This window comes from Streptomyces venetus, from assembly GCF_039540295.1.
GTDB classification, from domain to species: Bacteria; Actinomycetota; Actinomycetes; order Streptomycetales; family Streptomycetaceae; genus Streptomyces; species Streptomyces venetus.
The window spans coordinates 109855-167525 of the sequence record NZ_BAABET010000004.1 but is presented as its reverse complement, the minus strand read 5'-3'; the positions used below and the strand labels follow the sequence as shown (position 1 = coordinate 167525).

The 57671-nt window shown below is 71.5% G+C and carries 50 protein-coding genes (1 of these 50 running past the window's edge); 32 read left to right on the top strand and 18 right to left on the bottom strand.

Going from position 1 to position 57671, the window contains the following annotated elements:
- Positions 1-84 precede the first annotated feature (84 nt).
- From ABEA82_RS14540 to ABEA82_RS14510, 7 genes are all read right to left on the bottom strand, one after another.
- Positions 85-1752: a purine-cytosine permease family protein gene (locus ABEA82_RS14540; protein ID WP_345661867.1), complete on the bottom strand. Its 1668-nt coding sequence runs from the start codon at positions 1750-1752 to the stop codon at positions 85-87.
- 145 nt (positions 1753-1897) lie between these two features.
- A complete protein-coding gene (locus ABEA82_RS14535; protein WP_345661866.1) occupies positions 1898-3160 on the bottom strand; it encodes a glycosyltransferase family 39 protein in 1263 nt (420 codons plus the stop codon).
- The gene (locus ABEA82_RS14530; RefSeq protein WP_345661865.1) at positions 3157-4443 is read right to left on the bottom strand and encodes a bifunctional glycosyltransferase family 2/GtrA family protein; all 1287 of its coding nucleotides are present in this window, start codon (positions 4441-4443) and stop codon (positions 3157-3159) included. Before ABEA82_RS14530 ends, ABEA82_RS14535 begins: the two co-directional genes overlap by 4 nt.
- 135 nt (positions 4444-4578) lie before the next feature.
- Complete coding sequence (locus ABEA82_RS14525) at positions 4579-5103, bottom strand: RodZ family helix-turn-helix domain-containing protein (RefSeq protein ID WP_345661864.1); 525 nt, start codon at positions 5101-5103, stop codon at positions 4579-4581.
- Positions 5104-5114: 11 nt separating this feature from the next.
- Positions 5115-5621: a SigE family RNA polymerase sigma factor gene (locus ABEA82_RS14520; protein ID WP_039931792.1), complete on the bottom strand. Its 507-nt coding sequence runs from the start codon at positions 5619-5621 to the stop codon at positions 5115-5117.
- A 216-nt stretch (positions 5622-5837) separates the two neighbouring features.
- The gene (locus ABEA82_RS14515; protein WP_345661863.1) at positions 5838-6188 is read right to left on the bottom strand and encodes a DUF8129 domain-containing protein; all 351 of its coding nucleotides are present in this window, start codon (positions 6186-6188) and stop codon (positions 5838-5840) included.
- A gap of 84 nt (positions 6189-6272) precedes the next feature.
- Positions 6273-6629, bottom strand: a complete 357-nt coding sequence (locus ABEA82_RS14510; RefSeq protein WP_345661862.1) for a DUF6479 family protein — start codon at positions 6627-6629, stop codon at positions 6273-6275.
- Between the two features lie 119 nt (positions 6630-6748).
- Between ABEA82_RS14510 and ABEA82_RS14505 the strand changes: the two genes are divergently transcribed.
- Together ABEA82_RS14505 and ABEA82_RS14500 are read left to right on the top strand one after the other, a co-directional pair.
- A complete protein-coding gene (locus ABEA82_RS14505; protein ID WP_030251107.1) occupies positions 6749-7123 on the top strand; it encodes a four-helix bundle copper-binding protein in 375 nt (124 codons plus the stop codon).
- Positions 7124-7238: 115 nt separating this feature from the next.
- Positions 7239-8417, top strand: coding sequence for an acyl-CoA dehydrogenase family protein (locus ABEA82_RS14500; protein ID WP_345661861.1), 1179 nt, complete (start codon positions 7239-7241; stop codon positions 8415-8417).
- A 60-nt stretch (positions 8418-8477) separates the two neighbouring features.
- Here ABEA82_RS14500 and ABEA82_RS14495 read toward each other — a convergent pair whose 3' ends face one another.
- Positions 8478-10259, bottom strand: coding sequence for a PucR family transcriptional regulator (locus tag ABEA82_RS14495; protein WP_345661860.1), 1782 nt, complete (start codon positions 10257-10259; stop codon positions 8478-8480).
- A 218-nt stretch (positions 10260-10477) separates the two neighbouring features.
- Between ABEA82_RS14495 and ABEA82_RS14490 the strand changes: the two genes are divergently transcribed.
- From ABEA82_RS14490 to ABEA82_RS14440, 11 genes are all read left to right on the top strand, one after another.
- Positions 10478-10966, top strand: a complete 489-nt coding sequence (locus ABEA82_RS14490) for a general stress protein (protein ID WP_345661859.1) — start codon at positions 10478-10480, stop codon at positions 10964-10966.
- A 52-nt stretch (positions 10967-11018) separates the two neighbouring features.
- Entirely contained in the window at positions 11019-12929 is a 1911-nt protein-coding gene (gene dnaK, locus ABEA82_RS14485; protein ID WP_345661858.1) for a molecular chaperone DnaK, read from the top strand.
- 9 nt (positions 12930-12938) lie between these two features.
- The gene (locus tag ABEA82_RS14480; RefSeq protein ID WP_345661857.1) at positions 12939-13556 is read left to right on the top strand and encodes a nucleotide exchange factor GrpE; all 618 of its coding nucleotides are present in this window, start codon (positions 12939-12941) and stop codon (positions 13554-13556) included.
- Between the two features lie 6 nt (positions 13557-13562).
- Positions 13563-14516 (top strand): DnaJ C-terminal domain-containing protein, encoded by a 954-nt coding sequence (locus ABEA82_RS14475; protein WP_345661856.1) that lies wholly within the window; start codon positions 13563-13565, stop codon positions 14514-14516.
- Positions 14516-14923, top strand: a complete 408-nt coding sequence (locus ABEA82_RS14470; RefSeq protein WP_345661855.1) for a chaperone modulator CbpM — start codon at positions 14516-14518, stop codon at positions 14921-14923. The genes ABEA82_RS14475 and ABEA82_RS14470 overlap by 1 nt, the downstream gene beginning before the upstream one ends.
- A complete protein-coding gene (gene clpB, locus ABEA82_RS14465) occupies positions 14914-17553 on the top strand; it encodes an ATP-dependent chaperone ClpB (RefSeq protein ID WP_345661854.1) in 2640 nt (879 codons plus the stop codon). The genes ABEA82_RS14470 and clpB overlap by 10 nt, the downstream gene beginning before the upstream one ends.
- Complete coding sequence (gene trxA / locus ABEA82_RS14460; RefSeq protein WP_329296537.1) at positions 17550-18008, top strand: thioredoxin; 459 nt, start codon at positions 17550-17552, stop codon at positions 18006-18008. Before clpB ends, trxA begins: the two co-directional genes overlap by 4 nt.
- 6 nt (positions 18009-18014) lie before the next feature.
- On the top strand, positions 18015-18278 hold the full coding sequence (locus tag ABEA82_RS14455; RefSeq protein WP_221754771.1) for a UBP-type zinc finger domain-containing protein: 264 nt from the start codon (positions 18015-18017) through the stop codon (positions 18276-18278).
- Positions 18278-20059 (top strand): FAD-dependent oxidoreductase, encoded by a 1782-nt coding sequence (locus ABEA82_RS14450; RefSeq protein ID WP_345661853.1) that lies wholly within the window; start codon positions 18278-18280, stop codon positions 20057-20059. The genes ABEA82_RS14455 and ABEA82_RS14450 overlap by 1 nt, the downstream gene beginning before the upstream one ends.
- A 47-nt stretch (positions 20060-20106) precedes the next feature.
- A complete protein-coding gene (locus tag ABEA82_RS14445; RefSeq protein ID WP_345661852.1) occupies positions 20107-20604 on the top strand; it encodes an Hsp20/alpha crystallin family protein in 498 nt (165 codons plus the stop codon).
- A 183-nt stretch (positions 20605-20787) separates the two neighbouring features.
- Entirely contained in the window at positions 20788-21180 is a 393-nt protein-coding gene (locus ABEA82_RS14440; protein ID WP_345662353.1) for a DUF2267 domain-containing protein, read from the top strand.
- A gap of 270 nt (positions 21181-21450) precedes the next feature.
- Here ABEA82_RS14440 and ABEA82_RS14435 read toward each other — a convergent pair whose 3' ends face one another.
- Entirely contained in the window at positions 21451-21900 is a 450-nt protein-coding gene (locus tag ABEA82_RS14435) for a DUF1931 family protein (RefSeq protein WP_345661851.1), read from the bottom strand.
- 381 nt (positions 21901-22281) lie between these two features.
- Between ABEA82_RS14435 and ABEA82_RS14430 the strand changes: the two genes are divergently transcribed.
- The 4 genes from ABEA82_RS14430 to ABEA82_RS14415 all read left to right on the top strand — a co-directional run bounded on the left by ABEA82_RS14430 (position 22282) and on the right by ABEA82_RS14415 (position 28856).
- On the top strand, positions 22282-23403 hold the full coding sequence (locus tag ABEA82_RS14430; protein WP_345661850.1) for a hypothetical protein: 1122 nt from the start codon (positions 22282-22284) through the stop codon (positions 23401-23403).
- A gap of 318 nt (positions 23404-23721) precedes the next feature.
- The gene (locus ABEA82_RS14425) at positions 23722-24897 is read left to right on the top strand and encodes a glutathione-independent formaldehyde dehydrogenase (protein ID WP_345661849.1); all 1176 of its coding nucleotides are present in this window, start codon (positions 23722-23724) and stop codon (positions 24895-24897) included.
- 335 nt (positions 24898-25232) lie between these two features.
- Positions 25233-27407 (top strand): FUSC family protein, encoded by a 2175-nt coding sequence (locus tag ABEA82_RS14420; RefSeq protein ID WP_345661848.1) that lies wholly within the window; start codon positions 25233-25235, stop codon positions 27405-27407.
- Positions 27408-27698: 291 nt separating this feature from the next.
- A complete protein-coding gene (locus ABEA82_RS14415; protein WP_345661847.1) occupies positions 27699-28856 on the top strand; it encodes an acetate/propionate family kinase in 1158 nt (385 codons plus the stop codon).
- A gap of 224 nt (positions 28857-29080) precedes the next feature.
- Here ABEA82_RS14415 and ppk2 read toward each other — a convergent pair whose 3' ends face one another.
- On the bottom strand, positions 29081-29884 hold the full coding sequence (ppk2, locus tag ABEA82_RS14410; protein ID WP_345661846.1) for a polyphosphate kinase 2: 804 nt from the start codon (positions 29882-29884) through the stop codon (positions 29081-29083).
- A 21-nt stretch (positions 29885-29905) separates the two neighbouring features.
- Positions 29906-30409, bottom strand: coding sequence for a flavodoxin domain-containing protein (locus tag ABEA82_RS14405; protein ID WP_345661845.1), 504 nt, complete (start codon positions 30407-30409; stop codon positions 29906-29908).
- 197 nt (positions 30410-30606) lie between these two features.
- Here ABEA82_RS14405 and ABEA82_RS14400 point away from each other — a divergent pair, with 197 nt between their 5' ends.
- Positions 30607-31632: a 6-phosphofructokinase gene (locus tag ABEA82_RS14400; RefSeq protein WP_345661844.1), complete on the top strand. Its 1026-nt coding sequence runs from the start codon at positions 30607-30609 to the stop codon at positions 31630-31632.
- A gap of 4 nt (positions 31633-31636) precedes the next feature.
- Here the strand turns inward: ABEA82_RS14400 and ABEA82_RS14395 are convergent, their stop codons facing one another.
- Both ABEA82_RS14395 and ABEA82_RS14390 read right to left on the bottom strand, forming a co-directional pair.
- Positions 31637-32524, bottom strand: coding sequence for a universal stress protein (locus ABEA82_RS14395; protein ID WP_345661843.1), 888 nt, complete (start codon positions 32522-32524; stop codon positions 31637-31639).
- A 120-nt stretch (positions 32525-32644) separates the two neighbouring features.
- Positions 32645-32953, bottom strand: coding sequence for an EamA family transporter (locus ABEA82_RS14390; RefSeq protein WP_345661842.1), 309 nt, complete (start codon positions 32951-32953; stop codon positions 32645-32647).
- Between the two features lie 27 nt (positions 32954-32980).
- Between ABEA82_RS14390 and ABEA82_RS14385 the strand changes: the two genes are divergently transcribed.
- From ABEA82_RS14385 to ABEA82_RS14375, 3 genes are all read left to right on the top strand, one after another.
- Entirely contained in the window at positions 32981-33829 is an 849-nt protein-coding gene (locus tag ABEA82_RS14385) for an oxygenase MpaB family protein (RefSeq protein WP_345661841.1), read from the top strand.
- Positions 33830-33895: 66 nt separating this feature from the next.
- Positions 33896-36115: a serine/threonine-protein kinase gene (locus ABEA82_RS14380; protein ID WP_345661840.1), complete on the top strand. Its 2220-nt coding sequence runs from the start codon at positions 33896-33898 to the stop codon at positions 36113-36115.
- 75 nt (positions 36116-36190) lie between these two features.
- Positions 36191-37768, top strand: a complete 1578-nt coding sequence (locus ABEA82_RS14375) for a phytoene desaturase family protein (RefSeq protein WP_345661839.1) — start codon at positions 36191-36193, stop codon at positions 37766-37768.
- A 4-nt stretch (positions 37769-37772) separates the two neighbouring features.
- Here ABEA82_RS14375 and ABEA82_RS14370 read toward each other — a convergent pair whose 3' ends face one another.
- On the bottom strand, positions 37773-39497 hold the full coding sequence (locus tag ABEA82_RS14370; RefSeq protein WP_345662352.1) for a serine hydrolase domain-containing protein: 1725 nt from the start codon (positions 39495-39497) through the stop codon (positions 37773-37775).
- A gap of 240 nt (positions 39498-39737) precedes the next feature.
- On the opposite strand from ABEA82_RS14370, the gene ABEA82_RS14365 reads away from it, so the two are divergent.
- The gene (locus ABEA82_RS14365) at positions 39738-40865 is read left to right on the top strand and encodes a nitronate monooxygenase (RefSeq protein ID WP_345661838.1); all 1128 of its coding nucleotides are present in this window, start codon (positions 39738-39740) and stop codon (positions 40863-40865) included.
- Entirely contained in the window at positions 40862-42424 is a 1563-nt protein-coding gene (locus ABEA82_RS14360) for an acyl-CoA synthetase (RefSeq protein WP_345661837.1), read from the top strand. The genes ABEA82_RS14365 and ABEA82_RS14360 overlap by 4 nt, the downstream gene beginning before the upstream one ends.
- A gap of 72 nt (positions 42425-42496) precedes the next feature.
- Here ABEA82_RS14360 and ABEA82_RS14355 read toward each other — a convergent pair whose 3' ends face one another.
- Positions 42497-44917 (bottom strand): penicillin acylase family protein, encoded by a 2421-nt coding sequence (locus tag ABEA82_RS14355; protein WP_345661836.1) that lies wholly within the window; start codon positions 44915-44917, stop codon positions 42497-42499.
- 153 nt (positions 44918-45070) lie between these two features.
- Between ABEA82_RS14355 and ABEA82_RS14350 the strand changes: the two genes are divergently transcribed.
- Both ABEA82_RS14350 and ABEA82_RS14345 read left to right on the top strand, forming a co-directional pair.
- Positions 45071-46567 carry an acyl-CoA synthetase gene (locus ABEA82_RS14350; RefSeq protein ID WP_345661835.1) on the top strand — a complete coding sequence of 499 codons (1497 nt, stop codon included), beginning with the start codon at positions 45071-45073 and terminating at the stop codon, positions 46565-46567.
- 78 nt (positions 46568-46645) lie between these two features.
- Positions 46646-47359, top strand: coding sequence for an alpha/beta fold hydrolase (locus ABEA82_RS14345; protein ID WP_345661834.1), 714 nt, complete (start codon positions 46646-46648; stop codon positions 47357-47359).
- Here the strand turns inward: ABEA82_RS14345 and ABEA82_RS14340 are convergent.
- Entirely contained in the window at positions 47331-49145 is a 1815-nt protein-coding gene (locus tag ABEA82_RS14340; protein ID WP_345661833.1) for an alkaline phosphatase family protein, read from the bottom strand. The two genes, ABEA82_RS14345 and ABEA82_RS14340, sit on opposite strands and share 29 nt — an antisense overlap.
- Before the next feature lie 115 nt (positions 49146-49260).
- Positions 49261-50880: an acyl-CoA synthetase gene (locus tag ABEA82_RS14335; RefSeq protein WP_345661832.1), complete on the bottom strand. Its 1620-nt coding sequence runs from the start codon at positions 50878-50880 to the stop codon at positions 49261-49263.
- Positions 50881-51056: 176 nt separating this feature from the next.
- On the opposite strand from ABEA82_RS14335, the gene ABEA82_RS14330 reads away from it, so the two are divergent.
- From ABEA82_RS14330 to ABEA82_RS14295, 7 genes are all read left to right on the top strand, one after another.
- Entirely contained in the window at positions 51057-51857 is an 801-nt protein-coding gene (locus ABEA82_RS14330) for a crotonase/enoyl-CoA hydratase family protein (protein WP_345661831.1), read from the top strand.
- 18 nt (positions 51858-51875) lie between these two features.
- Entirely contained in the window at positions 51876-52817 is a 942-nt protein-coding gene (locus tag ABEA82_RS14325) for a Zn-ribbon domain-containing OB-fold protein (protein ID WP_345661830.1), read from the top strand.
- Positions 52814-53878, top strand: coding sequence for a thiolase domain-containing protein (locus ABEA82_RS14320; protein ID WP_345661829.1), 1065 nt, complete (start codon positions 52814-52816; stop codon positions 53876-53878). The genes ABEA82_RS14325 and ABEA82_RS14320 overlap by 4 nt, the downstream gene beginning before the upstream one ends.
- Positions 53875-55041, top strand: a complete 1167-nt coding sequence (locus ABEA82_RS14315; RefSeq protein WP_345661828.1) for a thiolase domain-containing protein — start codon at positions 53875-53877, stop codon at positions 55039-55041. The genes ABEA82_RS14320 and ABEA82_RS14315 overlap by 4 nt, the downstream gene beginning before the upstream one ends.
- A gap of 82 nt (positions 55042-55123) precedes the next feature.
- A complete protein-coding gene (locus tag ABEA82_RS14310; protein ID WP_345661827.1) occupies positions 55124-55366 on the top strand; it encodes a DUF397 domain-containing protein in 243 nt (80 codons plus the stop codon).
- Between the two features lie 161 nt (positions 55367-55527).
- Entirely contained in the window at positions 55528-56430 is a 903-nt protein-coding gene (locus ABEA82_RS14305) for a universal stress protein (protein WP_345661826.1), read from the top strand.
- A 633-nt stretch (positions 56431-57063) separates the two neighbouring features.
- On the top strand, positions 57064-57561 hold the full coding sequence (locus tag ABEA82_RS14295; RefSeq protein WP_003987988.1) for a glycosyltransferase family protein: 498 nt from the start codon (positions 57064-57066) through the stop codon (positions 57559-57561).
- 75 nt (positions 57562-57636) lie between these two features.
- Here ABEA82_RS14295 and ABEA82_RS14290 read toward each other — a convergent pair whose 3' ends face one another.
- A protein-coding gene (locus ABEA82_RS14290) for an aminoglycoside phosphotransferase family protein (RefSeq protein ID WP_345661825.1) crosses the window boundary here: on the bottom strand, positions 57637-57671 show its final stretch. 1105 nt of this gene lie beyond the right edge of the window; the window shows 35 of its 1140 coding nt (coding positions 1106-1140); its start codon lies beyond the right edge, outside the window; it ends in the stop codon at positions 57637-57639.

Sequence of the window (57671 nt, the reverse complement as noted above, 5' to 3'; positions counted from 1 at the left end):
ACGCCTCGTCCGGTCCGGCGCAGCGCGTCCGAGACCGACTTGGAACGTGCCGTACGGCGCCCCGGTGCGCTCCCGCCCGAGGAGTCAGGCGGTCGCGGGCAGGACGTGGTCGCCGACCTTGTCGGTGCTGAGGCAGAGCGAGCAGACGACCGCGTCGTGCGTCGGGCAGGCGGCCACGTCAGGCCGCTCGAACCGCTGCCGGCACACATGGCACTCGTAGGTCACGGCACTGGGGTTGCCGTCCTCGTCGAGCGTCGGCTCGGCGATGCCGTCGTCGGTGCGGCGCAGGTAGTACCTGCCCTTGGTGACCACCGCCATCAGCGGAGTGAGCACGAACGCGATCACGGCGGCCGCGACGGGGGAGTACGGCTGGAGCGTGTCGCCCAGTGCGTGGAAGTACAGGGCGATGGACAGCCCGGAGGCGGCGACGAAGGCGACGACCCCGACCGGGTTCACCGCGTAGAGCATGCCGCGGCGGAACTCGGGGGCGTGCGGGGACAGTTTCAGCACGTACTTGTTGATACCGATGTCGGTGGCGACGGTGACCACCCAGGCGATCGCGCAGTTCGAGTAGAAGCCCAGGATGCTGTTGAGGAAGCTGAACATGTCGGCCTCCATCAGGGCCAGCGCGAAGCCCAGGTTGACCAGGACGAAGACCATCCGGCCCGGGTAGCGCCGCGTGACCCGGGTGAAGGAGTTGGTCCAGGCGAGCGAGCCGGAGTACGCGTTCGTCACGTTGATCTTGATCTGGCTGATGACGACCAGGGCCACGGCCAGCGGGAGGACGATCCAGGACGGCATCATCGCGTCGAAGGCGTGCTTGAACTGCTGGATCGGCTCGGGCGCGGCCGTGGGACCCACCTCGGCGATGATGTACACCGCGAGGAACACGCCGATGGCCTGCTTCAGCGCGCCCAGTACCACCCAGCCCGGGCCGGCCATCACCACGGCCGCCCACCAACTCCGCTTGTTCGCCTCGGTCTTGGGCGGCATGAAGCGCAGGTAGTCGATCTGCTCGCCGATCTGCGCGATCAGCGACAGGCACACGCCGGCGCCCAGCAGCACGGAGGCCGTGTTGACGCCGCCGTCCCCGTCGGTCCCGGCGTAGGCGAGGAAACGGTCGACCGTGCCCGGGTCGGTGGCGACCAGGTAGACCAGCGGGCCGACCATCAGCAGCAGCCAGATCGGGGTGGTCCACACCTGGAGCTTGCTCAGCGCCGTCATGCCGTAGATGACCAGCGGGATCACCATCAGGGTGGAGACCAGGTAACCCAGCCACAGCGGCAGTCCGAGGCCCAGCTTCAGGCCCTGGGCCATGATCGACCCCTCCAGGGCGAAGAAGATGAAGGTGAAGCTGGCGAAGATGACGCTGGTGAGGACCGAGCCGAAGTAGCCGAAGCCGGAGCCGCGCGTGATGAGGTCCAGGTCGATGTTGTAGCGGGCCCCGTAGTAGGCCAGCGGGAAACCGGTCACGAAGATCACGACGGCGGCGACGGCGATGGCGAGCAGCGCGTTGCCGGTGCCGTGGGCCAGGCCGATGCCGGCGCCGATGGAGAAGTCGGCCATGTAGGCGATGCCGCCGAGGGCGGTCGTCGCCACCACCATCGGAGTCCACCGCCGGTAACTACGCGGCGCGAAGCGCAGGGTGTAGTCCTCCAGCGTCTCCTTGACGGCCTGGTCGGCACCCGGTGCCGCCGCCTCCTGCGCCCGTTCCGCCTCGGTGACCTCTGCCAGTCGTGGCTCGGTACTCATGCCACGCCTCCTTGCTGCTGCGGGTATGTGGGGGCTGACAAGGCAGGCACGGTAGGCAGCGGTCGTTACCCCTAAATACTTCCTGCGTGAAGGGAGTGTTTCGGAAGGCCTTCACCAGGCACAGGCGCCGGTTTTTTTGAGGTGTCTACGGCACTCCGAGGACGAACAGCACGTACCCCGCGTACGACCCGGAGGCCAGCGCGGCCGTGCCGAGGACCGTGGCCAGGGACGGCCACCGCAGTCGGCGCAGCGCGAGGGCGAGGGGGACGAACAGCGGGAAGAGCGGGAGCAGATAACGCGAGACGTTGCCGAAGATCTGCTGGGTGGACATCACCATGAGGTACGACAGGACCGTGTAGACGACCAGGACGACAGGCGGTCTCAGGCGTATCAGCAGCACGGTCAGCACCGGCACCGTCAGCACCACGCAGACACCGATGACGTCCTCGAAGGCCCTCGCGAAGAGATAGTCGAAGTGGCCCACCGGAAGGGACGTCAGCACCTTGAACGTGTGGGCACCCCAGTCGAACTTGTGGGCCCAGGCGCCGTCCTGGAGTTTGGAGTAGCCGTTGATGTCGCCCATGCGGTAGTTGACCCAGGCCAGATAGCCGAACAGGCCGAGCGGCGCGATCGCCACGGCCGCCAGCGGGCGGCGCACCCCGTCCTCACGCCGGCGCAGGGACAGCACGGCGGCGACGGCGAGCGCGGCCACCAGGGCGGCGGCGGTGGGCCGGCAGAGCCCGGCCGCGCAGGTCAGCAGTCCGGCGGTGAGCCAGCGGCGGGACATGACGGCGTGACAGGACCACGCGGCGAGTGCCGTGTAGAGGGACTCCGAGTAGCCCGACCACTCGGTGCCCGAGCCGGGCCACACCGCCCAGAGCCCGGCCGCGACCAGCCCCGCCCGGTGGCCGCCCAGCCGCTTCGTCACGGCGTAGACGCCGAGTGCCGCGACGAACGAGGCGAGGATCGAGACCGTCAGGCCGGCGCCGAACAAACCGAGTCCGGTGCACTCCGAGACCAGCCGCATCAGCGCCGGGTACAGCGGGAAGAACGCCGCCGAGTTGCCTTCGACGGTGATCAGGCCCGTCGCGCCCGGTACCGGTTTCAGCGCGGGGTCGTACCCGTGCGCGGCGACCTGCTGGTACCACCAGCCGTCCCAGCTCGCCAGGACGTCCCAGGCGTGCTTGCCGCCGCCGAAGCGGGGGTTGTTCTTGCGGAAGTCGCCGGTGGAGTCCAGCAGGTACATGAAGACGGCGAAGCCGGCCAGTTTCAGCACGCCGTACGTCAGCAGCACGGGCCCGTAGCGCACGGCGGCCCCGCGCAGCCGCCGGTGGAACTCCCCGGAGCTGCGGAGGGGTTCGGGGGAACGGAGACCGGACGGCGGTCGACGCAGCTCGACGGTACTCATGAGGATCCTGTCGTACGGCGATCGGAACGGTCCGGGAACACCCAGGCCCGGAAGAGGAGGAAGCGCAGCAGTGTCGCGGCCAGGTTGGCCGCCACGAGCGTCACGAGCTCGCCGCGGGGTCCGGCCCCGGGGGCGATGTGGTGCAGGGCGGCCAGCGCACCACTGGTCAGCACCAGCCCGAGCAGGAACGCGGCCAGGCCCTTGAGGTGCTGCCGCAGTGCGCCGCCGCGGCCCCGCACCCCGAAGGTGAGCCGCCGGTTCGCGGCGGTGTTGGCGAGCGCGCTGGCGAGCAGGGCGAGCGCGTTGGCGGCCTGCGCCCCTGCCGAGGGCCGGAGCGCGGTGTAGAGCAGCAGGTAGCACAGGGTGCTGGCGGCACCGACGGCGGCGAAGCGCACGATCTGCCGGGCCAGACCGGTCGGCAGCCCCCCGGTGAGGTCGCCGCCGCTGCGGCGCAGTGCGCTCAGTGGCAGCCGGCCGCGGGCCAGGGCCCGGCCGAGTCTGGCCATGCCACGCAGGTCGGCCAGGGCCGTTTCCAGGATGTGCACCCTGCTGTCGGGATCGTCCACCCAGTCCACCGGTACCTCGTGGATCCGCAGCCCGGCGCGCTCCGCGATGACCAGTAACTCGGTGTCGAAGAACCACTCGCGGTCCTCCACCAGCGGCAGCAGCCGCTCGGCGACGTCCCGCCGGACCGCCTTGAACCCGCACTGCGCGTCGGAGAAGCCCACCGCGAGCGTGGAGCGCAGAAGCCCGTTGTAGCAGCGGGAGATGATCTCCCGCTTCGGCCCCCGCACCACGCGTGAGCCACGGGCGAGCCGGGTGCCGATGGCGATGTCCGAGTGGCCCGAGATCAGCGGCGCGACGAGCGGCAGCAGCGCCGCGAGGTCGGTGGACAGGTCCACGTCCAGATACGCCAGCACCGGCGCGCGCGAGCGCGACCAGGCGGTGTGCAGCGCACGGCCCCGCCCCTTCTCGGCCAGCCGGATCCAGTCCGTTCCGGGCAGCTCCGCGGTCAGCAGTGCGGCGATGCCCGGCGTCCGGTCGGTGCTGGCGTTGTCGGCGATGGTGATCCGGAAGGGGTACGGGAAGGTCTCGTCCAGGTGCGCGTGCAGGCGCCGGACGCACGGCTCCAGGTCGTTCTCCTCGTTGTGGACCGGGACGACCACGTCGAGCACCGGTTCCGGGTGGTGTGCGGGCAGGGGCGCCCGGCGCGGCAACGCGGACGGCTCGGGGAGAGGGCGGTCGGGGCCGTCGATCAGGGCCGACCGCCGTACGGTTCTCATGGCTGCTTCACGTTCTCTCTGGCGCGGGCGCACGCGAGCGCCGGTCTGCGGGCATGCCGAAGGCGCCCTTGACGGGTGGTGCGGTGACGGGGTGCGGGGCGGGAACGCCCCTGTCGGGAAGGGCCGCTCGGGCGGCTACTCGGCGCCGGCCGACGCGGAGGGCTCCTCCGTCTCCAGGCGGGACGGCAGGGCGGTCGTGAGGGAGGGGGAGGGGGTCTGTGTGGGGAACTCCGACGTGGCCGGGGGCTCGGGGACCGTGCTGGTCGGTGTGGGGCCGGGTGACGTCCCCGTGGCACCGGTGGGTGTGTTGCCGACGGTCGCGGTCGCCGGTGCGGACGACGCCGGCTGGGTGGAACTCCCGCTCGAAGACGGGGGGTTCGTCGTGGGCTCGTCCTCGTGCAGGGGCGTCGGGCTGGTCGCGGGCGGGGGCCGGCGGTCGTGATCGGCGGGCTGGGCCCGGGTGAGCATGCTCGGCAGCAGCGCGAGCCCGACGCTCAGCCCGGCCACCGCCACGGCGGAACCGCCCGCCTTCCACAACAGCCGCGACCGCCGGCGGGTCCGGATGCCAGCGTGCAACCGCTGCCGGTGCTCGGGCTCGTAGGGAGTGTGTTGCTGGGTGTCGCGCATCAGCCGCGACAGGTCCCGCTCGAAGTCGTCCATCGCTTCTCCTTTCACCCCACGGGCCTGACGGCGTCGGACAGGATCTGACGGAGCCGGGCGACTCCGCGTGACGCGTGGGACCGTGCGGTGCCCACCGGACAGCCCAGCGCCTGGGCGACCTGGGCCTCGGGCAGGTCCTCGTAGTAGCGCAGCACCACCGCCACCCGCTGCTTGGGCGACAGCAGGGCCAACGCGGCCTCCAGCCGCCGGCGTTCCGCCACGGTGGACGACACGTCGTCCGGATCGGCCCGGTCGGGCAGCTGCTCCACCGGGCGCTCACCCCACCAGCGCCGCCGCGCCGAGCGGGCCGCCATCCGCACGAGGACCGTGCGCACATACGCCTCCGGAGCCTGCTCGGCGACCTTCGGCCAGGCGAACCACAGCTTCACCAGGGCTTCCTGCACCAGGTCCTCGGCACGCTGCCGGTCGCCCCCCGTCAGCAGACGCGCGACATGGAGCAGCGCCGACCAACGGGCGGCCACGAACTCGTCGAAGCCGTCCGCCCGAACCTGCTCCATCCTCACCGTCCCGCGTCTCAGGGCTCCCTACACCCCTGAAAAAGACGCTGGACCCCGCTCCACGCTGCACTCGGGTCCTGTGATCCAGCTCACCGTGTTCGGGTGCGGCCGGGCCGCGGCCACACATAAGGCCCCGTGCACCGCCCGGGCACACAGAAGGGCCCGTGCGGTGCACGGGCCCTTCCCTCCGGCTCTTCGGTTGTTCGGCTGTGGCGGCTACGTGCGGTCGCCCTTCGGCTTGCCCCGCTGGTCAGGTGTGCCGTGCGGCGGCGGGCTGAACGGCTGCGGCGACGTGGCGGGAGACACCGGAGAGCCTCCGTGGCCCTCGCCCGTCTCGGGACGCAGGGCGCCCGGATCGCCGGATGAGGGTTCCGCGCCCTCACGCAGCTGCTCCAGCCGGGACCCCAGCAGCTCGGTCACCGGCAGCCGGTCGGCGTGGGACCGCTCGTACGCCAGCAGCTCCTCGACCTCGTCCGCGGACAGCGAGCGCACCCGGCTCTCCAGGCCGCCGATCGGCAGATGGTCGTAGTCCGGCAGCGGCAGGGTGTTGCGGGCGGGATCGGCCATGGTTCTCACTTCCCTGTGTACGGCATGTACGGCGTGATCGCGTACGAGGCGAGGTACGGAGTGGGGTGCCGCGAGCAGCCGAGGTCAGTGGCCGCCCGGGCCGCCACCGCCGAACGAGCCGCTGCTGCCCTCGCTCCAGCGGGGACGCTCCTGGGACGCGCTCGTCCGGCTGCCGTGCCTCTTCAGTTCGTGCGGCGTCAGACGGTCCTGGCTTCTCGGCATCTCCTCGGGCTCCCGGCGCTCACTCGTCTCGCGGACCGGGCCGCCGTCGGGCAGTCGCGGCTGCTCGTCGGGCCGGGGCGTGGGCAGCTCCCTGCGTTTGCCGCGGATGCCGAGGACGAAGGCCCCCAGCAGCAGGACAACGACCACCACACCCGCCACGACCAGCCCGATACCGAGGGCGCCACGGCCCGCGGCCATCTCCATCCATGCGCTGTTCATGGCGCGCGGGTACCCCTGGTCCTCACCGTGAACCCGCTCACCTCGACCATGCGGACGGTGTCCTTGAGCTCCCGCGCTCACCGTGGTTTGACGGGCATCGACGGGGCTACCCGCGCGGTGTGACTTCGACGACATCCCAGCAGGAGCTGTTCCGGTTCCTGGAGGACCGCTTCGCATGCGCGCAGGCGTGTACAGAGTGCGCCCGGGCGTGCGCGCTGCGCGCGAGCCTCGTGGATCCCGACGGCACCGAGAACCAGGAACTCGTACGGCGTAAGGGCATCATGTGCGCGGAGGTCTGCGACGCGACCTGCCGTGTGCTGTCCGAGCAGAACCAGGTGGACGAGACCAGCATCCGCGTCCAGGTGGAGTGGTGCCGGACGGTGTGCCTGGAAGCCGCCCACGTCTTCGACCGGCAGCCGGGGGCGGAGGACTCGGCGGCGATGTGCCGTGCGTGCGCCAGGGCGTGCACGGACTTCCTCGCCACACTGAACTGACGCGCCGCGGGGACGGCCGGACGCCGGGCCCGTTCGCGCCTCGCCATTCCCAATTTCTGTAACACGTTCTACGGTGTGCGCCGACAGGACCGGCCTTGGGGAGCCTGGAGGCGCCGTGCACCTCGAATACACGCCCGAGCAGCAGCGGCTGCGCGCCGAACTGCGCGCCTACTTCGCCGAACTCGTCCCGGACCACGCCTACGCCCGGCACGGCGACCCGGCCACCCAGAAGCGGTTCTACCGCGAGACCATCCGGCGGCTCGGCACCGACGGCTGGCTCGGCGTGGGCTGGCCCGAGGAGTACGGCGGGCGCGGCCTGACGGCCATGGAGCAGTTCATCTTCTTCGACGAGGCCGCCCAGGCCGGCGTCCCGCTGCCGCTCATGGCGCTGAACACCGTCGGCCCGACGATCATGCGGTACGGCACCGACGAGCAGAAGGCGTACTTCCTGCCGAGGATCCTCTCCGGCGAGATCGACTTCGCCATCGGCTACAGCGAGCCCGGCGCCGGCACCGACCTGGCGTCCCTGCGCACCCGCGCGGTACGGGAGGGCGACGGGTACGTCGTCAACGGCCAGAAGATCTGGACGACCAACGGCGACACGGCGGACTGGGTCTGGCTGGCGGTCCGCACTGATCCCGACGCGCCCCCGCACAGGGGCATCACCATGCTGCTCGTGCCGACCTCCGACCCCGGCTACTCCTGCACCCTGATCAACACCCTCGCCTCGCACGACACCACGGCCAGCTACTACGAGAACGTGCGCGTGCCCGTCTCCCGGCGCGTCGGCGCCGAGAACGAGGGCTGGCGGCTGATCACCAACCAGCTCAACCACGAACGTGTGACCCTGGCCGCCCACGGCACCATGGCGATCCGCGCCCTGCACGACGTGCAGCGCTGGGCGACGGAGACCAAACTCGCCGACGGGCGCCGCGTCGCCGACCTGGCCTGGGTGCGCCGCCTCCTGGCCCGCACCCACGCCCGGCTGGACGCGCTCAAGCTGCTCAACTGGCAGATGGTCAGTGCCGTCCAGGACGGCACCCTCACCCCGCAGGACGCCTCGGCCGTCAAGGTGTACGGCTCCGAGGCCCGGCGCGACGCCTACGCCTGGCTCATGGAGATCGTCGCCGCGCCGGGCGCCTTGAAGGAGGGCTCGGCGGGGGCGGTTCTCCGCGGCGAACTGGAGCGCGGCTACCGTTCGGCGGTCATCTTCACCTTCGGCGGCGGCAACAACGAGATCCAGCGGGAGATCATCTCGTGGATCGGGCTGGGGATGCCGAGGGTGCGACGCTGACGGGGTGTTGTGACGAGGTACCGAAAGTCAACGTGCCGACGAACCTTGTGCGTGGGCGCCTCAACCGGGTCCGCCCAGCATGATCTTCCACACCCGGGTCGCGACCTGGAGGTTGAGGCGGTCCTCCACGTTCGTGAGGTCATGGCCGCTGATCTCGCGGATGCGCTGGAGCCGGTAGCGAAGCGTGCTGCGGTGGATCGCGAGGGATTCGGCGGTCTCGGCATAGTTGCCGCCGCAGTCGAAGTACCGGGACAGAGTCTCCACGAGGGCCGCACGGTGCAGGCCGTCGTAGTCGACGAGCTCTCCGAGCCATTCCCGAACGAACCCCTCCAACTCCTGGTAGTCGTTCCCGGGTCCCAGGATGCGGTAGAGGCCCAGATCGTCGAAGAACGTCGTGCCGTACCGGCTTCGGGACCGGCGGCGTACCTCCAGGGCACGCAGTGCTTCCTGGTAGCGGCCGGGAATACCGTCCGGGGTGTCGCAGCGGGCGCTCACCCCGATCGTCCCGTCCCGTGTGCCGGTCTCCCGGACGAGCGTCTCGTACAAGGCGTGGTCGTCTGGCCTGCCCTCGGCGACCAGGACCACGTGGTCGGAACGCCGAGTCACCAGCGACGGCATGCCCACGGCCGAAGCCGCCCGGCGCACGGTCCGCGCGAAGGCGTCGTCCGAGGCCCGGCTCCTCCAGTGGACGACGACCACGTACTGGATGCGGTGCAGGTCGTGTCCGAACGCCTCCGACCGGGCGTAGGCACTCGCCTCGTCCGTGCCCCCCAGAAGGTCGTCGACCAGTTCGCGGTGCAGTCGCAGTTCCACCTCCGCCAGCTGGCGCAGATGCGACAGTTCCAGGGCGAGTGACGTGGCGGCGTGCTCCAGAGCGAACACGGTGTACTCGTCGGCTTCGTCCAGGGAATCGACCAGGGCCAGCACTCCGAGGACCTCACCGCGTGGGCGTATCACGGCGATGAGCCGGTCCTTGATCCGCACGGGTCCGCCTCGTCGGGCGACCTCTTGGAGCATCTCCTCGTGGCGTGCGGGGTCCGGTTCCGGATAGGGGTCGGGCCGGCCGGGACCGGTCCAGGACCGCAGTCGGCCGAAGCGGTCCTCCACCAGCACCGGAAATCCGGTGAGCTCGTGCAGTGCGCCGGTGATGGCCTCCTCGCCGCCGCCCGCGGCCGCGACCTCGGCCAGCACGGCGTGCACGGCCCGCTGATGTCCCGCCTTGACCACGAGGGAGATCAGCCGCTGCTGGAGGGTTGTTCGTTCTCGTCGCAGCCGGTGCAGCTCCAGTGCGTCTTCCTGCCGGCGGCGGTGCGCGACGGCGACCGACAGGGCCGCGGCGGTGAGGCGTACCAGCACGGCGAGCAGGGAGTGCTGAGCAGGGGTGGGCCGGGAGCTGGACGTCACCACGAGGTAGCCGTGCAGTCCACCGGGACCGTTCAGGGCCAGTGCCCGGCCCCGTGACCGGCCGGGAACGGCCACGGGGCCGTCCCGCCCAGTCAGCTCTCGCACCGTCCGGTCGACGGCTGACGCATGGTCCGGCCAGCCCTGCGGACTGGGGACCAGCTGGCCGTGCACCCTGAGGTACCCGGCCTCGGCTCTGTACGGGCCGACGGCCGATACGTGGTCCATGGCCAGGCGCAGGATCTCGCCTTCGTCCAGGGTGTCGAACAGGGCGCGGGAGACCGCCAGCAGTTCGTGGGAGGCCGGGTCGGGCGCGCTGGGAAGGTCCGGGCGGAACTCTCTCCACGAGGGTGTCGGATAGCGCCCGGGACGGCTCCGTGGAGGGCTGCCCTCCTGGCCGGGGCGGCCTCGGTGCATGCTCCGTGCCCAGCGGCCGACCATGGGACCACTCCCTTTCCGGAGCCCTCGTGGAGGTGGGCGGACTTCGTGTACCCCTCTGCGAGGGGCTCACCCGAGGGCTTCGGAGTTTTCGCCTCGTGCTCGCGGGAGGACGGGGTCCGTCGTTCTTTGACCTGCCGGGCGCAGGCGCAGAGCCGCTCGATTCGCGAATCTGGGGCTTGCCGGGCGCCGCCGTGCACACCGGCAGGAAGGAATGGGCGATGACCGAGCAGCCTCGCAGGCCTGTTGCCACGTACGAGACGTACCAGGAAGCCGAACGCGCCGTCGACCACCTCTCGGACCAGGGGTTTCCCGTGGAGAGGGTGGCCATCATCGGCGAGGACGTCCGCCTCGTCGAGCAGGTCGTCGGACGTATGAACTACGGCCGGGCCGCTCTGCACGGTGCGGCGAGCGGGGCCCTGCCCGGTGCGCTGATCGGCTGGCTCTTCGGCTTGGCCGACTGGGTGGACCCGCTCGTCTCCGGACTGCTCGTCGCCCTCTACGGGCTGATTTTCGGGGCGATCGTGGGCGCGCTGTTCGGCCTGCTGCTGTACGCCCTGCAGGGCGGCCGCCGGGACTTCGCCTCGGTCCGCTCGATGCAGCCCAGCCGGTACGACGTCGTCGCGGACGAAGCGGTCGCCGATGAGGCCGTACGGCTGCTCGGCGGGCTGCAGACCGCCGGCGCCGGCGGACGTCCCGCCCATACCTGAACGATCGGATCCGCAGCTGCGGCGCATGCCGCCGCACCGGGAGGAGTTCCTCATGGCCAAGGCAGTGGGCATCGACCTGGGCACCACGAACTCGGTGATCGCCGTGTGGGAGGGCGGCGAAGCTTCCGTCGTGCCCAACAGCGAGGGCAACCGTACGACACCGTCCGTGGTGGCCTTCACCGACACCGGGGAACGGCTGGTGGGCCAGCTGGCCCGGCGCCAGGCGATCCTCAACCCCAAGGGCACCATCTACTCGGCCAAGCGGTTCATCGGCCGGCACTTCGACGAGATCTCGGACGAGGCCAAGGCGGTGGCGTACGACGTCGTCGAGGGCCCGGGCGGCGTCGCCCGCTTCAAGGTGCGCGACAAGCTCTACGCGCCCGAGGAGATCAGCGCCCAAGTGCTGCGCAAGCTCGCCGACGACGCGTCCAAGCAGCTCGGGGAACGGGTCACGGAGGCGGTCATCACCGTGCCCGCCTACTTCAACGACGCCCAGCGCACCGCCACCAAGGACGCCGGGCGGATCGCGGGGCTCGAGGTGCTGCGGATCATCAACGAGCCGACCGCGGCCGCCCTCGCGTACGGCATGGACAAGAAGGAGCACGAGACCGTCCTCGTCTTCGACCTGGGCGGTGGCACCTTCGACGTGAGCATCCTCGACGTCGGCGACGGCGTGGTGGAGGTGCGGTCCACGGCGGGCGACAGTCACCTGGGCGGTGACGACTTCGACCGGCGTCTGGTCGATTACCTCGCGGACGATTTCCAGAAGGAGAACGGCATCGACCTGCGCAAGGACCCGCAGGCCCTGCAACGCCTTTTCGAAGCGGCGGAGAAGGCCAAGACCGAGCTGAGCTCGGTGACGCAGACACAGGTCAGCCTGCCGTTCATCACCGCCGATGCCTCGGGCCCCAAGCACCTCACCGACTCGGTCATGCGGTCCACGTTCGAGCAGATCACCAGCGACCTGGTGGAGCGGTGCCTGGAACCGGTCAAGCAGGCCATGGCCGACGCCAAGGTCGGCGAGAGCGACATCGACGAGGTCATCCTCGTCGGTGGTTCCACCCGCATTCCGGCCGTCCAGGCCCTCGTGCGCCGGCTGACCGGCGGCAAGGAACCCAACATGAGCGTCAACCCCGACGAGGTCGTGGCCCTGGGTGCCGCGATCCAGGCCGGGGTGCTCAAGGGCGAGGTCAAGGACGTCCTGCTGCTCGATGTCACGCCCCTGTCCCTGGGTGTCGAGACACGCGGCGGCGTGATGACGAAGATCATCGAGCGGAACACCACCATCCCCGTGCGCCGCACCGAGACCTTCTCCACCGCCGAGGACAACCAGCCCGCCGTCGACATCGTCGTCCTCCAGGGCGAGCGCGAACGGGCCGCCGACAACCGGGTGCTCGGCCGCTTCCAGCTCACCGACATCCGCCCGGCGCCGCGCGGCGAACCGCAGATCGAGGTCACCTTCGACGTCGACGCCAACGGCATTCTCAACGTCAAGGCCCGAGACCAGGACACCGGCAAGGAACAGGGCATCACCATCACCGAGAGCTCGAACCTCGACCGAGGCGAAGTCGAACGCATGGTCCACGAGGCCGAGCGCAACCAGGGCGAGGACAAGGCCCTGCGCGAGGCCGTCGACGCCCGCAACGAGCTCGACGCCGTCGCCTACCAGGTCGAGAAGCTCCTCGCCGAGCTCGGCGACGCCGCACCCGCGCACGAGAAGTCACGCGCCGAGATGCTGGTGTCGGATGCCCGGGCGGCGGTCAAGGAGGAGGCAGGCGTGGAGCGGGTGCGGCCCCTGACCTCCGAACTCCAGCAGGTGCTGGCAGGGCTGTCGGCGCATCAGGCCGGCGCCACCACGGGCGGTCCCGACCAGGACAGCACCGGGGACGGTGCGACGGGCGGCGGCCCGCGTGGCGGTGGCGGTGACGACGACGTCATCGATGCCGAGTTCGACAAGGACTGAGGAACCACCATGCCGATCCACCCCAGGGAATCCGACCCGGCCGTGCCGGACCCGGCCGACCCGGCTCCGGAGGGCGCCGCACGCCCTCCCCGAGGTGATCTTCCGCCCTCGAGCCCGCCGGCCGGGCCGGGGTACGACACGGACGAGGCACCCGGCCCCGACGCGGCCGGCGGCCCCGCACCGTCCGAGGACCAGCACACGGCCGAGCTCAAGGAACTCGAGGACCGCTGGCGGCGCGCGCTCGCCGACCTCGACAACCTCCGCAAGCGCCACACCAGGGAACTGGAGCGGGAGCGGACGGCCGAGCGGTCCCGCACGGCCGCCGCCTTCCTGCCCGTCCTGGACAACCTCGAACTCGCCCTGACGCATGCCGGATCCGACCCCGGCGCGATCGTGGAGGGCGTCCGGGCGGTCCGCGACCAGGGGGTGAACGTCCTCGAACTGCTCGGCTACCCGCGGCACGCGGAGACCGGCGTCCCCTTCGACCCGGCCCGGCACGAGGTGGTCGGCGTCGTCCAGGCCCCCGATGCCCCACAGGGCACGGTCGTCGAGGTGCTGCGGCCGGGATACGGGGACGGCGAACGGCAGCTCAGGCCCGCCGCCGTGACTGTCGCGAAGCGGGAGTGACCGGTCATGGCGCAGGACTTCTACGACGCGCTGGGCGTGTCACGGACCGCCAGCCAGGACGAGATCCAGCAGGCATACCGCAAACTCGCCCGCAAGTATCACCCCGACGTCAACAAGGACCCGGGAGCGGAGGAACGCTTCAAGGACCTCAACGAGGCGTACAGCGCCCTGTCGGACCCCAAGACCCGGGCCCGCTACGACCGCTTCGGCGAGGACTTCCGGAAGGTCCCCGAGGACTGGGAGGAGCGGGTCGGTGCCGGCGCGGGACCCGGCGGCGGCTTCCGCGCTCGCAGGACCGCCGGTGCGGGCGGCCCCCGTGTCCGGTACACCGGCTTCGGCGACGACTTCGCGGGGGAGGGCATCGACATCGAGGACCTGTTCGGCTCGCTCTTCGGAGCAGGCGGCGCCCCCGGCGGTGTACCGGGGGCCGACCAGGAGGCCGAGCTGCCGCTCACCGTCGAGGAGGCGTACAGGGGAGGCAGGCGCACCGTCACACTCGCCGGCCCCACCGGGCAGCCGCGCCGGTACGAGGTCGACGTACCGCCCGGTGTCACCGACGGGCAGCGCATCCGGCTGGCGGGCGAGGGCGGACGGGGCAGTGGTGACGCCGCCGCGGGGGATCTGTATCTGCGGGTGCGCATCCAACCGCACCCTCGGTTCCGGCTGGACGGCCGGGACGTGTACGTACAGCTTCCGGTCACCCCCTGGGAGGCCGCGCTGGGCGCAACGGTTCCGGTGCCCACCCCGGGCGGCTCCACGGCCAAGGTCACGGTGCCCGCGGGCTCGTCCAGTGGCCGGCGGCTGCGGCTGCGCGGCGAGGGCATGCCGAACCCGCGCGGTGCTGACGGCAACCTCTACGCCGAACTCCGCGTCATGGTGCCGCCCAAGCTGAGCGACCGGGAGCGCGAGCTGTTCGAGGAGCTCGCCGCCACCTCTTCGTACGACCCCAGGAGGACGTGATGAGCGAACGACCCTCATGGGCAGCCACCGACGGTCGGACCGCCCGGGCCGACGCGGGCGGGCGTCCCGTACGGACGAGCGCCGACTCCACGGCCGTGCGGTACGCGCTCGTCCCCGTGCCCAGGCTTTCCCTGGACACCGTGGCGCGCCGCGCCGGCGTCCATCCCGACCTCGTCCGCCGGTTCGTCGCCCTGGGCCTTGTCGACGCCGAGCGCGACGTCGCGGGGCGCCTGGTGTTCGACTCCGCGGCCCCGGCAGTTCTCGCCCGCGTTCAGCGGCTGCGCTCCGGTCTGTGTCTCAACTACGCATCCATCGGTCTGGTGCTCGATCTGCTGGACCGCATCAGCCTGCTCGAAGCCGCACTGCGCCGCGCCGGTACGAGGAGTGACATACCGCCATGGACATGAACCGTCTCACCCAGAAGTCCCAGGAAGCCCTCCAGGAGGCGCAGACCGCCGCCGTCCGCATGGGCCAGACCGAGGTCGACGGTGAGCATCTGCTGCTCGCGCTCCTCGACCAGGAGGACGGCCTGATCCCCCGGCTGCTGCAACAGTCGGGCAGGGAGCCCGAGAAGCTCAGTGCGGCTTTGCGTGAGGAGCTTTCCCGCCGGCCCAAGGTGACCGGCCCGGGTGCGGCGCCGGGCCAGGTGTTCGTCACCCAGCGCCTGTCCCGGCTGCTGGACGCGGCCGAGCGGGAGGCCAAACGCCTCAAGGACGAGTACGTGTCCGTGGAGCACCTCCTGCTCGCCCTGGCCGAGGAGGGCTCGGCGACCGCCGCCGGACGCCTGCTCAAGGAGCACGGCATCACCCGGGACTCGTTCCTGAGCGCGCTGACCCAGATCCGCGGCAACCAGCGGGTCACCTCCGCCAACCCCGAAGTGGCCTATGAGGCTCTGGAGAAGTACGGCCGCGACCTGGTCGCCGAGGCCAGGGACGGCAAGCTCGACCCGGTCATCGGCCGGGACGCCGAGATCCGCCGCGTCACCCAGATCCTCAGCCGCAAGACCAAGAACAACCCCGTCCTCATCGGCGACCCCGGCGTCGGCAAGACCGCCATCGTCGAGGGCCTCGCCCAGCGCATCGTCCGCGGCGACGTGCCCGAAGGACTGCGCGACAAGACCGTGTTCGCCCTCGACATGGGCTCTCTGGTCGCCGGAGCCAAGTACCGGGGCGAGTTCGAGGAACGCCTCAAGGCCGTGCTGTCCGAGGTGAAGGCCGCCCAGGGGCACATCCTGCTCTTCGTCGACGAACTCCACACCGTCGTCGGCGCGGGCGCCGCCGAAGGAGCCATGGACGCGGGCAACATGCTCAAGCCGATGCTCGCCCGCGGCGAACTCCACATGATCGGCGCCACCACCCTCGACGAGTACCGCAAGCACATCGAGAAGGACGCCGCCCTCGAACGCCGCTTCCAGCAGGTCCTGGTCGACGAGCCGAGCGTGGAGGACACCATCTCCATCCTGCGCGGACTGCGCGAACGCCTGGAAATCTTCCACGGTGTGAAGATCCAGGACACCGCGCTGGTCTCCGCGGCCACCCTCAGCCACCGCTACATCACCGACCGGTTCCTGCCCGACAAGGCCATCGACCTCGTCGACGAAGCCTGCGCCCGGCTGCGTACCGAGATCGACTCGATGCCCGCCGAACTCGACGAGATCACCCGCCGCGTCACCCGCCTGGAGATCGAGGAGGCCGCCCTCTCCAAGGAGACCGACCCCGCGAGCAAAACCCGCCTCGAGGAACTGCGCAAGGAACTCGCCGACCTGCGCGGCGAGGCCGACGCCAAGCACGCCCAGTGGGAGGCCGAACGGCAGGCGATCCGCCGCGTGCAGGAGCTGCGCCAGGAACTGGAGCAGGTCCGCCACGAGGCGGAGGAGGCCGAACGCTCCTACGACCTCAACCGCGCCGCCGAACTCCGCTACGGCCGCCTCCGGGACCTGGAACGCCGGCTCAAGGCCGAGGAGGAGCAACTGGCCGCCAAGCAGGGGGAGAACCGGCTGCTGCGGGAGGTCGTCACCGAGGAGGAGATCGCCGAGATCGTCGCCGCCTGGACCGGCGTTCCCGTCGCCCGTCTCCAGGAGGGCGAACGCGAGAAGCTGCTGCGCCTCGACGAGATCCTGCGCGAGCGGGTCATCGGCCAGGACGAGGCCGTCAAGCTCGTCGCCGACGCCATCATCCGCGCCCGTTCCGGCATCCGCGACCCTCGCCGCCCCATCGGCTCGTTCATCTTCCTCGGCCCGACCGGCGTCGGGAAGACCGAGCTGGCCAAGACCCTCGCGGCGGCCCTGTTCGACTCCGAGGAGAACATGGTCCGCCTCGACATGAGCGAGTACCAGGAGCGGCACACCGTCAGCCGGCTCATGGGCGCACCGCCCGGATACGTCGGCTACGAGGAAGGCGGCCAGCTCACCGAGGCCGTACGCCGCAAGCCGTACTCGGTCGTGCTGTTCGACGAGATCGAGAAGGCGCACACCGATGTCTTCAACACCCTGTTGCAGATCCTCGACGACGGCCGCATCACGGACGCCCAGGGCCGCACCGTCGACTTCCGCAACACCGTGATCATCATGACGTCCAACATCGGCTCCGAGCACCTCCTCGACGGCGTCACCGCCGAGGGCGAGATCAAGCCGGACGCCCGCGCCCTGGTGATGGGTGAGCTGCGCGGGCACTTCCGTCCGGAGTTCCTCAACCGCGTCGACGACATCGTGCTGTTCAAGCCGCTCGGTGAGCAGCAGATAGAGCGGATCGTGGAGCTGCAGTTCGACGAACTGCGCCGCCGCCTCGCCGAGCGCCGCATCACCGTTGAACTCACCCGTGCGGCCCGTGAGTTGATCGCCCACCAGGGCTACGACCCGGTGTACGGGGCACGGCCGCTGCGGCGTTACATCTCCCACGAGGTCGAGACGCTGGTCGGGCGCGCCCTGCTGCGCGGCGACGTACAGGACGGCGCGACGGTCCGCGTCGACGCCGAGCACGGCGAGCTGGTGGTGACCTACGACCAGCCCGAGGACGAGAAGGGAGCGAGGGCGGCATGAGCACCGTGCAGGCCACCAACGTCACCTGCCCGCACTGCGGGCGCACCAACCGGGTACCCGTGGCCGCCGAGGGCCGCCCCACGTGCGGCAACTGCAAGCAGCCGCTGCCGTGGACGGCCGACGCGGGGGACGACGACTTCACCGAGGTCGTCGAGCAGGCCACCGTGCCCGTCGTCGTCGACCTGTGGGCCACCTGGTGCGGCCCCTGCCGCATGGTGAGCCCCGCGCTGGAAAAGGTCGCCGCCGATCTCGCGGGAAAGATCAAGCTGGTCAAGGTCGACATCGACAAGAACCCGCGCCTGGCGCAGCGGTTCGAGGTCCAGGCGGTCCCGACGCTGTTGGTCCTCGACAAAGGGCAGACCATCGCCCGGCAGGCGGGTGCCGCACCCGCCCCTGCCCTGCGGCGGTGGGTGGAGCAGTCGATCGCCGGCCGCGAACCGGCCGGGAAAGGGTGAACAGCCATGACCGTACGAACCGACCCCCACCTCGCGCTCGTCCGGCCGGTCCAGCCACTGACCCCTGAAGGGTGTCAGGAGTGTCTGCAGCTCGGTTCCCCGTGGGTCCACCTGAGGCTCTGCCTGACCTGCGGCCACGTCGGCTGCTGCGATTCCTCGCCGAACCGGCACGCGCGCCGTCACGCCGCCGCCGACGGCCATCCGATCGCGGCGTCGTTCGAGCCCGGTGAGAGCTGGCGGTGGTGCTTCGTCCACGAGGCGTTCGTGTGATGCCCGGCGACGAGACGCGGCCGAGCGCAGCGCAGATGCCGGACGAGACGGAGGAGAGCGTCCCCTTCGAGACCGCTGACATCTACGGCGCCTATCCCCGCCTGCCGGAGGACCAGATGGACCGCCTGGCGCAGCGTGGCCGGCGGCGCGCAGTCGACGCCGGCGATGTGCTGATCCGGGAGGGGGAGCGGTGCGAGACGTTCTACGTCGTCCTCAGTGGCTCGATCGCCATCGTCGAGGGCTACGGCACGCCCGACGAACGTCTGCTGCGTGTGCACGGTCCCGGCCGCTTCATCGGTGAGCTCGGCCTCCTGAACGGGCAGGTGGCCTTCTACACCGCTACGGTCAGGGACCCCGGTGAGGTCCTGGCCCTGTCCATGGACCAGCTGCGTGACCTGGTGACCCGGGACTCCGTCCTCGGCGATCTGGTGCTGCGCGCCTGCCTCGGCCGCCGTGCCCTGCTCGTCGGGCAGGGCGCCGGTTTCCGTATCGTCGGCTCCCGCTATTCGCCCGACACCCGGCGGCTGCGTGAGTTCGCCGCCCGCAACCGGCTGCCGTACCGCTGGATCGATCTGGAGACCGACGAGGAGGCCGAGGCGCTGCTGCGCCGCTTCGGTGTCGGCCCGGAGGAGACGCCGCTGGTGATATGGCGTGACACGACCCTGCTGCGCAATCCGAGCAACGCCGAACTGGCCCGGCTGATCGGCTTGCCGCCCCTGCCGTCGGGCAACGGCCGCGGCGATCTTCTCATCGTCGGCTCCGGTCCGGCCGGTCTCGCCGCCGCGGTGAACGCCGCGTCAGAGGGCCTCGGCACGACCCTGGTCGAGGCGATGGCCACCGGCGGCCAGGCCGGGACGTCGTCCCGCATCGAGAATCTGCTCGGCTTCCCCTCCGGCATCTCCGGCGCCGAACTCACCGACCGCGCCGTGCTCCAGGCCGACAAGTTCGGCGCCCGGATCAGCGTCCCGGCGGAGGCGGCCCGCCTCGAACCGCGGGACGGCCACTACGCCGTCGGGTTCGCCGACGGCAGCGAGATCACCGCCCGCACCGTCGTCCTGGCCACCGGCGCCCGCTACCGCCGCCTCGACGTGCCCGGCATCGAACCCCTGGAGGGAACGAGCGTCCACTACTCGGCGACCGTCTACGAAGCCCAGCAGTGCCGCACCGACCCGGTGGCCGTCGTCGGAGGCGGAAACTCCGCGGGCCAGGCCGTACTCTTCCTGGCCGGGTACGCACCGCAGGTGTATCTGCTCGTCCGCGGGCCGAGCCTCGAGGCGCACATGTCCCGCTACCTGATCGATCAGGTCGAGCGCCACCCGCGGGTGCGCGTGCTGCTGCACACCGAGGTGACCGAGGCACTCGGTGACAAGGTGCTGGAGGCGGTCACCGTGGTCGACCACCGTACGGGCGAGCATCGGCAGCTCGCGGTGCGGGCCCTGTTCGTCTTCACCGGCGCCGAGCCCCACACCGCGTGGCTGTCCGACGCGCTCGCCCTCGACGCGCGCGGCTTCGTGCTCACCGGGGCGGAGGCGCAGGCCTGTTCCGTCCCCGGACTGTGGCAGAGCCAGGGCCGTGACTGCCTGACGTTGGAGACCAGCCTGCCTGGCGTGTTCGCCGTCGGCGACGTCCGCAGCGGCTCGGTGAAACGCGTGGCCTCCGCGGTCGGCGAAGGCGCGATGAGCATCCACTTCGTGCACCGCTACCTGGGCCACACGGCCGCGCCCGGCGGCACCGACAGCTCCCCGCACACCCGTCCGAAGGAGTCCGCTTGGCTCGGATGACACCCAGCGGGCGACGAGATCACGAAGAGGAGAAGGAGGCGATGGGAATGGCCACGCCCATCCGGCACCACCGAGATGCCGCCATGCAGGCCAGGCCGCTTGGCTGGGCACGCAATCCGCTGACGGAGTTCGACCAACTGCTCAGCGAGATGAGCGGGCTGATGGAATCCACGGTGGGAGGCGCGGCGACCGCAGTCGCGTGGACACCCCCGGCGGATGTCACGGAGTCCGACGACGCCTTCCACGTCGAGATCGAACTCCCCGGCGTCAAGAGCAAGGACATCGACGTCGAAGCGAACGGCCAGGAGGTGGTGGTCACCGGAGAGATCAAGGAGAAGGAACGCAAAGGCGTCCTGCGCCGGAGCACCCGCCGCACAGGGGCCTTCGAGTACCGGCTGCGGCTGCCCGGAGAGGTCGACACCGAAAAGATCAACGCGCAGATGTCGGACGGGGTGCTCACCATCACCGTCCCCAAGGCCGAGGTCGCAAAGCCCCGGCACGTCGAGATCAGCGAGACGAGTGAAAGCACCGGAAGCAGCGGCTGAGGCGCGAACGCCGCGGTTCCGGGCGTCCGCCGGAACCGCGGCCGGGCCGGCGAGGCTCGACTCCCGGGGTGACTCCTGAACGACGTCCCGTATCACAACCCCTCACCGCGGTGGAGACTCGGCATGTGGCCCGCCACCGGCTTCCCTTCGGCGCCGCAGGATGCCCGGCAGAAGGAGGCAGCGATGAAATACGACGGATTCCTCGCCCACGTACGCGAGCGAGGCGAATACAAGGACCAGAGCGAAGCCGCGCACGTCACCAACGCCGTGCTGCAAGTGCTGGCCCAAAGGATCAGCCCGGGAGAGGTCAAGGACCTCGCATCCCAGCTGCCCGGCCCGCTGGGGCAGGTTCTGGACCATGCCACGCCGCAGCAGGCGCAGAGCTTCGGGATCGAAGAGTTCTACCGCCGGGTCGCCGAGCGCACCGATGCCCGGCCGCGTACCGCGCAGTGGGACGCCAGCGCGGTCCTGACCACCGTTGCCGACGCTGTCACCGGTGGAGAACTGAATCAGATCATCAGTCAACTCCCCTCCAGCTACGCGGTCCTGTTCGGCAAGGCCGACCTCGCGGACTGAGCCTGTGAGGTGGCTCTTGCGGTCCCGGATCAGGGGGGCTGCCACTCGAACATCAAGATCGTGGCGTCGTCGCTGAGTTCGGTGTGCTGCACCAGCGCAGCACACCGGTGGGCATGTGCAACTGGGTGAAGTTGGATGTGATGATCAGGGCGAGGAGCAGCGCCACCGTTCGGCAGCGCCGTAGCTTGCCGTAGGTGATGCCAGCTGGGCCGCCCTGACCAGTTCATCCAGCAGCCGCTCCCCGGAGCCGACGGACACGTTCCTGTCCGCTCATAGCAGGAGGTCGAAGACGGCTCGAACCTCGTCCCAGTGCTGGGTCTGGGGGTTTTTCAGGTCGGGGTGGAGGATCTTGAAGCTCTGAGCAAGGGCCAGGCTGAGTCCGCCGATGATGTCCGGATAGGCCGCCTCGGTCTCCTCATCGGGCGTGCGGTCCAGGGCGGGATGGGTGGCGAGCTGTTCCAGGATCGGCTTGAGTTCTACATCCTGGTCGATCTTCCGGAAGTGGTGAATGCTCTCCTGCAGGCCTTTTGTGATCGGCAGGTCACAGGTCCGGATGACGTCGCGCCCGTTGGCCTTGGCAGTGGCCTGGGCGACGGTCAGCAGATCGTAGAGCTTGGCGTCCACGAAGTCGCTGTAGCGCTTGAGATCGTTCTTGTCGACGTTCAGTCCTGCGGCCGTGCGAAAGAACCTCTCGAATCTGGCGATGGACATCACGGTCATGACGGCACCTCCGGCTACGGGAGCCGGGTGGCTCCCGGCCCCCTGGGCTTCCCCGCCAGCCTGGCCGATGGGGGTGCGCGAACGCATGCGCATGTCGGGCCCAATCGGCCTCCCTGTATTGCCCTGCCAGGCCCATGCGTCCGACTGCCCGGGTCTGGATTCTCCCGCGTGGCAGGGCTTGGCGGGATTCCGGATCCCGGGCGGATACCGAAGCGGGTGGTGGGTGGCGCGGCGTGCGGTGCGTGCCAGGGCGATGCCCGGGAGATCCGGCCGTACCGCACCTGCGGGCGGAGGCCGGCGTGTCACGTGGCGTGGACGTTCCCCCGGCGGCGTCTGTGGGCACTCGAGGTCGGCGGGACAGCCGACGAGGAGGATCCGGTCATGCAGGTGTCGTCTCAGGGCGTTACGGTCGTTGCTCTCCTGGCGGATCCGGACACGCCTACGGAGATCGCTCAGCGCATGGCCCGGACACTTCCTGATCGGCTCACCGACAAGTCGGGCCAGGGGCGACGTTTCGACGTCAAGGTGGTCAGTGAGCCCTTCACCTCGGGGACGGAGGACCCGCCCACCTTGATGCGCCGGATCATGGACCGTGGGAGGACGGAGAACTGGGACATCGTCGTGGCCCTCACCGACCTTCCGCTGCACTCCCACGGGCGCAAGCTCGCTGTGAATCTGAATCACGAACACGGCTTGGCGCTGCTGTCGCTTCCTTCACTGGGAGGCCTGCGGTTGCAGACGAGGGCCCGGCGGGCCGTCGAAGAAGCCGTGCTTGGCATGGCAGGTCCGCAAACCACTGGGGCTGAAGGACCTCCGCGAAGTCAGCCGCTTCCGGGGCCCTCCGTCGATCGTCTCGCCCCTTCTCATCCGGGCCGAACCGATGAGAAGGAGACCGACGATCTTCGGTACGTCGTCAGCGGGCCGCGCGGTTACCTGCGGGTGCTCGCCGGTATGGTCCGCGCCAACCGGCCGTGGCGGTTGGTGCCGGGCCTGTCGAAAGCCCTGGCGGCCGCGCTCGCCACGGGGGCGGTCGCCACCGTGAACTCCACCGTGTGGAACCTGGCCGCGTCCCTGAGCACGCCACGCCTCGTGATCGCCACGGTCGGGTCTATCGCGATCATGATCGGCTGGCTGATCATAGACGCGGACCTGTGGCATCGATCAGCAGACAGCTCGCCGGAGGCGAGGCAGAGGGCGCGGCTGTACAACGCCTCGACGGTCGCGACCGTGGGTATCGGGGTGCTCGTCTGCTACGTCGGTTTGATGGTCATCAACTGGGTGTGGGCGCTGTTCATCCTCAACGACCAAGTGTTCGCTTCCATGACGCGAACCCCGCTGCACGCCGAGGAGTACCTGACGCTGGCCTGGTTCGTCGCATCGGTCGCCACCGTGGGCGGCGCGCTGGGATCAGGCCTGGAGAGCGACGAGGCGATCCGGGCAGCCGCCTACTCCAAGCGCGAACAGGAACGTCGCCACAGGCTCCAGGACGACCACGATGACTAGCCGGGGCCCGAGTCGGAGACAGGGCGGTGGTCGGTGGTCGTCCGGATGGGAAGATCTCGCCGATCGGTGCGCGCGTACTCGTTTCGCGTCGAGGCCGACGGGGACCCGGACGGCACGCCGCCGGGGCACCGGTGCTCCGCGTCGCAAGCCGCCGGCGACGCCGTTGCACCTGATCCGGGTGAACGACCCGCAGAGGCATGCCGAAGCCACGGGCCACGACCCACCAGCCCCCGCGTTCAACTCCCGGGAGTGAGGCTCTTCCCGCCGTCTCCATCACCCCCGTGGTGCGGCATGCCGCGACATCAAGGGATTGCAATCATGAAAGCAGCGGTATACGAAGGCCCGCGAACGGTCGAGGTGAAGGACGTACCGGACGCGAAGATCGAGCACCCCTGCGACATCATCGTCAAGATCACCACCACCAACATCTGCGGTTCGGACCTGCACATGTACGAGGGCCGCACCTCGTTCGAGTCGGGCCGCACGCTGGGACACGAGAACATGGGCCAGGTCGTGGAGGTCGGCTCGGCCGTGCGCAAGGTCCAGGTCGGCCAGTATGTGGTTCTGCCCTTCAACATCGCCTGCGGCTTCTGCAAGCAGTGCGAGCGGGGGATGACCAACTACTGCCTGACCATGCAGCCGGAACCGGCCCTCGCGGGAGCCGCCTACGGATTCGCCGAGATGGGCCCCTACCAGGGCGGCCAGGCGGAACTGCTGCGCGTGCCCTACGGCGACTTCAACGCGCTGCGCCTGGGCGAGGACGCCGCCGAGCGGCAGACCGACTACGTGATGCTCGCCGACATCTTCCCCACCGGCTATCACGCCACGGAGATGGCCAACGTCAAACCGGGCGACCAGACGATCGTCTTCGGGGCCGGTCCCGTCGGGTTGATGGCGGCCTACTCCGCCGTGCTCAAGGGCGCCGGGCGCGTCTGGGTGGCTGACCACCAGCCCGACCGGCTGCGCAAGGCGGAGGAGATCGGGGCCATCCCGATCAACATCGCCGAGCAGGATCCGGCGGAGGTCGTCAAGGAAGCCACCCTCGGTCTGGGCGCCGACAACGGGTGTGAGTGCGTCGGCTACCAGGCCCATGACCACCAGGGAGACGAGGATGCCAGCCTCACGCTCAACGGCCTGATCGACTCGGTCAGGTTCACGGGTGACATCGGCGTGGTGGGCGTGTTCCTGCCCGAGGATCCCGGCGGCGAAGAGGCCCAGGGCGAGCTGGAGGCACAGGGCAAGGTGCCGATCGACTTCGGGAAGATGTGGTTCAAGGGCCAGCGCATGGGGACCGGCCAGGCGCCGGTGAAGAGGTACAACCGGGCGCTGCGGGACCTGATCGCCGCTGGGAAGGCGAAGCCGAGCTTCATCGTCTCCCACGAGCTCGGCCTGGACGACGCCCCCACCGCCTATGAGCACTTCGATGCCCGCGACGAGGGCTGGACCAAGGTGGTCCTGCATCCCGACGGACACGGGAACGGCAGCAAGCGATAGGAACCCAGGGGCCGCCGCCCGTCTGTCTCCCCGGACCAGTCCGGGTGACGGGTGGCGGTCACCCTGATTCCGGCAGGGACTGAACCGGCGGCGATCACCGGAGTTCGGCCCGGTAGGACGGACCGCGGCCCCCCGCATGCCGGCCGGCCCGGAGGCGAAGACCCCGCCGGACACGCGGTGCGAGGCAAACCCTGGGACTGATGAGGCCGCATGCTGATGTGTCGCGTATTCACCCATGCTGATTTCTTGGGCCCTGCGGGAGCCTTCCTCGCCCGGCGGCCGCACCTCGACCGGCCCGTCGCGACCCGGCGGGGCGTTCCGACCGGGCTCACGCCGTGAAGTGGCTGCGGACCTTCGGGGAGGTCGTGCGATCCGGGCTCACGATCGAGGAGACGCGGCTGGAGCCCCTGCTCGCGCTGCGCACGGCTGCTGGGGTGGCGCTCGTCATCGGGCCGGCGCTGTGGCTGGTCTCCCCTGCGTACGCCGCGTCGGCCGCCCTCGGTGCCTACTCCGCGGGTGCCGCCACCTTCCAGCGCACCTGGCGTCCGCGCAAGGTGATCGCGCTCGGCGCGGGCGCGGGTCTGGCGCTCAGCACCTTCGTGGGCTACCTGGCGGCCGGGCGACTCGCGACGTTCCTCCCGCTGCTGGCCGTATGGGCCTTTGCCGCGGGGATGGCGTGGGCCCTCGGATCGACCGCGGGGATCGTCGCAGCGACGACGGTCGGCAGCATGCTGGTGACCGTCACCCTGCCCACGAGCGTCGGGCGGGCCCTGGAACACGCCGGGGTCATCGCGCTCGGAGGCGTGGCGCAGGCCGTGCTGATCCTGCTGTTCCCGATCCGCCGCTGGGGGGCGCATCGTGACGCGCTCGCCGACGCGCTGGCCGCCGTGGCGGACTACGCCCGCCGGCTGCGGTACGACCCCACCGCGCCTTTCGACCCGGAGCCACTGATGACGGCCCGGGACGCGGCCGCCGTGACGCCGTCACAGGCCCGCACCCGTCCCCCCGTCCTCCACGGCCCCCGGGGCCTCGCCGAGCGCATTCTGCCGGTCGTCGCCGCGCTCGCCGACCCGGACGTCGGCGCCCCGGCGGAGGGGCCCGGGCGGGACCGCGCACGGGAGTTGCTCGGCGCGGCCGCCGACGTCCTCGACGCGGCCGCCCGTTCGATCCGCCGCGGAACTCCCGCCGAGGTGCCGCCCCGGAGCGCGGACGTCCTGCGCGTCGACGAGGAGGGCGAGGTGCTGGAGGGGCCCGCCCGGCAGGCCGCCGAACGGCTCGTGGAACTGCTCGCCGAGGCGTTGGAGATCGCGGGGAGCGGCGGGGCACGCGACAAGGCGCCCACGCCGCCCGGCCCCGCGAGCGCCGGGTTCCTGGTCCGCCCGACCATGTTCCGGCTGCTCCCGGTCGTCGTCCGGGCGGTCCGCCGTGAACTGCGCCGGGACTCGCCCGTGTTCCGGCACGCCGTCCGCCTGGCGGCGGTGGCCACGCTCGGCTATCTGATCGCTTCCCGGCTGCCCCTGGAACACGGCTACTGGGCGCCCATCGCCTCGGTGATGGTGATGCGGCCGGACTTCCACCGGACGTACGCGCGTGCGGTGGGCCGTCTCGCCGGGACCCTGGCGGGGGTCGCGCTCGCCACCGGGATCGTGCGGGCCCTGGGCCCGGACGCCCATGTGTTCGGCGCGCTGGCGGTGGTCTCGGCGGCCCTGGCGTACACAGTGCTCCGTACCGGATACGCCTACTCCCAGTGCTTCACCGCCGCGTACGTCGTCTTCCTGCTCGGCATGGGCGGCCAGGCATGGGAGCAGACGGTCCCGGAGCGGGTGGTGCTCACCCTGCTCGGCGGGGCCCTGGCCATGCTGGCGTACGTGGTGTTTCCCGCCTGGGAGACCCCCCGGCTGCCGGGTCGGCTGGCGGACTGGCTCGCCGCCGACGGCCGCTACGCGGCCGCAGTGCTCCGCAGCTACGCCGAACCGACCCGGGAGCATCGCGCCGACATGCGCAGGGCCCTGCTGGCGAGCAGGGAGGCACGTGCCGCCTGGCAGGAGGCCTACGACCAGGCAAGGCAGGAACCGGTCGGCCCCAGAGGTCTGACATCGCGCGAGGCGGAGGAGGCGCAAGAGGCGCTCAAGGGACTTGACCGGGCGACGATGCTCATGGAGAGCCACGTCCCGCGGGTCGGCAATCGTTTCGCCCCCGAGGCGGAGCGGTTCGCCGAGGCCTTGGAGGCAGACACCGCGCGGGCGGCAGTCGACGTGCGCGAGCACAGGAATCCGGACTGGGGGCGCGTGGAGGAGGCGCTCCACGCGTGGGAGGGCGCCGCCGGGGACCGGAGCCCGGTGCTGCGGCGCGGGGCGGAATTGCAGAAGCGGGCCTTGGAGGACCTCGCGGCAGCGGTAAGCCGCACACCCCTGGAACGGGACGTCAGCTCCGCTCGCGAGGAGCAACGGGTGCGGGCGGCCGTGGCTGCGGAAGGTGACGGATCAGGACCCGCGCACGGGGGTGGATGAGGGCTCCGCGACGGGGAGCGGCCGTCTCCTGGGGCGAGAAGCAGCCGAACGGGTGGACGAGCGGATCCCTCCCCGTGGTGGCAGCCTGAGGGGAAGCGGCGAGGCGCGATGTCAACGAGGCCTGTCCGGCGGCAGGACAACGGCTATGAGGCAGGCCGACTCGAATCCTCACCGACCCTGCCGAGCCGGGCGGAGCACCACCCGGTCCGCGCCGAGGCCGACCCTGAGCACAGGGTCGCACTCCGTGGCGGGCGCACCGCGGCCAAAGGGCACAGATGCACTGGAGGTGTGATGAGTGCTGACCGCTCCCGCGAGAGCCGTGAAGGCCACGTACTGGTCCTCGACGCCGGCTCTTCGAGCCTTCACATCGCTCTGTCCGCGGCGGACGGTGAACGGGTGGCGGATCGAGACGCCTCAGAGCCCCCGGGGCCCGCTGCGGCGGCGGAACTGCGGAACTTCCTCAGCGAGGTGCCCGCTCCTGCGGCGGTCGGTCACCGCATCGTCCACAGCGGTCCCCACCTGACTGGACATACGCTGATCGACGCACGCGTACGGGCCCTGCTGGCGGACGTCGCGGATCTCGCGCCGCTGCACGTGACCCCTGCCCTGCACTTGGTCGACGCCGCACGAGAAGTCCTGCCCGACGTTCCTCATGTCGCCTGCTTCGACACTGTCTTTCACAAGGATCTGCCGGCACAGGCGCGCACGTACGCCGTGCCGGAGCGATGGCGAGCCGAATACGGGCTGCGGCGGTACGGCTTCCACGGGCTTTCCTACGCGTGGGCACTGCGGAGGACGGCGCAGGCCCTGGGCCGACCCGTCGACAACCTCCAGGTCGTGCTCGTGCACATGGGAGGCGGCTGCTCGGCCTGCGCAGTCCGGAACGGACGCAGCGTGGACACCACCATGGGCCTCACTCCGCTGGAAGGTCTGGTGATGAGCCGGCGCAGCGGCAGCCTCGATCCCGGCGCGCTGCTGTGGTTGCAGCGGCGGCACGGGCTGAGCACGGACGAATTGGACGACACACTCCACCGGCATTCCGGTCTGCTCGGCCTCTCCGGTACCTCGGGAGACACCCGGGATCTGGTGCGCGCCCGCGCGGAGGGTGATGCCGCGGCCGCGTCGGCGCTGGCGACGTTCACACTCAGCTGCCGCAAGGGCATCGCCTCGATGGCCGCCTCGCTGGACCGGCTGGACGCCCTGGTCTTCACCGGGGAGATCGGCGAAGACCAACCCGAGGTACGCGAGGAGATCTGCTCGGCCCTGACTGTTCTCGGTGTACGAGGCGGGCTGCTCGTCCCCGAACTGGAGGATCTGATGCGGGAAGGCCTCCGACGCATCGATCAGGCGGTGAGAGGTGTCCCGGTCCTCGTGGTCGCAACCGGCGAGACACAGCAGATCGCCGCCGAGACCCGACGGGTGCTCGGCATTGCTGACGGGACGCGGTAGCTGTCACCGGACCGGCGTGCCGGTCTGCGCCAGTCTCTGGAGGAGATCGCCCGAGGCGCCCCTCAGCGACTCCCCTTGAGATCTGAAAGAGGCACCCATGACCGTCCCCACTGCGAGTCCCGGCTGTGTCGTCGACTGAGGTCGACAGCCGCTATGAGTTCGTCGTCGCCCCCCGTCGCCGTGGTGGCACACGCGTGACGCGCGGCACCGCCCGGCAGGAACGCTCACAGGCCTGCCGCGTGGTCGGGGACATAGGTCCGCAGGTCGCGCGGTGGGCGCTGGTAACCGGTCGAGGGCGGCCGGTCCGGCAGCTCCAGCACCGGAGGAGGCACCTCGTGGTACGGCACCGAGTCCAGCAGATGGGCGATCATGTTCAGCCGGGCGCGGCGTTTGTCGTCGCTCTCGACGACGTACCACGGTGCCTCGGCGATGTCGGTGTGCACCATCATCTCGTCCTTGGCCCGCGAGTACGCCTCCCAGCGGCTGATCGAGTCCAGGTCCATCGGTGACAGCTTCCAGCGGCGCAGCGGGTCCTCCAGGCGCTTCCGGAAGCGCTCCTGCTGCTCGGTGTCGCTCACCGAGAACCAGTACTTGCGCAGCAGCAGGCCGTCCTCCACGAGCATCCGTTCGAAGATCGGGCACTGCCGAAGGAAGAGCTGGTGCTCCTCCGGGGTACAGAAACCCATCACGTGCTCGACGCCGGCCCGGTTGTACCAGGAGCGATCGAACAACACGATCTCCCCGGCGGCGGGCAGGTGCTCGACATACCGCTGGAAGTACCACTGGGTGCGCTCCCGCTCGGTCGGCTTCGGCAGCGCGGCGATCCGTGCGACCCGCGGGTTGAGGTGCTCGGTGACCCGTTTGACGGTGCCGCCCTTGCCGGCCGCGTCCCGTCCCTCGAAGACGACGACCAGCCGGGTGCCCTCCGCACGCACCCACTCCTGGAGCTTCACCAACTCCGTCTGCAGGCACAGTAGTTCCTTCTCGTACGCCTTGCGCGGAACCCTCGCCGTCTCTTGGTCCGCCATGCCGCCTCCCGTTCCGCCGGGTCAGCCTTCTGTGGCCTGCAGGTCCCGGGCCACCATGGCCGCCCAGGTGCCGATCCGCTCGAAGTCGCGGAAGTCGCCGCCCCTTCCCGATTTGACGATCATCCGGGCGATGCGTCCCTTGACGTCGCCCTCCAGGCGTCCTCCGAAGGTGACGTGCCCACGCGGGTCGACGTGGTACATCACCCGTCGCACCCCGGGTGCCGGAGGGATGTTCCGCTCGGACGCCGAGGGGTCGAGGGGCCCGCTGCTGAACAGCCACACCGGCCGCTCGGCCAGGGCTTTGCGGTGCCGCCGTGCGAAGCGGCGCGCGTCCCGCTGCCAGCGGCCCCCGTAGAGCGCGCCACCGAGGACGACCGCGTCGTACGACGCGAGGTCGGCCACGTCCGAGGCGGGTCGTACGTCGAGGTCCAGTCCCTCCTTGGCCAGGACCTCACCGACGTGGTCGGCGATCTCGGCCGTCGAGCCGTTGGTGGATCCGTAGGCCACCAGCACTTTCCCGTTCATGATCGCTGACCTCCTCACACTCTTCTCTTCAGCCTCGACTCCAAAAGGCCGCGAGACGATGGGCCGGTCGGGCACGGCTGGGGCCGAGGGTCCCGGTCCGTCGCCCTGACAAACGCCGAGTGGCCGGTGTGGACGGAACCGAGGGAGGCTGGAGGCAGGCGGCGCTCCAGGTGTGCGCGGCGGACGGGAGTGGACCCATGAAGGTCGGAGTACTGACCGGCGGCGGTGACTGTCCCGGCCTCAACGCCGTGATCCGCAGCGTCGTCCGCAAGGGGGTGCAGGAATACGCGTTCGACTTCGTCGGCGTACGGGACGGCTGGCTCGGTCTGCTCAAGAACGATGTCGTCCCCCTGGACATCTCCAGCGTGCGGGGGATCCTGCCCCGCGGCGGGACCATCCTCGGCTCCTCCCGTACCAACCCGTTCAAGCACGAGGACGGGCTGCGGCGGGTGCGGGACACCCTCGCCTCCTACGAGGTGGACGCGCTCGTCGTGATCGGCGGAGAGGACACGCTGGGGGCGGCCACGGAACTCAGCCGGCAGGGGATCGACCTGGTCGGCGTGCCGAAGACCATCGACAACGACGTCTCGGGCACCGACTACACCTTCGGCTTCGACACCGCCGTCGGGATCGCGACGGAGGCCATCGACCGCCTCCACACCACCGCCGAGTCGCACATGCGCGCCCTGGTGGTCGAGGTGATGGGGCGGCACTCCGGATGGATCGCCCTGCACGCGGGCATCGCCGGCGGCGCCAACGTGATCCTCATCCCCGAGCGGCCGTTCGACATGGACCAGGTCTGCGAGCAGGTGAAGCGCCGGTTCGAGATCAACTACGCGCCGATCGTCGTCGTCGCCGAAGGGGCCGTCCCCAAGGAGGGGCAGATGATCCTCAAGGACCGGTCGCTGGACGAGTACGGCCATGTGCGGCTGTCCGGCATCGGCGAATGGCTGGCCCAGGAGATCTCCGCACGCACCGAGAAGGACGCCCGCACCACGGTCCTGGGTCACATCCAGCGCGGTGGCACCCCGAGCGCCTTCGACCGGTGGCTGGCCACCCGTTTCGGACTGCACGCCATCGACGCGGTCAAGGAGCGGGACTTCGGCCGCATGGTCGCCCTGCGGGACACGCGGATCGTCCGCGTCCCGCTCGCCGACGTCACCGGGAAGAACAAGGTGGTCGATCCGTCGCTGTACGACGAGTTCGACACGTTCTACGGCTGAATCGTCATGCGCCGTGCGGTACGACCGCCAGCGGGCAGCGGGTGTGGTGCAGCACGGCGTGGGCGACCCGCCCCAGTCGGCCTCCGGCCGATCCGGACTCGGTGCGGCGCCCCACGACGAGCAGGTCCGCGCCCCGGGAGGCGTTCAGGAGCGCTTCCGCGGGATGCAGCAGCATGACATCGGCGCCGGCCGTCACCTGCGGGTACTTCTCCTGCCACGGACGCAGGGCGTCGGTGAGCCCCAGAACCTCCTGGTCCTCCCAGGTCGCGCGGTCCTCCTCGGTCACCACGAGCGTCCTGGACGAGACGGACTCGGCGGGCAAGGCCCACGCCTGCACCACGCGCAGCCGCGCCGCCCGTGCCTCGGCGGCCGAGAAGGCGAAGTCGGCCGCCTCACCGGCCGGCCGGTGCGCGTCGAACCCCAGCACGACCTGGCCGGCACCGCGCGCCACGGGCGCCCCGTCCGCGAAGGCACCGGTGCGGGGAGGGACGAACACGGCGGGGCAAGGGGCTGCCGCCGCCGTCCGCAGGGCCACCGAGCCGACCGCCAGCCCAGCGAAACCGCCCGTCCCGCGGGTTCCGACGACGAGGAGCCCGGCCTCACGCGCCGCGGTGCGGAGAGCCTCGGCCGGGGCGTCGTCGGCCTGCGCGCACTCCACCTTCAGGTCCGGGTAGCGGCCGGTGAGGCCGGCGGCCGTCCGCCGGAGCAACCCGGCGCCCACCTGATGCAACCGGTCCAGGGCCGCGTCCGGAACGGCGGCTCCGGGGAGCGGCGGGGCCGCGTGGAGCAGCCGCAGCGCAACGCCACGCAGCAGGGCCTCCCGTGCCGCCCACTCGGCCGCCGCCGCGGCGTGATCGGACCCGTCGACGCCTGCCAGTACAGGGAGACGCATCCCGGCCTCCTTCGTCCGGCCCGCACGTCGCGGGCGCCCGCGGGCCCAGGCTCCTCTGCTCCACTGTTCCACGGCGGGTCCGCTACGGCGTCCCAGGACATCCGTCACGCGCTCGGCCGGTCAGCGCTCCGCCATGCGTGCCCGGTCCGGTGCGGGGGTGGCGTCCCTTCGAGCCGAGGCGCGTCGGCTTCGACGGTCGATGCCGTCTGTCGGGGTGGTGAGGACGGCGAGGCAGGCGATCACCAGCGCGATGCCGGTCCAGCCGGCGGGCGGCAGACGTTCGCCGACGACCAGGACGGCCAGGACCGCCGCGACGGCCGGTTCCAGCAGGGACAGCGTGGTCGCGGTACTGGCCGGCACGTGCGCGAGCCCCCAGCCGAACAGGTGCCCGGCGCCGATGGTGTCGACCGGCTGTGCGGCATGTGCCATCGTGGGCGCCGGGCGGAGGTGAGTCGCATGACCGGCGCGGACCCCGGGCTGTTCGGCCCCGGCTCGGTGACCTGGCAGGCGCACGGAGATCCCATGATGTGGATCGCCGGCGTCCGGGCGCTCTACCTCCAGGCCCTGCACCCACGCGCGGTACGCGGGGTCATGCAGAACTCCGACTTCCGGCGGGACGCCTGGGGCCGTCTGATGCGCACCGCGAGCTTCGTCGGCACGACGACGTACGGCACCACCGAGGCGGCGGAACGGGCGGGCGCCCGCGTCCGGAAGATCCACAGCATGCTGACCGCGACCGACCCGGACACCGAGGAGCGCTACGGCGTCGACGAACCCGGCCTGCTGCTGTGGGTGCACTGCGCCGAGATCGACTCCTACCTGGAAATCCTGCGCAGGTCCGGGTTCCGCCTCACCGACGCCGAGGCCGACCGCTACATCGACGAACACCGGCAGAGCGCACGTCTGGTGGGCCTCGACCCGGCCGCCGTCCCCGCCGACCGGGCCGAACTCGCCACGTACTTCGAGAAGGTGCGCCCCGAACTCGCCGCCGGAGCCGAGGCACGCGAAGTGGACGACTTCCTGCTCCGCCCGCCGACGCACCCTCTTCTCGTACCGGCGCGCGAGGTGCTGTGGCGGCGCGTGGCACACCTGGCGTACGCCTCTCTGCCGCCGTACGCCCACGAGCTCTACGGCAGACCTGCCCCCGCACCCGCCACCGTCACCCGGCGACTGCGCCTCACCGGTCTCCTGTTGCGCCGCGTTCCCGCACGTCTGCGGTGGCAACTCCCGCCGAAACACATCCTGCGCGCCATGGCGAGGCTCGGCCCGGACGCGCGCCCGGCACCGTACAAACTCGGACGATAGGCAGCCATACTGGGTGGGCCATGGGGAGGGGCGGGCGAACAGCTACCGGGGGGAGCGTCGCGCGACATGGGGGACAGCAGACTCATCCACGGCCGGTACCGGCTGCTCGACCTGATCGGGCGCGGCGGCATGGGCGAGGTGTTCCGGGCACGGGACGAGTCCCTGGGCCGGCACGTCGCCGTCAAGTGCCTCAAACCGCCCGGGCCCCAGCACGACCACGCCTTCACCCGCGTACTGCGGGAGCGGTTCCGCCGCGAGGCCCGGGTGGCCGCCGCCCTCCAGCACCGCGGCATCACCGTCGTGCACGACTTCGGCGAGTCCGACGGGGTCCTCTACCTCGTCATGGAGCTGCTGGACGGCCGCAACCTCAGTCAGCTCCTGGAGGACAACAAGCAGCACCCGCTGCCGGTCGCGGACGTCGTCGAGATCGCCGAGCAGGTCGCCGCCGCCCTGGCCTACTGCCACGAACAGGGCATCGTCCACCGTGACCTGAAGCCGGCCAACATCGTGCGGATCGGCGACGGCACGGTGAAGATCTGCGACTTCGGCATCGCCCGCCTCGGCCACGACATCGGCTTCACCTCCCGGCTAACCGGCACCGGCATCGCCATGGGCACCCCGCACTACATGTCCCCGGAGCAGATCAGCGGCACCGAGGTCGACCAGCGCAGCGACCTGTACTCGTTCGGCTGCGTGCTGTACGAGATCGCGACCGGCGTACCGCCGTTCGACCTCGACGACGCCTGGGCGATCCTCGTGGGCCACCGCGACACCCCGCCCCGCCCGCCGCGCGAACACCGGCCCGAACTGCCCGAGTTCCTCGAGCGGGTCGTCCTGGACCTGCTCGCCAAGGAACCCGGACAACGCCCCGGCGACGCCCGCGAGCTGGCCCGCCGCATCAGCGCGCACCGGGTCGCGCCGGCGTACGTGCCGGCCGTCCCGGCGGCCCGGCACGCCCCGGACGCGATGGCGCACGCGGGACGGCTGCCGTCCTGGACCCACGGTATGACCACCGGTCACAAGGCGGCCGGCACCGGACTGCGCACCACGCCACCGGACCCGGCGGCCGGGCTGTCCGGCGAGTGGATCGCGCGGCCCGCCACCGGCCCCGCCGAGGAACCCGCCCCCGACCTGCGGCCCGCCCCGTCCCCGGAGGTCCTGACCGCCCTGGCCGCCCGGCACAACGCGGGCCTGAGCCTCGGCCGGCTCGGCCGCTGGGCGGAGGCGGGGGAGGTGCACCGGGCGGTCGCGGCCGAACGCGAGCACCTCCTCGGCCCCGACCACCCCGACACCCTCGCCAGCCGCTACGAGGCCGCCTTCACCCTCAGCCGGACCGGCCGGGCCGCGGACGCCCTGCGCGAGTACAAGCACGTCGCCGAGGCGAGGATCCGCATGCTCGGCGCCGACCATCCCGACACCCTGGCCGCACGCCAGGAGATGGCCTACGCGCTCGGCCGGCTGGGCCGCGCCTTCGACGCCCACCGGGTCTACACGTCGGTGCTCGCCGCCCGCGAACGCACCATGGGCCCCGACCACCCCGACACCCTGCGCTGCCGGCACAACCTCGCCTTCAACCTCAGCCGCCTGGGCCGCCTGGAGGACTCCCACCGCATGGCCCGCGAAGTGGCCTCCGCCCGCGCCCGGGTGCTCGGCCCCGACCACCCGGACACCCTCGTCACCCGCTACGAGGTCGCCTACGCGCTCGGCCAGCTGGGCCGGTGGACCGAGGCCCTGGAGACGTATCAGGAGGTCGCCGAGGCCCGCGCCCGCGCCCTCGGCCCCGACCATCCCGACACGCTCGCCACCCGGCACGAGATCGGCATCAGCCTGGGCCGCCTCGGCCGCAGTGCCGAGGCCCTGGACGTCTGTACCGACCTGGCCGAGGACCGCGCCCGCGTCCAGGGCCCCGCTCATCCCGAGACGCTGCGCGCCCGCCACGGCCGCTGCGTCAACCTGGGGCGGCTCGGCCGCTGGGAGGAGGCCCTCGCCGAGTCCCGCGACGTGAGCGCGATCCGTGAGCGGGTCCTCGGCCCCGACCACCCCGACACCCTCGTGAGCCGCCGCGAGGTCGCCGTCGGCCTGGGCTGGCTCGGCCGCTGGGCCGACGCACTCACCGACTACCGGCAGGTGGCCGCCGCCCGCGAACGCGTCCTCGGCGCGGACCACCCCGACGCCCTCGCCAGCCGCAACGACGAGGCCCACTGTCTCCAGCAACTGGGCCGGACCGCCGAGGCGGCCGCGCTGTACCGCAGGGTGGCCGAGCTGCGACAGCAGGGCGGGCAGTGAGACGCCGTCGAGGCACCGAGCACCCGGCAGGCAGCCCGTCTGGCCGACCCGGATCACCCCGTGTTACGAAGAACCATGACCGCACCCCTGGGACCCCGCGCACACCGGACGTACGACGCCGTCATCGTCGGCGGCGGCCACAACGGCCTGGTCGCCGCCGCCTACCTGGCCCGGGCGGGTCGCTCCGTGCTGGTGCTGGAGCGGCTGGACCACACCGGCGGCGCCGCGGTCTCCACGCGGCCCTTCGCCGGGATCGACGCCCGGCTGTCCCGCTACTCGTACCTGGTCAGCCTTCTCCCCAAGAAGATCGTGCGGGACCTCGGCCTGGACTTCCGGGTCCGCACCCGCACCGTCTCCTCCTACACGCCGACCGAACGCGACGGCCGGCCCACCGGGCTCCTCGTCGGCGGCGGCGAACGGCGGACCAGGGAGGCGTTCGCCCGGCTCACCGGCTCCGACCGCGAGTACCGGGCCTGGCAGGACTTCTACGGCATGACCGGCCGCGTCGCCCAGCGGGTCTTCCCCACCCTCACGGAACCGCTGCCCACCCGTGAGGAGCTGCGCCGCCGCCTCGACGACGAGGAGGCCTGGCGCAAGCTGTTCGAGGAGCCGATCGGGGTCGCCGTCGAGGAGCACTTCGCCGACGACCTGGTGCGCGGCGTGGTCCTCACCGACGCGCTCATCGGGACCTTCGCCGACGCCCACGACCCCTCACTGAAGCAGAACCGCTGCTTCCTCTACCACGTGATCGGCGGCGGCACCGGAGACTGGGACGTGCCGGTCGGCGGCATGGGCGCCCTCACCGACGCCCTGGCCGACGCGGCCCGCGCGGCGGGCGCGGTCCTCGCCACCGGCCACGAGGCGCTGCGCATCGCCACCGACGGCCGAGCCGCCGAGGTCACCTACCGCACGGCCGACGGCGAGGGCACCGTCGCCGCCCGGCACGTCCTGGTGAACGCCTCCCCGCGGGCCCTGGCGGAACTGACCGGCGACACACCCCCGGCTCCCGCCGAGGGAGCCCAACTGAAGGTGAACATGCTGCTGAAGCGGCTGCCCCGGCTGCGCGACGACGCCGTCGACCCGCGCGAGGCGTTCGCCGGCACCTTCCACATCGCCGAGGGCTACGGCCAGCTGGCCACCGCCCACGCCCAGGCCGCCGCGGGTGACCTGCCCGCCGCGCCGCCCTCGGAGATCTACTGCCACTCGCTCACCGACCCGACCATCCTCGGCCCCGACCTGGCCGACCAGGGCTACCAGACCCTCACGCTCTTCGGTCTGCACACCCCGGCCCGCCTGTTCGAGCGGGACAACGACGCCGTACGCGAGGACCTCCTGAAGTCGACCCTCGCCCAGCTCGACGCCCACCTGGCCGAACCCCTCGCCGACTGTCTGGCCACCGACGCCGACGGACGCCCCTGCATCGAGGCCAGGACCCCGCTCGACCTGGAGCGCGACCTCGGCCTGCCCGGCGGCAACATCTTCCACCGGGAGCTGAGCTGGCCCCACGCCCAGGACGGCACCGGCCGCTGGGGTGTGGAGACCCGGCACGCGAACGTGCTGCTGTGCGGGGCCGGCGCGGTGCGCGGGGGCGGGGTCAGCGGGGTGCCCGGACACAACGCGGCCATGGCGGTACTGGAGCGGGAACCGCAGTGAACCCTCAGTCGGCCGACCGCGTCCACCCCGTCGCCCGGATGCGCGCCGCGTCCGACGGGCGTGCCTCGTCGAACAGGACACCGTCGGCCGACCAGACGCGCAGCCCGTCCACGTAGCCGCCGCGACCGACGTACAGCCGGTCCGTCGTGTACCGCCAGCGCAGGGCGAGGCCGCGCGCGGCGGGCAGGTCGGCGGTGAGCCGGTGCCAGACGCGACCGGACCAGCCGGTGACGGAGCCCGTCGGATGCTGCCGGGGTTCCTCGCCCCGGCGGGACGTCGTGAAGGGCACCGGCTGCCAGGTCGTGCCGCCGTCGGTCGTCGCCTCGAGAACCAGGTTGTCGGCCTGCGGCTCGGTGTCCCACCACAGCGCGCAACGCAGCCGTGCCCCGCCGGCGGACGTGTCGAGCGCGGGAAGCGCGAGGGTGGCCGTGCCGGCGACGGCCATCCCGGAGAACCAGGCGGTGCCTCCCCGCTCCGGCCGGACCGGCACGGCCCGCGCCATGCTGTTCGCCGCAGCGACCCGGGGCGCGGATCCGGAACGCCAGCCGCGCACCGGGTGCACCGAGTTGCCGAGGACCACGAGGAACGAGTCGGTCGTCGGGTCGAGCACCAGCGAGGTGCCCGTGAAGCCGGTGTGCCCGGCCGTGCGCGGCGTGGCCATCGCGCCCATGTACCAGTGCTGGTAGAGCTCGAAGCCGAGGCCGTGCTCGTCCCCGGGGAACGCGGTGTTGAAGTCGGTGAACATCAGCCTCACCGACTCGGGAGTGAGAATGCGGGCCCGCCCGTAGACACCGCCGTTGAGCAGCGTCCGGCCGAGGACCGCGAGGTCCCAGGCGTCGGAGAACACGCCCGCGTGCCCCGCGACGCCGCCGAGGCCGAAGGCGTTCTCGTCGTGCACCTCGCCCCACACCAGGCCCCGGTCGAGACCGGACCACGGTGGGCGCGCGTCCTCCGTGGCCGCGATCTTCGGGCGCCAGGAGGCGGGCGGGTTGTAGCGGGTGCGGCGCAGACCGAGCGGCGCCGTGATCTCGTCCCGCAGCAGGGCGTCGAGGCCGCGGCCCGTGATCCGCTCCAGCACCAGCTGGAGCGAGATGAGGTTCAGGTCCGAGTACAGGTACGCCGTGCCCGGGGCGCTCACGGGCTTCTCGTCCCAGATCAGCTGGAGCTTCTGCTCGTACGTCGGCGCGCTGTACAGCGGGATCCAGGCACGGAATCCCGAGGTGTGCGTGAGGAGCTGACGGATCGTGATGTCCTGCTTGCCCGCGCCCCCGAAGTCCGGCAGGTACGAGGCGACCTTCGCCTCCAGCTCCAGTCCGCCCCGCTCGATCTGCTGCACGGCGAGGATCGAGGTGAACAGCTTCGACACCGACGCCAGGTCGAAGACGGTGTCCTCGGCCATCGGGATCTGCTCGTCCGCGGGGAACTCGACGCCGGTGTCGGTCTTCTCGTCGTAGGCCCGGTAGCGCACCGCCATGCCGATGGGCCGGTGCAGGGCGACGGTGCCGCCGCGACCGGCGAGCAGCACGGCGCCCGCGTACCAGGGGTGTGCGGGGGAGGGGCCGAGGAAGGCCTCCGCGTCGCTGACCAGCCGGCGCAGATGAGAGTCGAGCAGCCCGGCGCGTGCCGCGGAGCCGTGCCGCAGGGTGGGACGGTGGCCGGTCGCCGCCGGGGCGGCCTCCGCGGGGCCGGCGGGCAGCGGCGCGAGAGCGAGCGCACCGCCCAGGGCCATGCCCGCTCGGCCCAGTTGACGTCGGGTCAGTTCAGCGCTCGCCGGTCTGTCGGTCACCGCACGCCCCTTCTCCTCAACCGCCTCGCATGTCCCATGAAGTATGTCCGCCGCACGCCTCCGCAAATAGACGGCGCGCATGAAGCCGACGAGGCGGCGCGCGTGGACCCGACGACGCCCTGAATCTGACGGAGCATCAGAAAACCTCTTCCGTCCTCCGGAGGACTCCGGCATCCTGCGCCCATGCAGACGGAGCTGAGCCAGAAACTGGGAGTCGAGCACGCCGTCTTCGGCTTCACGCCGTTCCCCGCCGTCGCCGCGGCCATCAGCAGGGCCGGCGGCTTCGGCGTGCTCGGCGCGGTCCGCTACACCGACCCCGACGAGCTCAAACGGGACCTGGACTGGGTCGAGGCACACGTGGACGGCCGGCCGTACGGCCTGGACGTCGTGATGCCGGCGAAGAAGGTCGAAGCCCCGAACAATCGAACACTGACAGAGGCCGACGTCGAGGCGATGATCCCGGAGGGACACCGGCAGTTCGTCCGGGACACCCTCGCCAAGCACGGCGTGCCCGGGCTCGCCGAGGGCGAGGCCTCCGGCTGGCGCATCACCGGCTGGATGGAGCAGGTCGCCCGCACCCAGCTCGACGTCGCCTTCGACTATCCGATCCGGCTCCTCGCCAACGCCCTCGGCTCCCCGCCCGCCGACGTCGTGGCCCGGGCACACGACCGGGACGTCCTCGTCGCGGCCCTCGCGGGCAGCGCCCGGCACGCCCGCAAGCACAAGGACGCCGGGATCGACATCGTCGTGGCGCAGGGCTACGAGGCCGGCGGCCACACCGGCGAGATCGCCTCCATGGTGCTCACGCCCGAGGTCGTCGACGCCGTCGCGCCCCTGCCCGTCCTGGCCGCCGGGGGTATCGGCAGCGGACAGCAGGTGGCTGCCGCACTCACTCTCGGGGCCCAGGGGGTGTGGCTGGGCTCCCTATGGCTCACCACCACCGAAGCGGACCTCCACTCACCCGCCCTGACCCGCAAACTCCTCGCCGCCGGGTCCGGCGACACCGTCCGCTCCCGCGCACTGACCGGCAAACCGGCGCGCCAGCTGCGCACCGAGTGGACCGACGCCTGGGACGACCCCGCCGGGCCCGGCACCCTGCCCATGCCGCTGCAGGGCCTGCTGGTCGCCGAGGCCGTCTCCCGCATCCAGAAGTACGAGGTCGAACCCCTGCTCGGCACGCCGGTCGGGCAGATCGTCGGCCGGATGAACAGTGAACGCAGCGTCCAGGCCGTCTTCGACGACCTCACCCGCGGCTTCGAACAGGCCGTGGACCGCGTCAACCGCATCGCCGGAAGGAGCGGCCAGTCATGAGCACACCGGTGAGCACACCCCCGGCGGGCTTCTGGGCCCAGGCCACACAGGACCCGCGCCGCAGGGTGCTCGTCGCCCCCGACGGCGAGGAGTGGACCGCCGGACGCCTGCACGCCGAGGCCAACCGGCTCGTGCACGGCCTGCGCGCGGCCGGGCTGGAACGCGGCGACACCTTCGCGGTGGTCCTGCCCAACGGTGTCGAATTCCTGACCGCGTATCTCGCCGCCAGCCAGGCCGGGTTCTACCTCGTGCCCGTCAACCACCACCTGGTCGGTCCGGAGATCGCCTGGATCGTCTCCGACTCCGGCGCCAAGGTCCTCCTCGCCCACGAGCGTTTCGCCGACGCGGCACGCGACGCCGCCGACGAGGCCGCACTCCCGGCCACCCACCGGTACGCCGTCGGCACGGCCGAGGGCTTCCGGCCGTACGCCGAACTCCTCGACGGGCAGCCCGAGTCGGCGCCGGGGGACCGCACCCTCGGCTGGGTCATGAACTACACCTCGGGCACCACCGGCCGCCCGCGCGGCATCCGCCGCCCACTGCCCGGCAAAGCCCCGGAGGAGGCCTACCTCGGCGGCTTCCTCGGCATCTTCGGCATCCGTCCGTTCGACGACAACGTGCACCTGGTGTGCTCGCCGCTCTACCACACGGCCGTCCTGCAGTTCGCCGGCGCGTCCCTGCACATCGGCCACGAACTGGTCCTGATGGACAAGTGGACGCCGCAGGAGATGCTCCGCCTCATCGACAGCCGCCGCTGCACCCACACCCATATGGTCCCCACCCAGTTCCACCGCCTGCTGGCCCTGCCCGACGAGGTGAAGGACCGCTACGACGTCTCCTCCATGCGGCACGCCATCCACGGCGCCGCCCCCTGCCCCGACCACGTGAAACGGGCCATGCTCGACTGGTGGGGCCCCTGCGTGGAGGAGTACTACGCGGCCAGCGAGGGCGGCGGTGCCTTCGCCACCGCCGAGGACTGGCTGAAGAAGCCCGGCACCGTCGGGAAGCCCTGGCCCATCAGCGAACTCGCGATCTTCGACGACGACGGCAACCGGCTGCCGCCCGGCGAACTCGGCACCGTCTACATGAAGATGAACACCGGCGGCTTCTCCTACCACAAGGACGAGGCCAAGACCCGCAAGAACCGCATCGGCGACTTCTTCACCGTCGGCGATCTCGGCCACCTCGACGAGGACGGCTACCTCTTCCTGCGCGACCGCAAGATCGACCTGATCATCTCCGGCGGCGTCAACATCTACCCGGCCGAGATCGAGTCCGCCCTGCTCGCCCACCCCGCCGTCGCGGACGCGGCCGTCTTCGGCATCCCGCACGACGACTGGGGCGAGGAGGTCAAGGCCGTCGTCGAACCGGCTCCCGGGCACCGGCCCGGGCCCGCCCTCGCGGCCGACCTCCTCGACCACTGCGCACACCGGCTCGCCGGGTACAAGCGGCCCAGGAGCGTCGACTTCATCGCCGAGATGCCCCGCGACCCCAACGGCAAGCTGTACAAACGCCGGCTGCGGGAGCCGCACTGGGAGGGCCGGACCCGACCGGTGTGAGGTCCCACCCCGGCGGCGTGGTGAAGGGAGAAGGGGTGTCGCCCCACCGGTACGGCACCCCTCCCGGCGCGGTCAGCGGTGCTCGTGCACCCGGACGACCCGCAGCTTCGGCGAGGACAGGATGTCCTTCTCGCAGAAGCGCGACGTCACCCACTTCTCACCGGAGAACAGCCGGGTCTGGTCCGCGAAGTGCGGGGACTTCGGGTTCGAGGACTGTGAGTAGGTCAGCAGCGTCCGCGCCACCGGGCAGCGACCGCCGTCCCAGCCCACCGCCTGGAGATGGCTGGAGCCGAACGGCACCTCCGTGTAGCCGCCGCCGGCCGCGTCCCACGTCGGCTGGATGACGTTCCACACGCCGAGCTGCCCCGCACCGCCCGGCACCGGCAGCCGCTCGCCGCCGCGGACGACGAACTGGTGCGCGCCCAGCGGCGCGTCGAGCGCGATGCCCGCACCACGCAGTTCCGCCACCGCGTCGGCGAGGGCTCCGGCGAGGCCGGGGGCGTCCGTGTTCAGCGTGTTCGGCGTGCGCACCGGGTCGGCCGCCGAGAACGGCACCTTCCACAAGCGGTCCTCCGGCACGGCCCGTTCCAGCTTCCGCCAGAACCGGTCGAAGAGCAGCGCGCCCCGGCTGCCGGTGTCCATGGTGCGGTCCCAGGCCTTCAGGACCCCGCAGGCCTCCGAGACGTCGACGGCCTTGCCGTCGCTGCCCGTCGCGGTGCCCCCGGGGAGCGCCGCGCACGCCCGCGCCACGTCCCCGGCGGCGAGATCGCCCGCGGGCACCCGGTTGGCGAACTGCTGCCGTTGCAGATCGCGCACCGTCAGTCCGCCCCGGTCGGCCATCGCCGCCACGTCCTCGATCCCGCCGCGCGTACGCAGGCCGAGCTGCGTGCCCACCGTGCCGAAGACCCGCTCGTAGCCGGTGATCGGCCGCTCGGCGTTGGTCATCCACGCGGTGCCGTTCGAGTTCTCCGCGTACGGCGCGTCCTTCAGCGTCGGCATCCTCGCCGGCCCGAAGATGCCCGGCTCCACGGCGTCCGGGTCACTGCCGAGGGCGCAGTCGCCGCGCGAGCCGTCGAGGACCGCGATGCCGGACGCCGGGTACGTCGTCCGGCCGAGCTCCGTCGAGCAGCGCTCCGCGAGTTCGTCGGTGATGCGGGGGAGTACCTGGGACTGGGTGTAGAGGGAGTGTCCAGCCCGGTCGGCGGCGAGGGTGTTCACCCAGGGGATGCCCTGGTGCCGGGCGAGGGAGGCGAGGACGTCGTCCGTGCTCCGCGCCTTGCTGAACCCGAGCGAGGTGTCCGCGAAGCGGAGGTTCGCCGCGTTCGGGTCGTACAGCGCGTACGCCGTCGTGGCGGTCCACGGAAGCGGCACCTGGGAGTTGAGCGAGGTGACGACGGGGCCGTAGCGGGTCCACCACTGGGTGCCGGTCACCGGCGTGCCGTCCTTCACGGCGACCGTCACGGTCCGCTTCTTCATCCGCTCCGGCCTGCCGTCCACGAGGTACGTCGTGGGATCGGCCGGATCCAGCGTCAGCCGGTGGATGCTGGCGGGAACACCGGTCGAGACGGTGTGGCTCCACGCCACATGTGCGTTGAACCCGATGGAGACGGCCGGGGTGCCGAGCAGGGAGCCGCCGGAGACGTTCAGCTCACCGGGGATCGTCTGCTGCGACTGCCAGAACCGGCGCCCGCCCTGCCAGGGGTAGTGCGGGTTGCCCAGCAGCAGGCCGCTTCCGTTCGCCGTCGTGTCGCCGCGGAACGCGACCGCGTTGGAGCCCATGCCGGGATCGCCCCACAGCTCGTCCGCCGCTTTCGCCACGGCCTTCGCGTCGGGGCGGGCGGTCCGGGCGCCGGTGGATGTGGCCGGGGTCGGGGGCCGCACGGTCGTGATCGTGTCCACGAAGCGTCCCTCGCCGGAGATCGCGGCGATGGCGAGCCCACGAGCGGCCACGTCGACCTCGGTGACCGGCCGGACCCAGGAAGCGCCCGCACAGGCGGGATCCGTGATCCTGTTCTTCTTCAGCCAGGCGTTGTAACCGGCCGCCCAGCCCCGCATCATGCCCCGGACCTCACGGCTCGGGCCCGCGGGGGCGGGCTCGGCGAGCACCTTCTCCACGGTTCGCGTCTCACGGACCCCGCGGAAGTACAGGTCGCTGGCGAGGTTCGTCCTGGCCCCGGAGAGGGCGCCGTCGGCTGCCGTGCCGGCGCCGAAGTAGCGGGAGCGCTCGCCCCGCAGGGTCACGAACCCGTCCGCGAGCGTGCAGACCTCGTCGGCGGCCTGCGCCCAGCCCGTGCCGAAGCCCAGATCGGCGTAGTTCTTCGCGAGGATGTGCGGAATGCCGTACTCGGTGTAGCGGATGACGGCGGACATGCCGTCGTGGGAAGGGTGCTGCTCCGCTCGTGCCTGACTCGGGGCGGCGGCCGCGGGTAACGCGGACGCGGCCGTGAACAGGGCCGTGGCTCCGAGAACGAGTCGTCTCAGGCGGCTGCGCATCGTGCCCTCCAACTTCATTGAGGGAAAAGAGGCTTGAGTGTGAATGTGCTGCGTTCGTGCGTCAGTGCCATTGCATCGGACGCTTCTGGCGGCGGCAGGGTTGAGCCGGTCGGTCCTTGACCTCCACCGGCGGTCGGCCGAGGATCACTTGTCATGACGACGCCCGGACACGGCAGCACGGTCGACGGAGTCCTACGGCGCAGCGCCCGGCGCACCCCGGCGCGCGTCGCTGTGGAGTACGGCGAGCGGAGCTGGACCTACGACGAACTGGACACCGCCGTCTCCCGCGCGGCGAGCGTCCTCCTCGACCAGGGGCTGTCCCCGGGCGACCGGGTCGGCTCCTACGGCCACAACTCCGACGCCTACCTCATCGCCTTCCTGGCCTGCGCCCGCGCGGGGCTGGTGCACGTACCCGTCAACCAGAACCTCACCGGCGACGACCTCGCCTACATCGTCGGCCAGTCCGGCAGCTCCCTGGTCCTCACCGACCCGGACCTCGCTCGCCGACTTCCCGACGGCGTACGGACGTTGCCCCTGCGCGACACCGACGGCTCGCTGCTCGCCCGGCTGGCCGAGGCCCCCGCGTACGACGGCCCCGAGCCGCGCACCGAGGACCTCGTGCAACTGCTGTACACCTCGGGCACGACCGCCCTGCCCAAGGGCGCGATGATGACGCACCGGGCCTTGGTGCACGAGTACCTGAGCGCGATCACCGCGCTCGACCTCAGCGCGGGCGACCGCCCCGTGCACTCACTGCCCCTGTACCACTCGGCGCAGATGCATGTCTTCCTGCTGCCCTACCTCGCGGTCGGCGCGACGAACATCATCCTGGACGCGCCCGACGGCGACCGGCTCTTCGACCTCGTCGAAGCGGGCCGTGCGGACAGCCTGTTCGCCCCGCCCACCGTCTGGATCGCCCTCGCCAACCGCCCCGACTTCGCCACCCGCGACCTGAGCGGCCTGCGCAAGGCGTACTACGGGGCCTCGATCATGCCGGTCCCCGTACTGGAACGGCTGAAGGAACGTCTGCCGGGACTGGCCCTCTACAACTGCTTCGGCCAGAGCGAGATCGGCCCCCTCGCCACGGTCCTCGCCCCGGACGAACACAAGGGACGCATGGACTCCTGCGGCCGTCCCGTGCTGTTCGTCGACGCGCGCGTGGTCGACGAGAACGGAGAGGACGTACCCGACGGCACCCCCGGCGAGATCGTCTACCGCTCCCCGCAACTGTGCGAGGGCTACTGGGACAAGCCCGAGGAGACCGCAGCGGCCTTCCGCGACGGCTGGTTCCGCTCCGGCGACCTCGCGGTACGCGACCCGCACGGCTACTACACGATCGTCGACCGGGTGAAGGACGTCATCAACTCCGGTGGCGTCCTGGTCGCCTCCCGGCAGGTCGAGGACGCCCTGTACACCCACCCCCGGGTTGCCGAGGCGGCGGTCGTGGGCCTGCCCGACGACCGCTGGGTCGAAGCGGTCACGGCGGTCGTCGTCCCGCGCGGCGACGTCACGGAGGCCGAGCTGATCGACCACGTCCGCGAGAAGCTGACGTCCTTCAAAGCGCCCAAGCGCGTGGTGTTCGTGGACGAACTCCCGCGCAACGCCAGCGGGAAGATTCTCAAGCGGGAGCTCAGGAAAGACCTCGGGTAGGGACTCGGGCCGGAGACGGACTCTGCTCTCGGCAGAGCGAGTCCGGCCGACCGGGATCACCTCGCTAGCGTGCCCGGCATGGACACCGAACTGTGCACCGTGCGAGCGAACGGCATCAGCCTGGCCTACCGCGTCTGGGGCCCTCAGGACGCGCCGCCCGTCGTGCTGCTGCACGCCCGCGGGGCCGACGGGGCCGACTGGACGGAGATCGCCCCCGTCCTGGCCGCCGGGCCCCGCCGGGTGTACGCCCCCGACCTGCGCGGGCACGGCCGCAGCGACTGGCCCGGTGCGTACGCCTACGAGCTGATGCGCGACGACGTGCTCGCCTTCCTCGACGCGCTCGGCATCGCCCGCACCGACGTCGTGGGCCATTCGCTGGGCGGAGCCGTCGCCTACCTGCTCGCCCAGCACAGCCCGGGGGCCGTACGGCGGCTCGTCCTGGAGGACGTGCCCGCGCCCTTCCCGCTGGACCCGCCGCGCCCGCCCGCCCAACGTCCTGACGGGGACCTGCCGTACGACTGGGCAATGATCCTTGCCACTGACCGGCAGCGCAACGCCCCCGACCCCGTGTGGTGGGACCACATGGGTCGGATCACCATGCCCACACTGCTGATCGGAGGCGGACCGACCAGCCTGATCCCCCAGGAGCAGATAGCCGCCCTGGTCGAGCTGCTCCCCGACGCCCGGCACATCACCCTCGACGCGGGGCATCTCGTGCACGCGGCCAGGCCCGGGGAGTTCCTCGAGGCCGTGGAGGAGTTCCTCAGCCCTGCGGACCGTACGCCGTCATGAAACGGTCGCGGAACTTGTCCATGCCCCACCGGGGCGCGTCGGGGGCCGGCTTGAGGCCGTCGGTCCAGCCCCAGTCGGCGACCCGGTCCAGGACCTTCTTGTCCTTGGCGACGATGGTGATCGGCACGTCCTTGCCGGTGTCCCCGGCGAGGACGGTCGGCACCGGCTGGTGGTCGCCGAGGAAGACCAGCACCGTGTCCTCGTCCCCGTAGCGCTCGAGCCACTCGGTCAGGCTCCGGATCGAGTACTCGATGGCCTTGCGGTACTCGGCGCGCACCTTCTCCGGGTCCTTCCAGACCTCCGTGGGGTCGGTGCCCTCCTTCTTGATCCGGTGGAACACCGAGCCGTCGCCGAGGTCCTTCCAGTCGATCATGTGGGCGATGGGCGACCAGGGGTTGTGGCTGGAGGCCAGGATGATCTCCGCCATGATCGGATCACGGTCCTTCTTACCGTGCTCCAGGCGCTGGAAGGCCTCCATGCTGAACTGGTCGGGCACGGGCGTCCAGCTGAAGTACGGGCCGTTGTAGCCGAGGTGCTCGGAGTCGTAGATGTGGTCCAGGCCGAAGAACTTGCCCTCCGGCCAGGCGCGGCGCACGCCCGGGACGATGCCGACGGTCCGCCAGGCACCCGTCTTCCCGAAGTACTTGGTGAGGGTCATGCGGTCGCTGGTGGTCAGGCTGCGGTACCGCTGCTGGTTCTTGATCCACAGGCCGGACAGGAGGGTCGAGTGGGCGAGCCAGCTGCCCGCGCCGGTCACCGGCGACTGGAGCCAGCCGCTGCGCGACGCGAAGCCGGCGGCGTTCAGCCTGCCGGTGCCCTCCTTGAGTACGGCGTCGGTCTGCTTCGCCATCGCCGGGTCGTCGATCGCGACCCGGCCGTAGCTCTCTATGAAGGTGAACAGGACGTCCTTGCCGCGCAGTCCGGTCAGCAACTGGTCGGGCGGCGTCTTCGCGAACGCGTCCACCGAGGCCTGCTTGTCGAAGACCCGCGCGTCCTTCAGGCCCGCCCGGACCTGGTCCACCCGGTTGCCGAGGAACTCAGCGTTGCCCTTGGTCGCGACCGGCACGGTGCCGATCTGCACGCCCAGGGTCATGCAGGTGATCCACGCCGTGCCGAGGATCAGGATCGTACGGGCCGCGACGGGACGGTGCCGGACCATCAGTCTCGTCAACCGCACCACGGCGAGCGTCGTGAGCACGAGCACCGCGACGAGCAGGGCGAGCACACCGATCACGGCCAGCACCTGGCCGGTCCGGCCGAACGACTCGCGCAGGAAGTCCGTGGCGTCGTCGAGCAGGATCCAGTCCAGCACCAGGTCGAAGGGCCGGGCCAGCACCTGGTAGAAGCCCATGTCGACGAACTTCAGGACCGTGACCAGCCCGAGGAACACGCCCGAGACGACCGCCGCGATCCGCCGGGGCCTCGGCGGCAGCGCCAGCAGCAGGCCCGCGAGCAGCACGCCCTCGGCGGGGATCCGGACGAACGAGGCGAACTCGATCTTCTCGATCCGGTTCGGCACGAGCAGCGCGAAGGCGACGAGCACCCCGGCCAGGACGGTCGTCCCCACGGAGACGCCGCGTGCCGTACGGGGCCAGCGGTGCCGCCAGCCGAACCAGCCGGGCCTCGTCGGGCCCGGGGGCGCGTCGGGGGCCGAGTCCGGTGCGGTGTCCGGTTCCGCTTCCGGTTTCCCGTCCTCCGCCCGGCCCTTCTTCGCAGTGTCGTCATCCGGTTCCGCCCCGCTCTCGGTCGTGTCCGACAGCTGACGGGAGCGAGTGAAGAGCGACACCCGGTGGTCCTTCCGTGCGGTCTTGCCAGGCATGGCGAACAGAGCCCGGTGGAAGGGGCCTGCCACCACCAGTACGTCCGCACGTCACCTTAGGTTCAATCGACCGGCCGGAGAATCACGCGTCCGCCGCCGTCGCCACCTCACGCGCCCACCGGTAGTCCGCCTTGCCGCTCGGCGACCGCTGGACCGACTCCGTGATCACCAGCTGGCGCGGGATCTTGTAGCCGGCCAGCCGGTCGCGGCAGTGCGTCCGGATGTCCTCCAGCGACGGCCGCGCCGCACCCGCGCGCAGCTGGACCACGGCCGCCACATGGTGGCCCCACTGAGGGTCCGGCACCCCGGCCACCAGCGCGTCGTAGACATCGGGGTGGGACTTGAGGGCCTGCTCGACCTCCTCCGGGTACACCTTCTCGCCGCCGGTGTTGATGCACTGCGAACCACGCCCGAGGACGGTGACCACCCCCTCCTCGTCGACGGTGGCCATGTCGCCCAGCAGCACCCACCGCTCGCCGTCCTTCTCGAAGAACGTCTCGGCGGTTTTGTCCGGGTCGTTGTAGTAGCCGAGCGGTACGTGTCCGCACTGGGCGACGCGGCCCACCTCCCCGGCAGCCACCGGCTCGTACGTGGCGGGGTCCACCACCTGGGTGCGGGCGTTGACACGGACCCTGAAGCCCCGCTCCGGGCCCGAGTCCTCGGTCGCCGTACCGTTGAAACCCGACTCCGAGGAGCCGAAGTTGTTCAGCAGCACGGCGTTCGGCACCAGCTCCCGGAACTGCCGGCGCACCGTGTCCGACATGATCGCGCCGGACGACGACACGCTGAACAGCGACGAGCGGTCGATGTGCCGCAGCGATCCGCTCAGCGCGTCGATCAGCGGCCGCAGCATCGCGTCGCCCACCAGCGAGACGCTGCTGACCTTCTCCTTCTCCACGGTCCGCAGCACCTCCTCGGGCACGAACTTGCGGTGGATCACGACCCGCTGCCCGAAGTTGAACCCGATGAGCGCCGTGAGCGTGGAGGTGCCGTGCATCAGCGGGGCCGTGGGGAAGAAGGTGATCCCGGATCCACCCGCCGCGACCCGCTCGGCCAGCTCTTCCGGCTTCTTCACCGGCTCCCCGGTCGGCGCGCCCCCGCCGAGACCCGCGAAGAACAGGTCCTCCTGCCGCCACATGACGCCCTTGGGCATCCCGGTCGTACCGCCGGTGTAGATGATGAACTGGTCGTCGGCCGAGCGCGCCGGGAAGTCACGCGCCGGCGACCCCGCGGCCTCGGCGTCCGCGAACTCCGTGCACGCCACCTCGGCCGCACCCGGCGCCGGAGCCCCCACCCGGATCAGCCGCCGCAGCTTCTCCGCCCGCGGCAGTGCCGCGGCCACCCGGTCCGTGAACTCCGCGTCGAAGACCAGCGCCGCGAGATCCGCGTCCCGGTAGAGGTACACCAACTCCTGTTCGACGTAGCGGTAGTTGACATTGACCGGGACGATCCGTGCCTTCAGGCAGCCCAGCACCGTCTGGAGGTACTCCACGCCGTTGTAGAGGTGCAGACCGAGGTGCTCACCGGGCCGTATCCCGGCGTCGAGCAGATGGTGGCCGACCCGGTTGGCCGCCGCGTCCAGCTCCGCGTAGGTCAGACGGCGCTCCGCGCCCGTACCGGGATGGTCGACGTGGACGAGTGCCTCACGGTCGGGGACGACGTCGACGACCGACTCGAACAGGTCGGCAAGGTTGTACTCCACCGCTCCTCCTGACCCCGGGACATGCCTGGCATCGGACGGTTCGCCGGTCATCAGAGCAAAGGGCGGTCCAACTGTGAAGGGTCCGCGCGAGAAAATCTGACTACCTGTCAGAAAACCCTTGAAGTGCCTCCCGCCCTACTGCAACCTGTTCTCGTTCTTCCAGAGGGGAGTTGGCCATGGGTGGGACGGAACACCTCACCGTGCAGCGCGAAGGCGCCACACTGGTGCTCACGCTCAACAGGCCCGAAGCCAGGAACGCGCTCTCGCTGCCGATGCTGGTCGGCCTCTACGACGGCTGGCTCGAGGCCGACGCGGACGACTCGGTCCGCTCGATCGTCTTCACCGGCGCGGGCGGCTCGTTCTGCTCGGGCATGGACCTCAAGGCCCTCGCCGGGAACGGCATGGCGGGCGAGGAGTACCGGGACCGGCTCAAGGCCGATCCCGACCTGCACTGGAAGGCGATGCTGCGCCACCACCGGCCCCGCAAGCCGGTGATCGCCGCCGTCGAGGGATACTGCGTCGCGGGCGGCACCGAGATGCTCCAGGGCACCGACATCCGGGTGGCGGGCGAGTCAGCCACCTTCGGCCTGTTCGAGGTGAAACGCGGCCTGTTCCCCATCGGCGGCTCCACGGTCCGGCTGCAACGCCAGATCCCGCGCACCCACGCCCTGGAGATGCTCCTCACCGGCCGCCCCTACAGCGCCCGCGAGGCCGCCGCCGTCGGCCTGGTCGGCCACGTCGTCCCCGACGGCACGGCGCTCGGCAAGGCACTGGAGATCGCCGAACAGATCAACTCCTGCGGCCCGCTGGCCGTCGAAGCGGTCAAGGCCTCCGTCTACGCGACCGCAGAGATGACCGAGTCCGACGGCCTCGCGGCCGAACTCACCCGGGGATGGCCGGTGTTCGACACCGCCGACGCCAAGGAGGGCGCCCGCGCCTTCGCGGAGAAACGACCGCCCGTCTACAAGCGCGCCTGACCGAAGGAGCCCTCCGGCATGCCCGAAGTCCTCAAAGCCCCCCTGGTCGTCGAGTTCCCCTTCACCCGCTCCCTCGGCCCCGTCCAGAGCGCCTTCCTGACCGGCCTGCGCGAACGCGTCGTCCTCGGCGTGCGCACCGGCGACGGCCGCACCCTCGTCCCGCCCGTCGAGTACGACCCGGTCACCGCCGAGGAGATACGCGACCTCGTCGAGGTCGCCCCCACCGGCACCGTCACCACCTGGGCCTGGAACCACGCCCCCCGCCGGGGCCAGCCCCTCACCACCCCCTTCGCCTGGGTCCTGGTCCGCCTCGACGGCGCCGACACCGCCCTGCTGCACGCCCTCGACGCCCCGGGCCCCGACGCCGTGCACACCGGCATGCGCGTCCGCGTCCGCTGGGCGGAGGAACGCACCGGAGCCATCACGGACATCGCCTGCTTCGAGCCGCACGACGGCGGCCCGCCACAACCCGGCGGACACACCGGCGAGTTCGAGGACCCCGTCACCGGCATCGTGGCCGCCGCCCGCCTCGACTACACCTACTCACCCGGCCGTGCCCAGACCGCGTACATCAACGCCCTCGCCGGCCGGCGGACCGTCGGCGAGCGCTGCCCGTCCTGCCGGAAGGTGTACGTCCCCCCGAGGGGTGCGTGCCCCACCTGTGGGGTGGCCACATCCGAACAGGTCGAGGTGGGGCCGCGCGGCACGGTCACCACGTTCTGCATCGTCAACATCAAGGCGAAGAACCTCGACATCGACGTGCCGTACGTCTACGCCCACATCGCCCTCGACGGCGCCGGCCTCGCGCTGCACGGCCGTATCGGCGGCATCCCGTACGACGAGGTCCGCATGGGGCTGCGCGTCGAACCGGTGTGGACGGAGGGCGCCCGCTACCCCGACCACTACCGGCCCACGGGCGAGCCCGACGCGGACTACGACACCTACAAGGAGCTGCTGTGACGAGCGCACCGCGGGACCGCGAGATCGCCGTCGTCGCCTTCGCCCAGACCGCGCACCGGCGCACCAGCGAGGAGCTCTCCGAGGTGGAGATGCTCATGCCGGTGCTGCACGAGGTCCTCGACCGGACCGGACTGAAGACCGCCGACATCGACTTCACCTGCTCCGGCTCCAGCGACTACCTCGCCGGCCGCGCCTTCTCCTTCACCCTTGCCCTCGACGGCGTCGGCGCCTGGCCGCCGATCTCCGAGTCGCACGTCGAGATGGACGGCGCCTGGGCCCTCTACGAGGCCTGGACCAAACTCCTCACCGGCGACGCCGACACCGCTCTCGTCTACGCGTACGGCAAGTCCTCACCCGGCTCGGTCCGCGACGTCCTGACCCGCCAGCTCGACCCCTATTACGTGGCACCCCTGTGGCCCGACTCCGTGGCGCTCGCCGCCCTCCAGGCGCAGGCCCTGATCGACGCCGGCGACACCGACGAGCCCGCCCTCGCGGCCGTCGCCGCACGCAACCGGGAGGCGGCGTCCGCCAACCCCCACGCGCAGCTCACGGGTACCGTGCCGCACGGGGACCACCTGGTGCGGCCGCTGCGCACCGGCGACTGCCCGCCCATCGGCGACGGCGCCGCCGCCGTGATCCTCGCGGCCGGGGACCGGGCCCGTGACCTGTGCGCACGCCCCGCCTGGATCCGGGGCATCGACCACCGCATCGAGGCCCACGGCCTCGGCGTGCGCGACCTGACCGACTCACCCTCCACCCGCCTCGCCGCCGAACGCGCCGGAGCCTTCGAGCGGCCCGTCGACACCGCCGAGCTGCACGCGCCCTTCACCGCCCAGGAGATCGTCCTGCGCAAGGCTCTCCGACTCGACGACGGCGTACGCGTCAACCCCTCCGGCGGAGCACTCGCCGCCAACCCGATCATGGCCGCCGGTCTCGTCCGCGTCGGAGAGGCCGCCGCCCGTATCCACCGCGGTGAGTCCGACCGCGCCCTCGCCCACGCCACGTCCGGCCCCTGCCTCCAGCAGAACCTGGTCGCCGTACTCGAAGGGGAGCCCCGATGAGCAAGGAGCCCGTGGCCGTCGTCGGCATCGGCCAGACCAAGCACGTCGCCGCCCGCCGGGACGTGTCGATCGCCGGGCTCGTCCGGGAGGCGGCCCGCCGGGCCCTGGACGACGCCGAGCTGACCTGGGCCGACATCGACGCCGTCGTGATCGGCAAGGCGCCCGACTTCTTCGAGGGCGTCATGATGCCCGAGCTCTACCTCGCCGACGCGCTCGGCGCCGTCGGCAAACCCATGCTCCGCGTGCACACCGCGGGTTCGGTCGGCGGCTCCACCGCGCTCGTCGCCGCGAACCTCGTCGCCGCCCGCGTCCACGGCACCGTCCTCACCCTCGCCTTCGAAAAGCAGTCCGAGTCGAACGCCATGTGGGGCCTGTCCCTGCCCATCCCGTTCCAGCAGCCCCTGCTGGCCGGGGCCGGCGGATTCTTCGCCCCGCACGTGCGCGCGTACATGCGGCGCAGCGGCGCCCCGGAGACGGTCGGCGCCCTGGTCGCCTACAAGGACCGGCGCAACGCGCTCAAGAACCCCTACGCCCACCTGCACGAACACGACATCACCCTGGAGAGGGTGACGTCCTCGCCCATGCTGTGGGACCCGATCCGCTACTCGGAGACCTGCCCCTCCTCGGACGGCGCCTGCGCCATGATCCTCACCGACCGCGCCGGAGCGGCCCGGGCCCCCCGACCGCCCGCCTGGATGCACGGCGGCGCGATGCGCAGCGAACCGACCCTCTTCGCCGGCAAGGACTTCGTCTCCCCACGGGCCGGCCGGGACTGCGCGGCCGACGTCTACCGGCAGGCCGGGATCACCGACCCCCGCCGTGAGATCGACGGCGCCGAGATCTACGTGCCGTTCTCCTGGTACGAGCCGATGTGGCTGGAGAACCTCGGCTTCGCCGCCGAGGGCGAGGGGTGGAAACTCACCGAGGCCGGCGTGACCGAACTGGACGGGGACCTGCCCGTCAACATGTCGGGCGGCGTGCTGTCCACCAACCCCATCGGCGCCTCCGGCATGATCCGCTTCGCGGAGGCGGCCCTCCAGGTGCGGGGGCAGGCCGGAGAACACCAGGTGGAGGGCGCCCGCAGGGTTCTCGGCCACGCCTACGGCGGCGGATCGCAGTTCTTCTCGATGTGGCTCGTGGGAGCAGAGCCCCCCGACTCCTGAAAGGTCCCCCTCACGTGCCCTGTTGGCCATGGGGCACGATCGCTAGGCTGGCCGCGTTCGACGAATCGGGAGGAGCACGGACGTGGCCGAGACCACCACCCAGCAGCGCCCGCTCACGGGCTGGGACAAGCCGGAACTGGACCTCAGCAACGCGGCGTGGCAGTCCAGCAGCCGAGGCTTGGGGGATGTCCAGATCGCCTTCGTGGAGGGCTTTATCGCCATGCGGAACAGTGCCCGCCCGGAGAGCCCGTCCCTGATCTTCACGCCCGCCGAGTGGGGCGCGTTCGTGTCGGGGGCGCGCGAAGGGGAGTTCGACCTCACCTAGAGACGGAGACGAGTCAGCCCGGAAGCCCGTGATCCGACGGCCGATCCGGGGGTGTTCTGCCCGCTTTTCCGGACACGAGACCGGAGAGATCCTCCCGGGGCCGGCCACTGCGCCACGCCGGCCCCAGGAGGGACGGTCCGTATCCCGGAGGTGAGGAACGCATGAGCACCCTGCCGGTCATCGCGGCGGTCGACGGTTCGGACGACAGCCTGCGCGCCCTGGAGTGGGCGCTCGACGCCGCCCGCAGGCGCTCGGCGCCGCTGCGCGTGGTGCACGTACGCCAGTACGCCCACTGGGCACAGCCCGAGGTGCTCACCGCCGGCCCCCCGGACCCGAAGGACGACCCGGTCCTCGCACAGGTCCGCACCCACCTGGAGGCTCGCGCCGACCCGCCCGAAACGGAGTATCTGGGACTGGAGGGTGCGCCCGGCGCCGTCCTGCCCGAACTGAGCGCTTCCGGCGAGCTGCTGGTGCTGGGCTCGCGGGGCCGCGGCGGTTTCGCCAGCCTGCTGCTCGGATCCACCGGCATGGCCGCCGCCCGCGCCGCCGAGTGCCCCGTGGTGGTCGTGCCGCGATCCGCAGGCGAGGTGCGGGACGAGACCCCGGACGGCCCCGGGGCGCGCGTGGTCGTCGGCCTGAAGGTGGACGGCCCCGACGAGGCCACACTCGCCTTCGCCTTCGCCGAGGCCGCCCGGCGCGGCGCCCGGCTCCAGGCGGTCGCCGCCTACCCGTGGCCGGCGCAGCCCTGGATGATGCCCGGCGAACTGCCGCCGCCGGTCGTCGACCAGGACGTGATCGAGGACGAGGCCCGGGTCCTCGCCGAGGGCTTCCTCGCCCCGTACCGGGAACGGCACCCCGACGTCCCCACCGAGACCGTGGCGGCGGCCGGCGACGCCGCCGGCCGGCTCGTGGCGGCCTCCCAGGACGCCGACCTCGTCGTCGTGGGCCGCCACCGGCGGCACCTGCTGGCACCCGCCCGCATGATGGGTTCGGTCACCCAGGCCGTCCTGCTGCACGCGGCGAGCCCCGTCGCCGTGGTCCCGCCGGCGCCGCCCGAGAGCTGACCCCGCTGTGATCGACACCGGCAGGCCTGCCATCAGGCCCGTGCAGGGAAAGATCAGCAGGGACACCCGGCTCACCTGGGCCCGGCCCTCACCATCCGGCCCGACGGCGACGGCGACGGCAACGGCAGCGGCGCCGTCGCCGACGACCTGACCGACCCGGCGGCCCGACCAACTGGGGCCGGTCCCAGCCCGAGGTCCTCCAGGCCGCCGCCCCCGACCCGACCCGGCGACTGCGCCCCAGGACAGCGCCACGGCGACGGCCGCGGCGAGGGTTTCCTCGCGGACGCCGCCCAGCTCACCGCCGTCCGCGAGCTGCGTACCGCCGTGCGCGCGCTCTTCGCCCACGCCGTGCGGCCCGGGGAGCCCAGCCCCGCGGACGCGGCCCGGCTGATGCCCCTGCCCGGGGCTCTGCGGCTGCTGAACGAGACCGCCGTGACCGGCTGCGGTCCTGCCACGTGCCGCGCCGCGTGCGGTACTTCCTCAAGGAGCACCCGCGCCAGGAGTGGTGCAAGCAGTCCCGCGGCCACCGGGCCAGGGTGGGCCCGCCACCACGAACGGCACAGGGCGACGGCACAGTGGACCGGGTCGGCGCCCGCCCGGCACTTCGCAGGCCGGGGCACGTACCATGGCGACATGTCGTTCCTCCGCCGCCGCAGCGCCACCCCCGCCGGGCCCGACTTCGACGTACTGGCCATGGACCCGGGCGACTGGCCCGGCAACCTCGGTGCGGGACTGCTGCCCGCGCCCGACGGCACCTGCCAGGGCGTCTTCCTGCGCTACGACCTGTTCGGCGGCCGCGGTCCCGCGATGATCATCGGCAACCTGCCGGAGGGCTCCCCGGCCCGCGAGGTTCCCGAGGGACAGGTCCCCTTCGAGGTGGCTCAGCTGCTGCTGGCGCTGGAGAACGACGAGGAGGTCACCGTCGTCAGCACCGAGGACGTGCCGGTCATGCAGGGCGACAACCTGCTGATCGTGCGCCGCGTGAAGCTCTCCGAGGGCCGGATCTCCTGCGTGCAGTTCGACCGCAGCGACAACGTCCTGGTGACCATCGCCGCCTGGGACCGCCCCATCACGGACGACCTGTACGCCCTCCTCAAACCACTTCCCGCGGAGCTGTTCCAGCAGGGCTGAGCCCCGGCGGGCACACGCACACACGAAGGGGCCGCTGTGCGCCGGGCCAGGCGCACAGCGGCCCCTTCGATCTGGTCAGCGAGTACCGACCGCCGCGCGCACCGCCCGCC

Coding starts and splice junctions, on each gene's coding strand:
- ppk2 (WP_345661846.1), bottom strand. CDS start 29,884: ATGGCGGACCAAGAGACGGCGAGGGTTCCGCGCAAGGCGTACGAGAAG.
- ABEA82_RS14400 (WP_345661844.1), top strand. CDS start 30,607: ATGAAGGTCGGAGTACTGACCGGCGGCGGTGACTGTCCCGGCCTCAAC.
- ABEA82_RS14325 (WP_345661830.1), top strand. CDS start 51,876: ATGCCCGAAGTCCTCAAAGCCCCCCTGGTCGTCGAGTTCCCCTTCACC.
- ABEA82_RS14535 (WP_345661866.1), bottom strand. CDS start 3,160: ATGAGTACCGTCGAGCTGCGTCGACCGCCGTCCGGTCTCCGTTCCCCC.
- ABEA82_RS14360 (WP_345661837.1), top strand. CDS start 40,862: ATGAGCACACCGGTGAGCACACCCCCGGCGGGCTTCTGGGCCCAGGCC.
- ABEA82_RS14295 (WP_003987988.1), top strand. CDS start 57,064: ATGTCGTTCCTCCGCCGCCGCAGCGCCACCCCCGCCGGGCCCGACTTC.
- dnaK (WP_345661858.1), top strand. CDS start 11,019: ATGGCCAAGGCAGTGGGCATCGACCTGGGCACCACGAACTCGGTGATC.
- ABEA82_RS14395 (WP_345661843.1), bottom strand. CDS start 32,524: ATGCGTCTCCCTGTACTGGCAGGCGTCGACGGGTCCGATCACGCCGCG.
- ABEA82_RS14330 (WP_345661831.1), top strand. CDS start 51,057: ATGGGTGGGACGGAACACCTCACCGTGCAGCGCGAAGGCGCCACACTG.
- ABEA82_RS14425 (WP_345661849.1), top strand. CDS start 23,722: ATGAAAGCAGCGGTATACGAAGGCCCGCGAACGGTCGAGGTGAAGGAC.
- ABEA82_RS14350 (WP_345661835.1), top strand. CDS start 45,071: ATGACGACGCCCGGACACGGCAGCACGGTCGACGGAGTCCTACGGCGC.
- ABEA82_RS14405 (WP_345661845.1), bottom strand. CDS start 30,409: ATGAACGGGAAAGTGCTGGTGGCCTACGGATCCACCAACGGCTCGACG.
- ABEA82_RS14415 (WP_345661847.1), top strand. CDS start 27,699: ATGAGTGCTGACCGCTCCCGCGAGAGCCGTGAAGGCCACGTACTGGTC.
- ABEA82_RS14445 (WP_345661852.1), top strand. CDS start 20,107: ATGGCCACGCCCATCCGGCACCACCGAGATGCCGCCATGCAGGCCAGG.
- ABEA82_RS14480 (WP_345661857.1), top strand. CDS start 12,939: ATGCCGATCCACCCCAGGGAATCCGACCCGGCCGTGCCGGACCCGGCC.
- ABEA82_RS14495 (WP_345661860.1), bottom strand. CDS start 10,259: ATGGTCGGCCGCTGGGCACGGAGCATGCACCGAGGCCGCCCCGGCCAG.
- ABEA82_RS14450 (WP_345661853.1), top strand. CDS start 18,278: ATGCCCGGCGACGAGACGCGGCCGAGCGCAGCGCAGATGCCGGACGAG.
- ABEA82_RS14520 (WP_039931792.1), bottom strand. CDS start 5,621: ATGGAGCAGGTTCGGGCGGACGGCTTCGACGAGTTCGTGGCCGCCCGT.
- ABEA82_RS14470 (WP_345661855.1), top strand. CDS start 14,516: ATGAGCGAACGACCCTCATGGGCAGCCACCGACGGTCGGACCGCCCGG.
- ABEA82_RS14510 (WP_345661862.1), bottom strand. CDS start 6,629: ATGAACAGCGCATGGATGGAGATGGCCGCGGGCCGTGGCGCCCTCGGT.
- ABEA82_RS14375 (WP_345661839.1), top strand. CDS start 36,191: ATGACCGCACCCCTGGGACCCCGCGCACACCGGACGTACGACGCCGTC.
- ABEA82_RS14440 (WP_345662353.1), top strand. CDS start 20,788: ATGAAATACGACGGATTCCTCGCCCACGTACGCGAGCGAGGCGAATAC.
- ABEA82_RS14530 (WP_345661865.1), bottom strand. CDS start 4,443: ATGAGAACCGTACGGCGGTCGGCCCTGATCGACGGCCCCGACCGCCCT.
- ABEA82_RS14365 (WP_345661838.1), top strand. CDS start 39,738: ATGCAGACGGAGCTGAGCCAGAAACTGGGAGTCGAGCACGCCGTCTTC.
- ABEA82_RS14305 (WP_345661826.1), top strand. CDS start 55,528: ATGAGCACCCTGCCGGTCATCGCGGCGGTCGACGGTTCGGACGACAGC.
- ABEA82_RS14355 (WP_345661836.1), bottom strand. CDS start 44,917: ATGCGCAGCCGCCTGAGACGACTCGTTCTCGGAGCCACGGCCCTGTTC.
- ABEA82_RS14385 (WP_345661841.1), top strand. CDS start 32,981: ATGACCGGCGCGGACCCCGGGCTGTTCGGCCCCGGCTCGGTGACCTGG.
- ABEA82_RS14435 (WP_345661851.1), bottom strand. CDS start 21,900: ATGACCGTGATGTCCATCGCCAGATTCGAGAGGTTCTTTCGCACGGCC.
- ABEA82_RS14315 (WP_345661828.1), top strand. CDS start 53,875: ATGAGCAAGGAGCCCGTGGCCGTCGTCGGCATCGGCCAGACCAAGCAC.
- ABEA82_RS14455 (WP_221754771.1), top strand. CDS start 18,015: ATGACCGTACGAACCGACCCCCACCTCGCGCTCGTCCGGCCGGTCCAG.
- ABEA82_RS14345 (WP_345661834.1), top strand. CDS start 46,646: ATGGACACCGAACTGTGCACCGTGCGAGCGAACGGCATCAGCCTGGCC.
- ABEA82_RS14370 (WP_345662352.1), bottom strand. CDS start 39,497: ATGGCCCTGGGCGGTGCGCTCGCTCTCGCGCCGCTGCCCGCCGGCCCC.
- ABEA82_RS14380 (WP_345661840.1), top strand. CDS start 33,896: ATGGGGGACAGCAGACTCATCCACGGCCGGTACCGGCTGCTCGACCTG.
- ABEA82_RS14430 (WP_345661850.1), top strand. CDS start 22,282: ATGCAGGTGTCGTCTCAGGGCGTTACGGTCGTTGCTCTCCTGGCGGAT.
- ABEA82_RS14490 (WP_345661859.1), top strand. CDS start 10,478: ATGACCGAGCAGCCTCGCAGGCCTGTTGCCACGTACGAGACGTACCAG.
- clpB (WP_345661854.1), top strand. CDS start 14,914: ATGGACATGAACCGTCTCACCCAGAAGTCCCAGGAAGCCCTCCAGGAG.
- trxA (WP_329296537.1), top strand. CDS start 17,550: ATGAGCACCGTGCAGGCCACCAACGTCACCTGCCCGCACTGCGGGCGC.
- ABEA82_RS14390 (WP_345661842.1), bottom strand. CDS start 32,953: ATGGCACATGCCGCACAGCCGGTCGACACCATCGGCGCCGGGCACCTG.
- ABEA82_RS14515 (WP_345661863.1), bottom strand. CDS start 6,188: ATGGCCGATCCCGCCCGCAACACCCTGCCGCTGCCGGACTACGACCAT.
- ABEA82_RS14525 (WP_345661864.1), bottom strand. CDS start 5,103: ATGGACGACTTCGAGCGGGACCTGTCGCGGCTGATGCGCGACACCCAG.
- ABEA82_RS14475 (WP_345661856.1), top strand. CDS start 13,563: ATGGCGCAGGACTTCTACGACGCGCTGGGCGTGTCACGGACCGCCAGC.
- ABEA82_RS14540 (WP_345661867.1), bottom strand. CDS start 1,752: ATGAGTACCGAGCCACGACTGGCAGAGGTCACCGAGGCGGAACGGGCG.